The organism is Prevotella brunnea (assembly GCF_008016795.1).
In the GTDB taxonomy this organism is placed as follows: Bacteria; Bacteroidota; Bacteroidia; order Bacteroidales; family Bacteroidaceae; genus Prevotella; species Prevotella brunnea.
Window position 1 is genome coordinate 1 of the sequence record NZ_SDIK01000018.1, and the last position, 57671, is coordinate 57671.

General features: G+C 46.0%; 39 protein-coding genes, 1 pseudogene and 1 riboswitch (1 of these 41 running past the window's edge). Of the genes and pseudogenes, 23 read left to right on the plus strand and 17 right to left on the minus strand.

Annotated features, from left to right (window positions below):
• Positions 1 to 203: hypothetical protein (locus tag ETF27_RS11350; protein ID WP_205012815.1), on the plus strand; the 203-nt coding region annotated here is incomplete at its 5' end.
• Between the two features lie 404 nt (positions 204 to 607).
• Here the strand turns inward: ETF27_RS11350 and ETF27_RS02695 are convergent.
• From ETF27_RS02695 to ETF27_RS02720, 6 genes and pseudogenes are all read right to left on the minus strand, one after another.
• Positions 608 to 3412: pseudogene (locus ETF27_RS02695) on the minus strand (DUF5074 domain-containing protein); the annotation flags it as partial.
• A gap of 39 nt (positions 3413 to 3451) precedes the next feature.
• Complete coding sequence (locus ETF27_RS02700; RefSeq protein WP_130830189.1) at positions 3452 to 4546, minus strand: PKD domain-containing protein; 1095 nt, start codon at positions 4544 to 4546, stop codon at positions 3452 to 3454.
• A 148-nt stretch (positions 4547 to 4694) separates the two neighbouring features.
• Complete coding sequence (locus ETF27_RS02705) at positions 4695 to 6410, minus strand: DUF5074 domain-containing protein (RefSeq protein ID WP_130830188.1); 1716 nt, start codon at positions 6408 to 6410, stop codon at positions 4695 to 4697.
• 38 nt (positions 6411 to 6448) lie between these two features.
• Positions 6449 to 7693 carry a cell surface protein gene (locus tag ETF27_RS02710; RefSeq protein ID WP_130830187.1) on the minus strand — a complete coding sequence of 415 codons (1245 nt, stop codon included), beginning with the start codon at positions 7691 to 7693 and terminating at the stop codon, positions 6449 to 6451.
• The gene (locus tag ETF27_RS02715) at positions 7690 to 8844 is read right to left on the minus strand and encodes a YncE family protein (RefSeq protein WP_130830186.1); all 1155 of its coding nucleotides are present in this window, start codon (positions 8842 to 8844) and stop codon (positions 7690 to 7692) included. The genes ETF27_RS02710 and ETF27_RS02715 overlap by 4 nt, the downstream gene beginning before the upstream one ends.
• Before the next feature lie 11 nt (positions 8845 to 8855).
• Entirely contained in the window at positions 8856 to 10868 is a 2013-nt protein-coding gene (locus ETF27_RS02720; protein WP_147785462.1) for a TonB-dependent receptor plug domain-containing protein, read from the minus strand.
• 160 nt (positions 10869 to 11028) lie between these two features.
• Positions 11029 to 11238: riboswitch (cobalamin riboswitch) on the minus strand.
• A gap of 650 nt (positions 11239 to 11888) precedes the next feature.
• Here ETF27_RS02720 and rplM point away from each other — a divergent pair.
• From rplM to tsf, 4 genes are all read left to right on the plus strand, one after another.
• Positions 11889 to 12353 carry a 50S ribosomal protein L13 gene (gene rplM / locus ETF27_RS02725; protein ID WP_130830184.1) on the plus strand — a complete coding sequence of 155 codons (465 nt, stop codon included), beginning with the start codon at positions 11889 to 11891 and terminating at the stop codon, positions 12351 to 12353.
• A gap of 9 nt (positions 12354 to 12362) precedes the next feature.
• Positions 12363 to 12749, plus strand: a complete 387-nt coding sequence (gene rpsI / locus ETF27_RS02730) for a 30S ribosomal protein S9 (protein WP_130830183.1) — start codon at positions 12363 to 12365, stop codon at positions 12747 to 12749.
• A gap of 196 nt (positions 12750 to 12945) precedes the next feature.
• Positions 12946 to 13800, plus strand: coding sequence for a 30S ribosomal protein S2 (rpsB, locus tag ETF27_RS02735; RefSeq protein ID WP_130830182.1), 855 nt, complete (start codon positions 12946 to 12948; stop codon positions 13798 to 13800).
• A 108-nt stretch (positions 13801 to 13908) separates the two neighbouring features.
• On the plus strand, positions 13909 to 14907 hold the full coding sequence (tsf, locus tag ETF27_RS02740) for a translation elongation factor Ts (RefSeq protein WP_130830181.1): 999 nt from the start codon (positions 13909 to 13911) through the stop codon (positions 14905 to 14907).
• A 161-nt stretch (positions 14908 to 15068) separates the two neighbouring features.
• Here tsf and ETF27_RS02745 read toward each other — a convergent pair whose 3' ends face one another.
• Entirely contained in the window at positions 15069 to 15602 is a 534-nt protein-coding gene (locus ETF27_RS02745; protein ID WP_130830180.1) for a hypothetical protein, read from the minus strand.
• A 360-nt stretch (positions 15603 to 15962) separates the two neighbouring features.
• A complete protein-coding gene (locus tag ETF27_RS02750) occupies positions 15963 to 16190 on the minus strand; it encodes a hypothetical protein (RefSeq protein ID WP_130830179.1) in 228 nt (75 codons plus the stop codon).
• A gap of 355 nt (positions 16191 to 16545) precedes the next feature.
• Here ETF27_RS02750 and ETF27_RS02755 point away from each other — a divergent pair, with 355 nt between their 5' ends.
• The 6 genes from ETF27_RS02755 to ETF27_RS02780 all read left to right on the plus strand — a co-directional run bounded on the left by ETF27_RS02755 (position 16546) and on the right by ETF27_RS02780 (position 26023).
• Positions 16546 to 17163, plus strand: coding sequence for a fumarylacetoacetate hydrolase family protein (locus ETF27_RS02755; RefSeq protein ID WP_130830178.1), 618 nt, complete (start codon positions 16546 to 16548; stop codon positions 17161 to 17163).
• A gap of 42 nt (positions 17164 to 17205) precedes the next feature.
• The gene (gene porU / locus ETF27_RS02760) at positions 17206 to 20766 is read left to right on the plus strand and encodes a type IX secretion system sortase PorU (protein ID WP_130830177.1); all 3561 of its coding nucleotides are present in this window, start codon (positions 17206 to 17208) and stop codon (positions 20764 to 20766) included.
• A 77-nt stretch (positions 20767 to 20843) separates the two neighbouring features.
• The gene (porV, locus tag ETF27_RS02765; protein ID WP_130830176.1) at positions 20844 to 22022 is read left to right on the plus strand and encodes a type IX secretion system outer membrane channel protein PorV; all 1179 of its coding nucleotides are present in this window, start codon (positions 20844 to 20846) and stop codon (positions 22020 to 22022) included.
• Positions 22023 to 22042: 20 nt separating this feature from the next.
• Complete coding sequence (ispF, locus tag ETF27_RS02770; protein ID WP_130830175.1) at positions 22043 to 22534, plus strand: 2-C-methyl-D-erythritol 2,4-cyclodiphosphate synthase; 492 nt, start codon at positions 22043 to 22045, stop codon at positions 22532 to 22534.
• Between the two features lie 1450 nt (positions 22535 to 23984).
• A complete protein-coding gene (locus ETF27_RS02775; RefSeq protein WP_130830174.1) occupies positions 23985 to 25259 on the plus strand; it encodes a glycosyltransferase family 4 protein in 1275 nt (424 codons plus the stop codon).
• On the plus strand, positions 25256 to 26023 hold the full coding sequence (locus ETF27_RS02780; RefSeq protein ID WP_130830173.1) for a glycosyltransferase family 2 protein: 768 nt from the start codon (positions 25256 to 25258) through the stop codon (positions 26021 to 26023). The genes ETF27_RS02775 and ETF27_RS02780 overlap by 4 nt, the downstream gene beginning before the upstream one ends.
• A 174-nt stretch (positions 26024 to 26197) precedes the next feature.
• Here the strand turns inward: ETF27_RS02780 and ETF27_RS02785 are convergent, their stop codons facing one another.
• The 4 genes from ETF27_RS02785 to ETF27_RS02800 all read right to left on the minus strand — a co-directional run bounded on the left by ETF27_RS02785 (position 26198) and on the right by ETF27_RS02800 (position 30866).
• The gene (locus tag ETF27_RS02785) at positions 26198 to 27199 is read right to left on the minus strand and encodes a peptidoglycan DD-metalloendopeptidase family protein (protein WP_130830172.1); all 1002 of its coding nucleotides are present in this window, start codon (positions 27197 to 27199) and stop codon (positions 26198 to 26200) included.
• 261 nt (positions 27200 to 27460) lie between these two features.
• Positions 27461 to 29596, minus strand: coding sequence for an ATP-dependent DNA helicase RecG (recG, locus tag ETF27_RS02790; protein ID WP_255418191.1), 2136 nt, complete (start codon positions 29594 to 29596; stop codon positions 27461 to 27463).
• A gap of 11 nt (positions 29597 to 29607) precedes the next feature.
• Positions 29608 to 30282, minus strand: a complete 675-nt coding sequence (locus tag ETF27_RS02795; protein WP_130830170.1) for a 2-C-methyl-D-erythritol 4-phosphate cytidylyltransferase — start codon at positions 30280 to 30282, stop codon at positions 29608 to 29610.
• Between the two features lie 14 nt (positions 30283 to 30296).
• Positions 30297 to 30866 carry a DJ-1 family glyoxalase III gene (locus tag ETF27_RS02800; RefSeq protein ID WP_130830169.1) on the minus strand — a complete coding sequence of 190 codons (570 nt, stop codon included), beginning with the start codon at positions 30864 to 30866 and terminating at the stop codon, positions 30297 to 30299.
• A gap of 201 nt (positions 30867 to 31067) precedes the next feature.
• On the opposite strand from ETF27_RS02800, the gene ETF27_RS02805 reads away from it, so the two are divergent.
• From ETF27_RS02805 to ETF27_RS02825, 5 genes are all read left to right on the plus strand, one after another.
• Entirely contained in the window at positions 31068 to 31955 is an 888-nt protein-coding gene (locus ETF27_RS02805; protein WP_130830168.1) for an NAD kinase, read from the plus strand.
• 16 nt (positions 31956 to 31971) lie between these two features.
• Positions 31972 to 33717: an ABC transporter ATP-binding protein gene (locus ETF27_RS02810; RefSeq protein ID WP_147785491.1), complete on the plus strand. Its 1746-nt coding sequence runs from the start codon at positions 31972 to 31974 to the stop codon at positions 33715 to 33717.
• 8 nt (positions 33718 to 33725) lie between these two features.
• Complete coding sequence (locus ETF27_RS02815) at positions 33726 to 34658, plus strand: TlpA disulfide reductase family protein (RefSeq protein WP_147785463.1); 933 nt, start codon at positions 33726 to 33728, stop codon at positions 34656 to 34658.
• 79 nt (positions 34659 to 34737) lie between these two features.
• On the plus strand, positions 34738 to 35487 hold the full coding sequence (locus ETF27_RS02820; protein ID WP_147785464.1) for a hypothetical protein: 750 nt from the start codon (positions 34738 to 34740) through the stop codon (positions 35485 to 35487).
• 528 nt (positions 35488 to 36015) lie between these two features.
• Positions 36016 to 36588: a hypothetical protein gene (locus tag ETF27_RS02825; RefSeq protein ID WP_147785465.1), complete on the plus strand. Its 573-nt coding sequence runs from the start codon at positions 36016 to 36018 to the stop codon at positions 36586 to 36588.
• 213 nt (positions 36589 to 36801) lie between these two features.
• On the opposite strand, the gene ETF27_RS02830 is transcribed toward ETF27_RS02825, so the two are convergent.
• From ETF27_RS02830 to ETF27_RS02850, 5 genes are all read right to left on the minus strand, one after another.
• Positions 36802 to 38817 (minus strand): alpha-amylase family glycosyl hydrolase, encoded by a 2016-nt coding sequence (locus ETF27_RS02830; protein WP_147785466.1) that lies wholly within the window; start codon positions 38815 to 38817, stop codon positions 36802 to 36804.
• Positions 38818 to 38939: 122 nt separating this feature from the next.
• Positions 38940 to 39992 (minus strand): SusF/SusE family outer membrane protein, encoded by a 1053-nt coding sequence (locus ETF27_RS02835; RefSeq protein WP_130830163.1) that lies wholly within the window; start codon positions 39990 to 39992, stop codon positions 38940 to 38942.
• A 51-nt stretch (positions 39993 to 40043) separates the two neighbouring features.
• Positions 40044 to 41246, minus strand: coding sequence for a SusE domain-containing protein (locus ETF27_RS02840; protein ID WP_147785467.1), 1203 nt, complete (start codon positions 41244 to 41246; stop codon positions 40044 to 40046).
• Positions 41247 to 41316: 70 nt separating this feature from the next.
• Positions 41317 to 42933, minus strand: a complete 1617-nt coding sequence (locus tag ETF27_RS02845) for a RagB/SusD family nutrient uptake outer membrane protein (protein ID WP_130830161.1) — start codon at positions 42931 to 42933, stop codon at positions 41317 to 41319.
• 19 nt (positions 42934 to 42952) lie between these two features.
• Positions 42953 to 46054 carry a SusC/RagA family TonB-linked outer membrane protein gene (locus ETF27_RS02850; protein ID WP_147785492.1) on the minus strand — a complete coding sequence of 1034 codons (3102 nt, stop codon included), beginning with the start codon at positions 46052 to 46054 and terminating at the stop codon, positions 42953 to 42955.
• Between the two features lie 270 nt (positions 46055 to 46324).
• On the opposite strand from ETF27_RS02850, the gene ETF27_RS02855 reads away from it, so the two are divergent.
• The 7 genes from ETF27_RS02855 to ETF27_RS02885 all read left to right on the plus strand — a co-directional run.
• Positions 46325 to 47350 (plus strand): LacI family DNA-binding transcriptional regulator, encoded by a 1026-nt coding sequence (locus ETF27_RS02855; protein ID WP_130830158.1) that lies wholly within the window; start codon positions 46325 to 46327, stop codon positions 47348 to 47350.
• Between the two features lie 59 nt (positions 47351 to 47409).
• Positions 47410 to 48735, plus strand: coding sequence for an SLC45 family MFS transporter (locus ETF27_RS02860; protein WP_130830157.1), 1326 nt, complete (start codon positions 47410 to 47412; stop codon positions 48733 to 48735).
• A 453-nt stretch (positions 48736 to 49188) separates the two neighbouring features.
• Positions 49189 to 51882 (plus strand): 4-alpha-glucanotransferase, encoded by a 2694-nt coding sequence (locus tag ETF27_RS02865; RefSeq protein ID WP_147785468.1) that lies wholly within the window; start codon positions 49189 to 49191, stop codon positions 51880 to 51882.
• Between the two features lie 73 nt (positions 51883 to 51955).
• Entirely contained in the window at positions 51956 to 54160 is a 2205-nt protein-coding gene (locus ETF27_RS02870; protein ID WP_147785469.1) for a glycoside hydrolase family 97 protein, read from the plus strand.
• 26 nt (positions 54161 to 54186) lie between these two features.
• Complete coding sequence (locus ETF27_RS02875) at positions 54187 to 54492, plus strand: hypothetical protein (protein ID WP_147785470.1); 306 nt, start codon at positions 54187 to 54189, stop codon at positions 54490 to 54492.
• Positions 54489 to 56402: a type I pullulanase gene (gene pulA, locus ETF27_RS02880; RefSeq protein ID WP_147785471.1), complete on the plus strand. Its 1914-nt coding sequence runs from the start codon at positions 54489 to 54491 to the stop codon at positions 56400 to 56402. The genes ETF27_RS02875 and pulA overlap by 4 nt, the downstream gene beginning before the upstream one ends.
• 32 nt (positions 56403 to 56434) lie before the next feature.
• On the plus strand, positions 56435 to 57671 hold the 5' portion of the coding sequence (locus ETF27_RS02885) for a glycoside hydrolase family 13 protein (RefSeq protein ID WP_147785472.1). The gene runs 614 nt beyond the window's last position; only the first 1237 of its 1851 coding nucleotides appear in the window; it begins with the start codon at positions 56435 to 56437; the stop codon falls past the right edge of the window.

Sequence of the window (57671 nt, forward strand, 5' to 3'; positions counted from 1 at the left end):
CGGACAGTAATAATTCTTTTTTCTGTGGGTGCAGGGCACTCGCTGTTTCAAAAATGAAAAGGCAGCGACCTTTGTCAATGGGTCGCTGCCTTTTCTATTCCGGTTACACACTGCGCAACCGGCTCTCATGGATTGTGAAACCGATTGGCGGGTGTGAGATTATTCATTATTTGAAAACAACTTTCTTGCCGTTTACAATGTAGATGCCATGCTGTGGATTCTTCACACGACGGCCCTGCAGGTCGTAGATTACCTTTTCTTTCGTTTCGTTTTCAGTTTCGATTTCGTTAACGCCGAGTGCTTCATCGGTCATAAACTCTATGGTAACTACCTTTTCAATGATCTTGCCATTGCTGTTAATCTTGATTGTAACTGTCTGCTCGCCGTCAGGTTCAACGGTTGGCATAATAACCAAATTTCCATTTATAATTTTAGCTTCAAAGATTTCGGGGTAGCTTACTTCTTTTACTGACATTATAATAGCCGAAGCCATGTTATCCTTGTCTTCTACAAAATCTTTCAACGAAATAACGGTATTCTTTTCTTTGCTAACAGGAATGACACCAAGGTCTTTTGCAGTAGGAGCAAAGTTGTCGGGGAATACGGGCAATGATGGGAACCAGTAGTTGGCAATCATTGGGTATTCGTTGATGATGGTACCGGTTGTGTCGTATTTTCTCAACGTATAGCTTTGGTTACCGAAGTCTTGATACAGGCTGACGTACAATTCGTCTGTAACAGGGTGTACACGCATAGAGCAGCCATAGATTTTCCATGGGTCATCGATTGCGATAAATTTAGTACATTCCTTCTTGTCGATGTCGTACTTGAAGATGGTCTTGTTGCTGAACCAGCTGCTTTCTCCACCATTCCAATAAAGAACGTTCTGCTGTGTGCTTGCGCAGAAGCCGTCAGGAGTCCACGCATACCAAGAGTTGGCAGGGCCGAACGTACCTTCCGGAAGGGCGATAACTTCTTTCTTGTACGATTTCGGATTCAGCTTAACAATGCGTGTGTCGGCCTTACCGCTTCCATTTTTGTCTGCAAGACTGAGCCACAAGTTTCCGTCTTTGGAAAGAACCACAGAGCCGAAGCCCCAGCCTTCCTCTGCCGGAATCACCTTCTTTACCTTGTCTGTAATTGCATCGATGACAATCAAGCCTTTGGTTTGATGTACGGCATATACTTTGTTGTCAACGCGAACCATGTTGCCAATCTGTCCGGAATAAAGGTTGGTGGCACTGCCTTCGGCACCGCCGATTTGTCCTTTGATTTCATTGGTGGTTAAATCCAAGATATAAATACCGTTGGTTGTACCAATGTATGCCTTGGTTTCATCAACGCCAAGGAACGAACGACCGTCGGCAATGCTCTTGCCTTCGCTGTTGGTTGCAAACGTAGTCAGTTGCTTCTCAATCTTCAGGGTCTTGGCATCGGCAATAGTCAAACGACCACCCACAATTGATGCACCTGGATCTTTCTCCTGCTTCGAGATGATGTAGAATTTATCTCCGTAGATGGTACCATACTGCGCTGTTGCTCCCAACTCCTTGCCCGGATTTTCTTTCTGAATGACACGGTAAGTCCATTCTCCATCGTTGCTAATGAAGTTAAGCGTTGAATTCTGATGACCGAACCAGTCCTCGTTTACGATGAAAACACCATTGGTGTAATCCACCGGAGCTTCCACAACTGTCTGGCAGGCACCGCTATGAGTTGGCTTTGTATAATCGATGACATTGCCTAACAGGTCTTTCTTTGGGAATAAGACACCTTCGTATGTAGTGTTGGCAGGTAAGTTGTTGAATGCTTTTCCCGTGCTGATTACAACATACTCTTTCAAGTCGTCATTGTATGTCAATGGTTTAAGATCTTCACCGACAATGTCGGTTGATGACAAGTACTTGTTAGTTGCAATAGTGTCTTTTGCATTATTATGTTCTGATATACCACCTTCAATGATATTGTGTCCAAGGAGTTTGAATCCTTTCATATTATCACGCTTCAGAATGGTGTTTCCTCTCTTTGCCTTAATTTTATTGTCTTGGAATACACTGTTCACAATTTCGAAAGAGCCGGGGTTTGAAATTCCAATGACTGCGTTGTAAGCGTCATTTCCAACAAAAGAGCAAGAACTAATAAGTCCTTTTGTGTTTTCTGCTTTTCCTGAGGCATTACCCAAAAACTCTATAATAGGTAATCGTTTTGTTGCAACTGAAGTGTTGTTTGAGAAACGACAACCTATCAAATTCAATATCAATTTATTCTTCAAATTACCATTAGCTCCGATAACAGCATCTGCCTTAGCCTTGCAATTATCAAAAGTACAGTTTTCGATTGTTGCCTGAACAGCAATAACCTTAATTGGCGTGGTACAGTTCTTAAAATTGATATTCTTAATCTTAACTACAGATGGTGCACTTGTAGATGTATAAAAACCAAGTGGCATTGTATAATTAACGAATGTAACTCCATTGCCGTTGATAGTAATATTTTTATTAGCACCGAAAGTGGAAGAAGTCGGAGTTATTTCTTTACCGGCAAGTGCGGGGTCAAATTCGATTACATCGCCATCTGCCGCATTTACGACTGCATTCTTAAACTCAGCGTAAGTTTTTACTATTGTGGTTTTGCCCGGAGCTTTATTTGTCTGCGACCGAGCTTGGGTTGTTTGGGGAGCAACTTCGGATGCGTTAGCGATAGGAGTTACATATTCCAATTCTCCCGACATGTCGTTGCTATACCAATTAACCATATCAGACATATACACCCATCCATCTACAGAACCGTTAGATAAATGTCTTGAAGAAGCCCCTACACTTGAATAAGCGTAAGGGGTAGAGAGGTCGTCGGTAGTCCAATAACTCCAATAGCCATTATACCAACCTGCTCTCCAATGGTCTAAACTGTCGTTAGAGGTCCAATGGTCAAAATCGTAGGTTGAAGTGTTGTACAATCCATCTGTAAGGCTGTATGACACTCCATTTTTTAAAAGTGAGATGTTGCCGTTTCCGTTGAGGTCGAAGCCCATACCGCCTATTGCGGTACCATACTGTGTGCCTCCGTAAACGAGCATGTAGAAACGAGGATCGGCTTTTGCAATAGCCTTCAACATCGCTTCGCCTGTTCCTTCTGCCTCGGTGGTCCAAAGATACTTCCAAACGAGATTTTTGTTGCTACCTTTACCATCATCCCATTTTACAACGAGATACGAGATGTTCATACCACTTCCTACCTCGTAAAACTCTCTTCCTGTGTCAATGCCCGGAAGAATGTCATTGTTTGGCGTTGCCCTTAAACTCGTTTTTGCTTTTTTTACAGAGCGGGACACGCCTTGTACTCTGATACTTTGTGCTTGCATTGCCGTTATCGACAGCAACGCAACCAAGAAGATGTAAAATCTTTTAATCATAACTATAAGTTTTAAAATTATTGGTTGATATATCTATTCTTATTTGATAACTATCTTTTTGCCATTTTGTATGTAAATGCCTCTCTTCGGGTGTTCTACCTTGCGTCCTGTCAAATCGTAGAAAGCACCATCGTATTTCCTTTCAGCCTGTGGCGCAGTGATGCTTGTCGGAATGATGATAGGGTTGTCATCGTAGCCCGGTATCAAGTGCAGGTCTTCAAAACCGGCAACCTCTGTCGAGGTCTCGCCCAACCAGCCACAGTATTGGAAAATGCCTGTGTAAACCTTTATGAAGTTAACTTCCGTCAGGTCCACATGCTTTCCGTTCTTATCTACTGCCCAGTCGAGATCGAATGTGGCAGCGTCTTCTTCGTTGGTGGAGCCATCCACGTAGCCGTAGCTGTCTTTTGAGTAACGATACAGCACCCAATATCTGCCAACGTGCGATTGGTCGATGGCATTGTTGGGCAACTTGCTGCCGGAGAAGGTCATTGTCTCTCCCTTTTCCCAATAAGGCCAATAGGTCTGGGCATGGAAAGAGTTCTTCATGTGATAGCCCGTAGAATCTTTCTTTACACCGTTTTCCGTCCATGTGGCTTCCCACTTGATGTAGTTGTCGTATGTGGACCATTCTTGATTGTGCTCTCCTGACTCTGCCGTCGGCTTGTGATAGGTGATGGTGAAGTCGAAAATCTGCCGACCTCTGTAGTATTCCGATCCTGCCAATTCATACCATTGTGCTGTTTCCACATTGTCGCCCACGCCTACATAGACGATTCCCGGCTCAATGCTTCCGCCTATTGTCTCCTTTCCATAGACCGGATCGGCATTGGCATAGAAGCCGTTGCCCAAGATGCGGAGGTCGGAACCTTTCTTGTTTTGTACGGGATGGTCGAACTTTACGGTTACATACCCTCCGTAAGTGCCAAGATGAACCATTTCCTTGTTGTTGAGGTTTTTAGTTGCCCTTTGACAAACTTCCTCGTGCGTGGTGGTCTCATCGGCATTAGGAAGCGTGTTGACAAACTGTCCCGGTGCGGGATGATACTCCAACACTTCTATCTCCTGTGTTTGAGCTGTTGCTGTTAATGTTGCCAAGCTGAATAAAATGCTTGTGTAAACCTTTCTTTTCATTATCTTACTTCTAATTGTTATATAAATAGGTAGTTATACTTTTCTTTCCATATCATCTATCAGGCCTTTACAGGATTCATCATCTTTGTGGTAACTTTACAAGATTCATCATCGGAGAGCCTTTTATCTCCGATGACAAACCCTCAAGTTATTTCACAAATACTTTCTTCACTGTACCATCGCTCATACGAATAATCTGAATCCTTCCATTTCTTTTGTTTGTTTCTTGACCGGATAAATTATAGCGTTTAATTTCCTTGACATCATTGTTCTGAACATTCTCAATGCCATTGGTAGTACAGTTGAGCTTTATGGTTGCGTAAGCTATCTTTCCGTTGCTGTTGATTTTTATCTTCACAAATTCTTCAGATGTAAACTTTGTCTTTGGAGTTACGATGAGTTCCCCATTCTTTATCTCAGCGTTGAATTTGCTATTGTCGCTCACTTTCTCAACAGTCTTTACCATTGCTGCATCCATATTGTCAGCATCATGTGCCAGTGTTGAAAGGGAAATCTTTATGGAAGCCTCATCGGTATCTATATTCTTTATGCCCAAGTCATTGGGGATTGGTGCCTCTACATCGGGGAAAACCGGAAGAGATGGGAACCAGTAGTTCTTTATCATGGGATACTCCTTAAGCATTTTGCCGTCTTTGTCGGTTCTCACAGTCTTGTAGGTGTTGTCGGCAAAGTCTCCTTTGAATAGCGACATGTACAAATCTCCGGTTATGGGGTGTGGACGCATGGAGCAACCGTAAAGCTTCCACTTCTCAGGTTGCTTGTCAAGGTCGATAATATTGGTTACCGTGCGAGTATCAACATCAAACTTGAAAATCTTACTATTGCTGAACCATGAGTTCTCACCCCCATTCCAATAAAGTGCATTCTCTACATTGGAGGCACAGAAACCGTCAGGTGTCCATGCGTACCATGATGATGCAGGGGGATAGTTTCCGGTGTCGGGGCTAATGTAAACGACTTCTGTCCCAAAGCTAATGGGATCGATTCGCACAATGAATGGCAACATATTGCCATAGCCGTCTTTGTTCAAAGTAACAGAAACCCATAAGCTGCCATCTTTTGCCATTACCAAAGAACTGCCAACACAAGGCTCGGCGTCATCTTTCAGTTTGGCATTCTCTGCGAGATATTCGTTGAATGTGTCTATTAGCGACTTCATGTCAATCACCTTAATCACCTTATCCGTAGAGGGGTCTATCACAAGAACGCCGTATTCCTGATGAACAGAGAATACATAGTTGTTAATCCGAACCATGCAACCTGACTGTCCCCAGTAGAGTGCCTTGTTGCCTGGATTGGCATTGCCACCTGTTCCTGAAGCTGCGAATGGATTTTCAGTGCCCTTTATTTGACCTGTTACTTCCAAAGTATTACTGTTGAATATCCAGATGCCATTGCTCGTGCTGATATAGACTTTGTTCTCATCAACTCCTAAACATCCACGTCCATCGCAAGTGTTCCCCGAAGGGTCAATCTTGTCCAATTGTTTTATAACTTTCATGGTTTTGGCATCAGCAACCGTGATGCGTCCACCTTTAATTTTGGATCCCGGGTCTCGTTCCTGCTTGGCAATGAGATAGAACCGGTCGCCATAGATGATGCCGTGCTGATTGGTACAGCCCAACTCCATGCCCGGATTTTCTTTTTGGATAACACGGTAAACCCATTCTCCTTTTTCTGTGAGGTAGTTGACCGTGGAATTTTGATGACCGTACCAGTCTTCATTGACAAAGAAGACTCCGGTGGTGTAGTCTATATCATCTGTCTGTGCCAATGCTCCTGTTGTAAATGCCGGGAACATCGTCAGTAGCAGAAATAACCTGATGAGTAGCTTCTTTTTCATAAGTTTAATTTTTTATGATGGAATTGTTTCGCTAAATATTAATTTCCTGGGATTGGGTCGTCAGGTACTCCATTGGGTTCCTTGATGTGAAGATCCTCTCCTCGGCAAATCTCTGTGCTTGTTTCACCAATCCAACCGCAATACTGATTTACTGCCGTATAGACCTTTACGAAGTCAATACCAGGCAGGTGGACAGGCTTCCCATTCTTATCCACAGCCCATGATATGTCAAAGCTGCTTAAATCCTTAAATTCAGCCGGGTGATTATCCACGTATCCCCATTCGTAGGAATAGAGTACGTAGTATCTGCCTTGCCCACTCTTGTCCACTGCATTGTTTGGCAGTCGCGTGCCGGTAAATGTCAGTTGATCGTTGGCAACCCACTGTGGGAAATATGGTTGGGTATGGAAGCTGTTTTTGGCAATATAGCCACTCTTCCCCTCTGAATCTGTCCACGGCACGTATGTCAAATCGGTCAGGAAGCCAGAGTCGTCTTTCACCGGTTTCTTGTTTGGATCAGGTCGTGTGTAAGTGATGGAATAGTTATGAATGGTTGTGGGTTTATAATACTCGCTACCCGCCAGTTCGTACCATTCATCGTCAGGTTTTCCATTCATGTTGGTGTCGTAGGAGACCATTACGATGCCGGGCTCGCATGACCCGCCCTTCTTTTCCGGTTCAATAAGCTCGTAAAAGGCATTGCCTTGGATATAAAAGTCTAACGCATCAGGAACATTCACTACAGTATGGTCAAACCCAAATATGATGTATCCTCCAAAGCCTCCTAAGGATACCAATACATCGTTCTTTCCTGTAATGCTTTCTTCCGCTCTGATGCGCATAGCCTCTGCATTGTCCCCATTTAAATATTCGGGAATATAATTTACAAATTGTCCCGGGGCCGGCATATACTCATAAACATGGCTAATATAGCGGCTGTATTCTACTTCCTCGTGCATCACGTTTACTTCAAAATCGTGGTGGTAGGGGGTGTTTGGATCAATGACTTCAAAAGTTATCTTGTATTTTCCCTCGTCTTTTGCAAGGAAAATATAGTCACGTTGAGTACTTAAGAGCGAGTCTCTGCCATCGGGCAGGTGTAGCGTCCACTTGTATTCTTCGCCGGTAAACTCCGAATGGAGTCCCAATTTCTGCATTCTATAGATGTAATACGTGTCATCTATTCCGAGATTCACCATAGCAGGGTCTTCCGTACAGCCTGTCATGAAGAACGAAAAGGTTGCGCAGAGAATAGTTATGAGATATAGTTTTATTTTGTTCATTTTCGAGTCTTTAAAAAACAAATGTGTGCAGGTATATCCCCGGTGCGGACACTCCATTTTCGTTTGCCATTCCGGTCGAAACAATAGAGCGTACCGGACGACACGTAATTCTTAGCATCGGTGACGAAAATATCGCCCGTCTCCGGGTGAATGGCTATGCCATAGGGGATTGTGATGTCTTTTTCGCTTCCATCGGTGATGAAGTTCTTGCTCACCACTTTCTTGGTCTTTATGTTGATGATTCCATAATTTATTGTGTTTTTCTGGGTGTAGTTGTTCCATTCAGTTGCATAATAATAAAGGGAATCTCCATAGAAAGCCATGTTTGAGCATGCTACCGGTATGGTATCGGTAACAATCATCTGATTGTAGCCCGGTCTTTTGGTCAGGACAAAGAGACGTGAAGGCACATTCTCGTAGTTACCACGAGAAGTTACCCACAGTTTCTTGTACTTGTCTTTCTTCAGTCGGTGGAGGTTGATGCCCACAGGTATCTGTTGAACTTGTTTGAAGTCCTCCATTTGTATGACCGACACAGTATTGTCGTAAACAGGTGGGCGGTATCCTCCGGAGTTGGCAACATACATATAGTCATCGATTATTTCCATTTCTTCAGGTTGATATCCCACAGTCACTTTTGCTTTCACCGCCAAAGAAGTCGTATCAACCTTATATACTGCGCCTTTGGGTGCTGTAGGGTCGATGAGTACCGGTCCGACGTATGCGCTGACATACGCCGCACCCTTGTAAAACCTGATATAGCGGCAGTTGGGGATGTTTACTTGCCCTATCCTGACACCTGTACGAGCGTCCAATACCTCAACCTTGTGTGAGCAATTGACCACAACATAGAGCTTTGAGCCGTATATTTGTATATCGTTTCCCACATCTCCTAATTCCTTGATGACATTAGGATTTCGTTCCGCGTAGAAATTACGTGCGTAGAGTCCTGTCTGATAATCGAAGTAATCCAAGGTGCATTTGTTGCTTCCCATGTTTCCTTCGTTCACAAGGTAGAAACCGCGCACTTTGCTGTTCGGAAGAGGTGGATCATTGATGATGTCGTATTCGGTGGGCACTACCAATTCGTCCTCTCTGCAAGAGTAGAATACGAACATCGCTAATATCATGATAAACCAAAATTTCTTCATAGTCTTTTATGTTAGATTTCCACCATTACAGTGAACCGATAGTTGCGCTTGGGCATTGGATAGTTGATAATGACATCATAATCTTGCGAGAATAGATTATTGACTTCCAACAATCCCCGCATGTTCACGTTCCTTATTCTGAAAGTCTTTGAAAGAGATACATCGCTTGTGTACCACGGTTGTGTGTAATTGTAGCGAATGTTTTCTTGCTGGTTGTAGCGTTCGCCCACATAAATGAAACTATAGTTCAAGTTCCAACCTTTGTACTCTGCATTGAAGATGGCACTACCCGAATGGTGTGGAATATAAGGAATCTGGTCCCGGTAATAGTTGTCAGCGGGATTGGTGACATCGATTGCATGTTGGTAGGTGTATTGGGTGCGCAGCGTGAGATAAAGGTCTTTGATGGGATTGATAGTTGCTTGGGCAGAAGCGTCAATACCTTTGATTTCCACCTCGCCAAGGTTCAGCATTGTCCAACGGAACTGTTGCCCTTTGGGATAAGCCACGATTTTGTCTTTCACCTTATTATAATACGCATCAACGCTGAAACGAAGATTGGTGAAGAATCGTTCCGGCGACTGGTGCTCGTAGAGCATTCCTACATTGTATTGGGTTACGTGTTCGGGGTTCAGTTTAGAGTTTCCCATGTCAGCATAATAAAGGTCGTTGAATGTGGGCATACGGAAACTTTTCTTGTAGAACAGACGGAAAGAGAAATCCTTCGACTTGAATGGGTGGATGGCCATAATCACGGCAGGTGTGAACACAAATTTATCGCTTGGAGCTTCCTGACCGTCGAGTGCATCGTGGATATAAGTCGCTAAACCGCTTGCCTGTAATTTTATCCAATCTAAATGATAGGCTGCTGCCAATGACAGCATGTGGGTTTGCCTGGTAGGCTTCGCAAAACCATAAACGTTAGCATCGAGCGAGTTCCATTGGAAGTCATAGCTGGCAGAGGCTTTCAGCTCCGGAAGGAAAGAATACATATTGGCTGACGAAAAGTAAACTTCCCGCTGTTTGTAGAGGTTGTCTATCTTTATCTGTTTGTCATCGTTGTTTACGTAGTGGGTACGATAGAATGAGTATTTCCCTTGGTTCAGTGTTGTAAATTTATTGATGGTATGGTTGAAGCTGAATTGTGCGAATGAGTTGGTGTCCCAAATGCGCTCGCCTCTGCGCCAAACATTGTTTACAATTGCACCGGGAACTCCACGTTCGGAGTTGTAGTTATATAGTTTCGCATGCCAGTCGCCATGGTTGGTACGTCCGTTCAGGTTGAGTTCCAGACGAGTAGCGTTGATGTCTCCGTTTTGTCGTATTGCGGTGGTGTCGTAGGCTAATTCGCCGGCAGGATTTACGCGGCGATAGCGAAACTTGTATTTGCCGCTTGCGTTTATCCACTCCGTACTGAGCTGAGCATTCAGTCTCTCGCCGAGTTTAAGCTCTACGAGTGCCGAAGGATTGATGAGGTCAGACGAGCCTATGCGTATGGTTCCCCGTGCATGATAGCTCTCTTTGTGGGCAAACACCGGAACTCTTGTTCGTATATACACAGAACCAGCCGAACCGAAATCTTTAGCAGCTTGTAGTATGTCGCTTTTCTGACCATTATAGAGCGAGATAGACTCTATATTGTCGAGTGAGAATTGCCCCAAGTCTATCTGTCCGTTCTGCGCATTTCCCAGTTGAATTCCGTCGTAGGATATTCCCATGTGGTTGGTGCCCATGCTTCGGATGTTGATGGTTTTGATACCACCGACACCGCCATAGTCTTTCAACTGTACACCAGAGAAATAGCGTAAGGCGTCAGCAACATTTAGAGAGTTCATGTTGCGCAACTCCTTTCCGTTAAGCTGCTGCGATGGAACGACTGTTTTTTGCACATAATTGGCGATAATGGTAACCTCCTCCAAGTGATGAAGGCTGTCCAATTTACTCTTTGTCTTGATCTCGTTTTGAGCAATTCCTCCTAATGCGATACTAAAAAAAATAATCAGTAAAAGACCTCTTCTATACATATATATATTCTTAATTGAATGCGACAAACTGTACTTCCGCGAGGTGTGAGTGCGAATTTCAGCTGTGGCAAAATCAAAGCGTACTACAAGTAGTCAAATAAAGAAACAGAAATTGTTAGTGAAAATACTATTTGCTGTTGCTCTAACCGAAACCCGCGGCAGCTTTCTTGATTGGTGAACAGGTATTCTGACTTATCCCTATCTCTCTGCTCCTTCTCAGTTGTTGGTGCAATCAATGGCTTTGTGCAGCGATAATAATTAGGACTTACAGCAGCAGGCACTATTCCGGATTCACACCGGATTCCCTTTAACCGCATAGCTCGTGGCATCTTTATGCTTGTTGCGGTTCATTCACAGGTGCAAAGGTAATAAATATCAAGTAAATGCGGAAAAATAACGAGGACATTTTGAAATGTAGGCTCATTTTTCTGTGTCTTGCAAAATCATGAGGAGGGTAGCGGATGCCTGTTCTCGATGGTTGGATTGTAGTATCGCTCTACGCTGCTTTTGGCGATAAAACGAATAGAAAAACAAGGTTTTGAAACACGGTTTGTAATTGATTGTAAACCAGTATGTTAGCAACTGCTTTTCAAAAGGTTAGCTTTTGGACTCCATTTGGTCATCAAACGAGTGCCAAAAGGTTAGCTTTTGCATCGTCATTGCTGACCTATTGCTCACGTAGCGTTTTCCATCGGCTCATGATAGACAAAATTACGACGTGGGATGTCGGTGGTAAATGTGCCGGATAGTTGTTTTATATGATAATGTTATGCCTGTTGAGAATAGTTAAAAAATGATGTTTATGTTAAATAATGATAAATATATAGAATTAATCCCTGATGTTATGGATTCTGGTATATAAAATGAGTAATTTTGCAGACCGATTATTTCCGAGGGCGTTCTTAGAGCCCTCAGCGTGGGTGTGTTAATAGTGATGGCTTTTGGCCGAGCCGCACGGTTAGAGAATCGTCCGCGCAACAAACAAAAACGTTTTTTAGTAGTAAAAATTTAAATTTAGAAATGGACACTTTAAGTTACAAGACTATTTCCGTAAACAAGGAAACAGCCAAGAAAGAGTGGGTTGTAGTTGATGCTACCGACCAAATCGTAGGTCGTCTCTGCTCTAAGGTAGCCAAGCTGCTTCGCGGAAAGTACAAGCCAAGTTTTACTCCGCATGTGGATTGCGGAGACAATGTAATCATTATCAACGCGGAAAAAGTAGTTTTCTCCGGCATGAAAGAAACGGATAAACTTTACACTCGTTATACCGGTTATCCCGGCGGTCAGCGCTTCAATACGCCCGCCCAACTTCGCACTCGCAAAGGTGGTGTGGATAAAATGCTTCGTCACACCGTTAAGGGTATGTTGCCAAAGGGACGTCTCGGTCGCCATTTGTTGGACAACCTTTATGTGATTGAAGGCTCCGAACTCAACGGACTTGAGGCACAGAAGCCACAGTCGATTGATATTAACCAGTATAAATAAAAGGTAAAGATGGAAGTTATTAATACAGTTGGACGCCGTAAGAGCTCTGTAGCTCGTATTTACCTCTCTGAAGGTACCGGCAAAATTATAATCAATAAGAAAGATTTAACGGAATTCTTCCCATCGGCTATTCTGCAATACGTTGTGAAACAGCCCTTGCAGTTGCTCGGTGTAGAAGGTCAGTACGATATAAAGGCAAATCTCTATGGTGGCGGTTTTACCGGTCAGAGTCAGGCACTTCGCCTCGCCATTGCCCGCGCACTTGTGGAGATTAACCCGGAGGATAAGAAGAACTTGAAAGATCATGGATTCTTGACACGCGACAGTCGCACGGTTGAGCGCAAGAAACCGGGTCAGCCCAAGGCACGTGCTCACTTCCAGTTCAGTAAGCGTTAATCTTTTGAAGCGTATCCGCCAAATGTCGAATGCAACTTTTCGGCTTTTCACGGCATACAATTCAATTGCGGTTTAGTATCTAAACAGATGAGATTCCAAATCGGGGACTACTCATCGGTTGATTCTAACAAAGCCTGGCGAAGCTTATTCGCCAAGAAAGAATTAAAAAGAAAGTAAACAAACAAAAAGAAAAAACATGTCAAGAACAAATTTTGACCAATTATTGCAGGCTGGCTGTCATTTCGGTCACCTACATCGCAAGTGGAATCCGGCTATGAAGCCATATATTTATATGGAACGTAACGGCATCCATATCATCGATCTTCACAAGACAGTGGCTAAAGTGGATGAGGCTGCTGAAGCACTCAAAGGTATTGCCAAGAGCGGAAAGAAGATCTTGTTCGTCGCTACTAAAAAACAATCTAAGGACGTTGTTGCTGAGAAGGCAGCATCGGTTAATATGCCATACGTGAACGAGCGTTGGGCCGGTGGTATGCTTACCAACTTCCCCACCATTCGCAAGGCTATTAAGAAAATGACGAACATCGATAAGTTGATGAATGACGGTACTTTCTCTAACCTCTCCAAACGCGAACTCTTGCAGATTTCACGCCAGCGTGCTAAGTTGGAAAAGAACCTTGGTTCCATTTCCGATCTTACCCGCCTGCCATCGGCTCTCTTCGTTATTGATGTAATGAAAGAACACATTGCCGTAAAGGAGGCAACTCGCTTGGGCATTCCTGTGTTCGGTATCGTGGATACGAACTCCGACCCTCGTAATATCGACTACGTAATTCCGGCAAACGATGATGCAAAGGACTCCGTAGAGGTAATTCTCGATGCGTGCTGTGCTGCCATCGCTGAAGGTCTTGAAGAACGTAAGGCTGAAAAGGCTGACGAGAAAGCTGCCGCAGAACAGGCTGAAGAGGCTGCTGAGGCAAAACCCAAACGTGCTCGCAAAGCTGTGAAAGAAGCTAAGGCGGAAGCCGTTGCGGAAGAAACAGTCGCAGAAGCTCCCACAAAGGAAGAGGAAGCTCCCGCTGCCGAATAATAAGAGTAATATTTTGGGCATTGGTGAACGATGGCGAGTCGTCGGCGACTTGGTACCGCTCATCAACGCCCACATTTTTTAATTATAAATCTAAAGAAAAAAAAGAATATGGCTGTATCTATTGATGATATTAAGAAGCTCCGCGCCATGACCGGTGCCGGTCTTGCAGATGTAAAGAAGGCTCTTACCGAGGCAGAGGGCGATTTCGACAAGGCAAAAGATTTGCTCCGCGAACGTGGTTTGGCAATCGCTGCAAAACGTTCCGACCGAGAGACTTCCAATGGTTGCGTTCTCGTGAAAGCTGTTGATGGCTTTGCTGCTATGGTGGCTGTTAAGTGTGAGACCGATTTCGTTGCCAATGGTAAGGATTTTGTCGATATGGTTCGTGAAATTCTCGACGCTGCGGTTGCAGCTAAGGCTAAATCTCTCGATGAGGTGAAGGCATTGAAATTGGCGAACGGCGAGGATGCCGCAAGCACCGTTCAGCAGCGTTCCGGCATCACGGGTGAGAAGATGGAACTGGATGGTTATAACTTCATAGAGGGTGATAACCTTTCTGTCTATGACCACATGGGCAAACACACGCTTGCCACCATCGTTCAGCTAAGTGGTAATAATGAGGATGCGGCTCACAAGATTGCCATGCAGGTGGCTGCCATGAAACCGGTGGCTCTCGATGAGGCTTCCGTTCCACAATCGTTAAAAGATGAGGAATACAAGGTGGCTGTTGAAAAAACAAAGGAAGAGCAGGTGGAGAAAGCTGTTAACTCGGCTATCAAAAAAGCCGGCATCAATGCCAACCTCGTTGATAGCGAAGAGCACATTGAGTCGAACATCAATAAAGGTTGGCTGACTCGTGAGGACGCCGACAAAGCACTCGAAATCAAGAAGACTGTGGGTGCGGAGAAGGCTGCCAACCTGAACGAGAACATGATTCAGAATATCGCTAAGGGTCGTTTGAACAAGTTCTTCAAGGACAATTGCCTTGTTGATCAGGAGTTCCAGTTTGGCGATGGCGATAAGATTAACGTGGCAGACTGGTTGAAGAGTCAGGATAAGGACCTTAAAGTGGTTGCTTACAAACGCTTCACTCTCGCTGCGGAATAAGCTTTTCCTTTACTGAGGATATAAAAAAAAGGAGTTGTAAAAGTGCAAATCTCGACTTTTACAACTCCTTTTTAAATATAAAAAGTGGCAACTTGTTTCTTCTTTCTTTTTCGCTGCCACTTCCGTACTTTCCGATTTAATCCGTTTGTCTTTTAATCCGGTTAGAATTTTATTCCGAGCGTTCCATATACGACGTTCATCTTCGGCATTCCCGAGGTGCGAGTGTTGATATGGCGGTAGCCCAATCCCAAGGTTGGGGATATTCCGCGCAGAATTTTCCAGTTGATGCTGAAGTCGTAGGTGGTGGCTTTCAGCTCCGGGTTGCCTACAGTGGTACCTACAGCAAATCTGGCATCTATCGTTCCCATGCTCCCTTTATCGTCTTTTGTGTCGAACAATATCGTACCCAAGCCGCCACCTAACGTGTTCGATGAAAAATGAGTTTTCACATCGCCGGATTTGTATAGATACTTCTCTCCTTCAATCTGCGCAAATACAAAAAGTTGAGGAATGATGTCGTAACCGATGTTGGCTTTAAAACCGATTTGGTTCATGTTCTTGCTTGTTGAGCTACCAACTGTCGCCACTTCAAATGAAAATCTGTTCGCGAAATTTGACGATCCTTTTGAGTTGCTTTGCGCACCTGCCGTTAAGGCGCAAAGGAAGATGAACAATGTTGTTGTAAATTTTCTCATAATTCAATAAATATTAAGAATGTTACTCTTTGTTTCTATAATATACATTTCATGTTAATGCCATTATCCGTCCAGTGCTGCATATTTTTAGGTGGAATATAGCATTTAATGATGTTGCAAAGATAAATAAAAAAAATGAATACAAAAAAAACAACAATATTTTTTAGTGTAAAAGTTATAATTTATCATTTAACCTAAATCGTTTATTAAGATTTCTCAGTATTGTATGACAGTGAGAAAGCTCTTTATCTTTTCCCAATGACGTCCTAATCACCACGAAATTATATTACAAAAACCGTATCAGGGACACGCTTCATAAACTGTTGATAATCAAGGTGATATTGATTTCGATTTAAAAGCTTAGCTTTTGTGCTCCAATTCATGACCTTTTGCATTGTAAAAGCTTACCTTTTGGAAAGCAAAAGCTAAGCTTTGGATAGATGAATGATGAAAATTTAGGACATTATTGAACATTTCCCATATCGCCGGGAAGGATTTTCGCATTTTCAATGCCCCGGCTAAATAAAGAGAATATGCTTGTCTCTCGTCTTGCCCTATCAGGCGCAGGTCTTGATACATGAAGTTCATGGCGCATGGCTTTTAGTTGGTAAATTGCAGAATAACAAACCCATATAATTGAATATTTCTAATGGTAGTAGAACTACAATAGTTTCTAATGAGCGCAAACTTAGAGATTGGAGGTTAAGCTTTAATGTTATTCTGTAAAATGATATTTATATAAGTTGTTCTTTATAGCCTGTTTCATCCTCCAAATGATGACAATCGTGATTAGTTTATGTGTGGCGCATTCGGCAAAGGATAAGTTTTTTGGAGATGATTTCCTTATTTTCGTGCAAATTACATATCTTTGTAGCGTTGTGAAGCATGGAGGGTCTCAAACCGATGGATAAGAAATTATAAACATCATTCAAAAGCATTTAAGATGAAAATATTCGCGATAGGAATGAATTATTCCGAACACAATAAATCGTTGCACGGCACGTTATCAAAAACAAATGAGCCGGTGATATTCCTAAAAGCGGATTCCGCACTTTTAAAAGACGGTAAACCGTTTTTCATCCCTGACGACATGGGGCGGATAGAATACGAAACGGAAGTCGTGGTGCGCATTTGTAGGTTGGGAAAGACCATCCCGGAACGCTTCGCACATCGGTATTACGATGCCGTTACGGTGGGGATTGACTTCACGGCACGCGAATTGCAGAAGAAATTGAAGGAGCAGGGACGCCCGTGGGAATTGTCTAAGAGTTTCGATGGGGCTGCCGTCTTAGGCAGTTGGGTGGATAAAGAGAGGTTTCTTGACATACAAAGACTTCGCTTTCATCTTGATATCAACGGAAAGACCGTGCAGCAAGGCTGTACTTGCGATATGCTCTGCAAAATAGATGAAGTGATTAGTTACATCAGCCGTTACTTCACACTCAAGACCGGAGATATATTATATACCGGATGTCCCACGGGTTGCGGACCAGTGCGAATCGATGATCATCTTCAGGGGTATCTGGAAGAAGAAAAAGTGCTGGATTTCCGTTGTAAATAACAATGAGAAACAGATGTCCGGCTCTAAAAAAAGAAACAAGAAATGAAGCGTTCGATACTTGGAATTTTACTACTAATGTTGTGTGTTACTGTAGATGCACAGCGGCAACGGTTTTTTAATCTCACTGTTGAGGATGTTACCATCGACTCTGTTCTGCCTCATTTTACTTATTCTATTCCCATTGGAGAGAATTATGCCGACTCCACCTATCGATTGGAGATAAGGTATCCCGAGTTTATTGATATGAGTCCTCAAGACATTGCGCGGTATGAGATTCTGTCGGACAAGGTTCCTCCGGCTATGCCTGAAATTGTGCAACAAATGGTGGTGGAACGAAAAAAGGGAGCGTTAGAGTTCTCGCTCGTTCCGATTGTGGAACGAGAAGGAAAGAAGCAGCTTTTGGTGAGCTTTATGATTGCACTCACGTCGAATCCCATTGCAAAATCGAAAAGCGTGCGTGGTCGCTCAACTCGAGAGCCTTCTTCAGTGGCATCACGCTATGTGCCCCATTCCGTGCTCGCGACAGGTAAATGGGCAAAAATACGTGTGCCGAAAAATGGCATCTATCAGCTCACCCCCACTCTTGTGAAACAAGCGGGATTTTCGGATGTGAGCAAAGTGAAGATATATGGCTATGGAGGAAATCTTCAGCCCGAAAAATTGACCGCTGAGTTCATTCGGAATACCGATGACTTGCGGGAAGTAGAGAGCTGTATTGTGGGCGGAAAGCGACTTTTCTATGGGCGCGGTCCGGTGAGTTGGGAGAGCAAAACTTCCGTAAAACGCGTGCGAAACCCATATTCTCAATACGGATATTATTTTCTTACCGAAGATGGGAAAGAACCATTGATTATCGACTCTGCAACATTCCTTACAGCTGTCTATCCTTTACCGGAGGATTATCACACGCTTCATGAGGTGGATAATTTTAGTTGGTATCCCGGAGGGAGAAATCTCTTTGAAGACACACCGATAGCTGTAGGGAAATCGCATACTTATGTGCTCCCTAATGTTGCCAATGCCACCAATGGGACATTGATGATAGGAGTTACTACGGGAAAGAATACCACCGTGGTCGGAGTGGAAGTGAATGGTGAAAACCTTGGGAATATAAAGATAAGTCCGAGCAACTCCTTTGATCGTGGCTACGAGGTGGAGCGCACTTATAATTTGAAACACCTAAGAGCGGTGGATTCCGTTAAGGTTTTTACGATTTCCGGAGGTCCGGCAAGGTTGGATTATCTTGCCATGACTTACGATAAGCCCAAACCGTCACCTCAATTGACACACGACACGTTTCCCGTTCCGGAGTACGTTTATAACATTACGAATCAAGACTTACACGGACATGGCAGTGCGGATATGGTAATCATCATTCCAACGAGTCAGAAACTCTTGAAACAGGCACAGCGTTTGGCTGCCTTTCACGAGGAACACGATGGGATGACTGTGCGCATAGTGCCGGCGGATGAACTTTATAACGAGTTCTCAAGTGGGACTCCGGACGCGATGGCGTATCGTCGTTATTTGAAGATGCTTTACGATCGTGCGACCACCGAAGCCGAGATGCCTAAATCTCTTTTACTTTTTGGTGATTGCGTGTGGGACAATAGGATGCTCACTGCAGACTGTAGGCAGCTCAACCCCGATGATTATCTCTTGGCATACGAAAGCGAAAACTCATTTAGCGAAACCGATTGTTACGTCAATGATGGATGGTTCACACTGATGGATGATGGGGAAGGTGAGGATTTGTTGAGTCGGGATAAAGAAGATATCGGTGTGGGACGTTTTCCTGTCTCCAATGTCTCCGATGCGCAAATTATGGTGGATAAGACCTTGAATTACGCTATCAATAAAAATGCAGGAGGGTGGCAGAATGTTATCATGTTCATGGGAGATGACGGAAATGACAATCTTCATATGCGTGATGTAAATCAAACAGCAGAAACCATCATGAAGACTTATCCGGACTATCAGATAAAAAAAGTTATGTGGGACGCTTATGAGCGCGTTACCTCATCAACGGGAAATTCTTATCCGCAGGTTTCTTCCATCATAAAGCAACAGCAGGCACAAGGGGCTCTCATCATGGATTATGCCGGGCACGGATCGGAAACACAAATCTCTCATGAGGCAGTATTACGCATTAATGATTTTTCCGGTTTCACCAATGAGAATTTACCTTTGTGGATAACGGCAAGTTGCGATGTCATGCCTTTCGATGGTACTTCCGCTACGATAGGCGAGGAAGCCATGCTTAACCCGAAAGGTGGTGCGGTGGCTTTTTGGGGAACCACACGTACGGTGTATGCTAATTTTAACAAATCCATCAACACCTCTTTCTTGAAGCACGTTTTAAGCATTAAGGATGGTGAACCAACAACATTGGGAGAAGCTCAGCGATTGGCAAAAACAGAAATGATAAATACCGGACGGGACAGAACTCGGAATAAGTTGCAATACTCTTTGTTAGGCGACCCGGCACTGAAGCTGAATCTTCCATTATATAAGGTGATTATCGACTCTATCAACGGAATGAACACAGAGGGGAATAATGAAATCATATTGCGAGGTGGCGCAATAGCAAAGGTAAAAGGACGCATTGTGAAAGAGTTGGGCAAAGAAACCAATTTTAATGGATTAATGTCGGCAAAGGTTTTTGATACACGCGAACTCATCACCTGCAGGCAACAAGAGGAAACTTCCGAGACGGCATTTACATATTATGATCGCCAGAAAATGCTGTATAGTGGTACTGATAGTGTGCGTAATGGGGAGTTCTGTTTTACATTTGCCGTTCCGCGCGATTTGAATTATGCGGAAGGGACGGGAAGGATCAATATTCATGCGGTGAGCGATGATCACTCTATGCTCGCACATGGCTCGGAAGAAAGGTTTTATATCAATGGCACGGAACCCGTGAACAACGACTTGATTGGACCATCTGTTTATTGCTATCTCAATTCTCCTACTTTTGTTAATGGGGGGAACGTAAACAGTACACCATATTTTGTGGCGGAAATCACCGATAAGGATGGTATTAACGCTTCCGGAAATGGGGTGGGACACGACCTTCAACTCGTCATCGATGGAGATGCGGCACGCACTTACAAACTCAATGATAACTTTATGTTTGACTTTGGAAATTATAAGAAAGGTCGCACCCATTTTAATATTCCCGAATTGCCGGAAGGAAGACACCAATTAAAGTTCCGTGTGTGGGATATTCTTAACAATTCCTCTACGGCGGTGCTCGACTTTAACGTCGTAAAAGGTCTGACCCCGGATATAGAGAGCATCGGATGCACTCATAACCCGGCTTCTACGCAGACGACATTTATTATTACTCATAACTTCGTGGGGTCGGATGTTACCGCCGAGGTGAATGTATATGATACCACCGGGCGATTGTTGTGGAAGCGAACAGAGCAAGGAACATCGACAGACAACACATTTACCATTGATTGGGACTTAACGATTAATAGTGGGGTTCGGTTGAAAACTGGAGTTTATCTGTACCGAGTGCGTTTAAGTATAAGTAATGGTGGGGTTGTAAAAGAATCAAAAGCAAAGAAACTAATAGTAATAAACAATAATTAAGTTCGTTCGTACGTTGTTATGATGGTACTTTTCTCTTGGAAAGAACATTACAACAAGCGAATAAAGAAATAAATAGAATGAATAAATCTCTAAGAATAATAATTTCCCTACTTTTTATCAGCTGCTATGTCTCTATATATGCGCAAGATAAAAAGGATATATTCAATCCCGTTCATCATGCCGTAACCTCGCAGATGATAGCTCCTGATGCACGAGCGGCGGGTATGGGCGATGTGGGTGTAGCGACCGATCCCGATGTTTATTCCCAGTATTGGAATCCTGCCAAATATCCATTTACCATCTCTCGTGCCGGAGTCTCACTGAACTATACTCCTTGGCTCAGACAATTGGTAAACGACATGGACTTGGCATATCTGGCGGGTTATTATCGTATAGGCGATTATAGTGCCGTGTCCGGTTCGGTTCGTTATTTTTCACTGGGTGAAGTCTCGGCAAGCAGCAGTCAGGATGGAACCAACGACATGACAATCAATCCTTATGAAATGTCGCTCGATTTGGCTTATTCGCTGATGTTGAGCGAGACATTCTCTTTAGGTGCGGCTGTGCGATGGATCTATTCCGACTTGACATATAATTTCACGGAAGACACAGCACCCGGTTCAGCTTTTGCGGCTGATATTTCGGCTTATTACCAAAACTATCTGAATATAGGCAGTCGCGAATGTCAGTTGGGATTGGGCTTGAACATTTCAAATATAGGTTCCAAGATTTCTTTCGGAGGCGATAGTCGCTCCGAATTCATCCCTACCAACTTACGTTTAGGAGCCTCGTTGATGATACCTTTGGATGAATTCAATCGCTTCACGATAGCTGCCGATGCCAATAAGCTCTTGGTTCCCACCTATCCACAGCGCGGTGCGGACGAGTCGGAAACCGATTATCAGGATCGTTTGCAGAAAGATTATTACGATGTTTCTTCCATCTCCGGCATCTTCAAGAGCTTTAACGATGCACCCAATGGCTTTTCAGAAGAGATGCAGGAAATACAATGGAGCGTGGGAACGGAATATGTCTATAACGATAAATTCTCGCTTCGTGCCGGCTATCATCATGAAAACGCGAACAAGGGGAACAGAAAATATTTCACTGTCGGAGCAGGCTTCCATATGAATGTCTTCTCGCTTGATGCCGGCTATGTCATCGCAACGGCAAAAAGCAATCCACTTGATCAAACTTTGCGTTTCTCCCTTTCGTTCGACATGGACGGTATCAAGGATTTGTTCCACCGAAGATAACTTAATTTAATACACGAGACATGAGTAATTCTGTTGGTAAAATACGAGTAGGCATGGGCTACGATGTTCATAAGCTCGTAAAGGGACGCGACTTGTTTCTCGGTGGCGTTAAGATAGAAAACGAATGGGGATTGCTCGGTCATAGCGATGCCGACGTTTTGATACATGCTGTTTGCGATGCCTTGTTGGGGGCTGCCAATCTGCGCGATATCGGCTTTCATTTTCCCGACACCTCCGATATGACTTTGAATATAGATTCCAAGGTTATTCTGAAACAAACCATCGAGTTGTTGGCTACCAAGGGCTATCGGGTGGGAAATATCGATGCAACCATCTGCGCCGAGCGCCCGAAAATCAATCCGCACATCCCTGCCATGAAAGTCTGTTTGGCTGAGGTTATTGGTTGCGACGAAGATGATATTTCCATCAAAGCCACCACTTCCGAGAAAATGGGATTCGTAGGTAGAGAAGAGGGCATGGCTGCTTATGCTGTTTGCCTGATTGAGAAATGACGTGGTTTCATAAAGGTTTCACTTTTCCTTGTTCTCTCAATTATTGTTGTTCGGAAACCACATCCCGCACTTCTGTTTGCTTCTCCATCTTTTGCGTATAGAGCTTTATATATACGCAAACGCCAAAACTCTCAACGAGCTTTGGCGTTTGCTATGTTTAACCTTTATAATCTTTTCTTGTTCAAAGAGAACCTCACGGTTATCTTTGTCATCCTGAAACGATCTGTTAAACTTTTACCTAATAAAAATAACTAAAAACCTAAATCTATTACTACTAACCTAAACAATCTATTAACCTTTTGACGATGCAAAGGTATTGCGATTTTGTGTTGTTTCCAAATGTTTCTCTGAGATTTTCCGCTTTTTATTTGTTTTCTTGATATAGGTCAAAAATAACAACCTTGCTATCCTGCTTCATGGTCTGTCCTTTTATGACCGGGAAGCAAAATTCTCTCAATAATTTGTTTATTTCGTAAATCAATAGTTCGTTAAACCCAAATCGGTCGTTAGGATTTCTCCGTGTTGTATGGGGGTGAGAAATTCTTTATTTTTTCCACTGTTGCTCTAAATAGTAATTTACGAAATATTCCCATATAGCGAATTTCAGCTAATTCCATAGTTAATCTTTGGGAGACTGCGACCTCTTTTTTATTTGTATTGCCGGTTGTTTCTTCTTCCTCGCCGAGAGAGATACTCTTTTATTGCACTTCGTTTTGAAACTTGTACTAAATATTTTTTGAGCCTCTCACGCAAGGTTACATCAAATCATGAGACTTTACGTATTTTGTTCCAGTGCTGACACATATCCACTTATGTCTCCAATTTGTATTCAGGTGATGGCAAACAGACGCTTGATAGCGTACATTCGACTCGCCCATCACCACGAAATTACATTACAAAATCCACATTCGAGGCACGCCTCATAACCTATTGATAATCAGGATAATATTAATTGCGATTTAAAAGCTTAGCTTTTGCACTCCAATTCATGACCTTTTGCATGCCGAAAGCTTACCTTTTGGAAAGCAAAAGGTAAGCTTTGGATGGATGAATGAAGAAAATTTAGGACATTATCGCACTTTTCCCATATCGGAGAGAAAGAGTTTCGCGTTTTCAACGACCCGGCTAAACGAAGAATATGCTTATCTTTTGTCTTGTCTCGGACAGGCACAGGTGGTGATATGGGTTTGTGGCGTATGTTTTTTAGTTGGTAAATTGCCGAATAACAAACCTGTATAATTGAATGTTTCCGATGGCGGTCATTAGAAAAAAGAACCAAAGTGGTTTCCGATGATCGATTGTTCACAGTAAAGTTTCTGACCATCAACCACTTAACTAATTTTCGTTGAATATATATGGTTAATTAACTCTCTTGCTTTCAAACGATTGCATTAGAATTAACAGAGTATAGTTCTGTTATTTCCCCATTTTGCATTATCTTTGTACCGTAATGCGAGTATTGATTGTAAACACGAGCGAGAAGACCGGGGGGGCGGCAGTAGCTGCCAATCGTTTGAAGGACGCGCTCAACCATAATGGCGTGAAAGCGAAGATGCTGGTTCGCGACAAACTCACCGATGACATCACGGTAGTCGGTCTGAAAGGTCGATGGCGCAATCGCCTGCGTTTCTTGTGGGAACGTTGGTGTGTATTTTGGAATTTGCGCTTCTCTCGCACCAACTTATTTGCGCTGGATATTGCCAATGCCGGTGCCGACATTACTTCCCTCCCGGAGTTTAAGGAGGCGGACATTATTCATCTTTCTTGGATCAATCAGGGAATGCTCTCCCTTTCCGGTATCAGGAAGATTTTAGAATCCGGCAAACCTGTGGTTTGGACTTTGCACGATCTTTGGCCCATATCCTCTATCTGTCATTTATCACTCGACTGTCGTCGTTTTGAAACTTGTTGTTCCCATTGTCAATATCTGCCCGGTGGCGGTTCTGAACATGATCTTGCCTATCGGGTTTGGATGAAAAAGGCAAAACTCTATAAGGAATACGATATTTCGTTTGTGGCTTGCAGCCGTTGGCTTGCCCGGGAAGCTGAAGCGAGCGGACTTCTTGCCGACCAAACCGTTAGTACGGTGCCCAACCCCATCAATACACATTTGTTTAAGCCGGGCGATAAGGCAGTGGCACGAAAGGCTTGCGGACTTCCCACCGGCAAACGCTTGATACTCTTTGTGGCACAGCGAGCCACCAATGTGAATAAAGGCATGCACTTTCTTGTGGATGCCTGCAACCGGCTTGTGGATGCCGATTCCGGAATGAGTGCCAACACCGCCATAGTCATTCTTGGCGGGCGAGCGGAAGATTTTGAAGGACAGTTTCGTATGCCCGTTTTCCCCATGGGGTATATTTCAGATGAGAACAAGATCGTGAACATCTACAATGCTGTGGATGTTTTCGTGCTCCCATCGCTTTCCGAGAATCTCCCCAACACCATCATGGAAGCCATGGCTTGTGGTGTGCCCTGCGTGGGTTTTAACGTGGGAGGTATTCCGGAAATGATAGATCATCGCGTGAATGGTTATGTTGCCCAAGCAAAAGATTCCATCGATCTCGCACGAGGCATCCGCTGGATTTTGGATGAAGCCAATGGCAACGAACTTTCTGTTGCTGCCTTGAGCAAAGTTCTACGCACCTACTCGCGCCATCGCGTGGCCGGGCAGTATATAGAGATTTACGACCAAGCTTTGGCCATGAAAAACTATCAGATATGATTACAATTTCAGTGGTAACCATAACCTATAACGCCGAGAAGGTTTTGCAGCCTACTTTGGAAAGTGTCTTGATGCAAGGCTTCCCTCACGTGGAACATCTTATTGTGGATGGGGCTTCCAAAGACGATACGATCAGGCTCGCAGAAACTTATCAGAGAGTTTCGGAAGAAGCCGAAAATGGTCATGTGGTCAAGATAACGAGTGAGCCCGATAGTGGGTTATACTTTGCAATGAACAAAGGCTTGGAGCGTGTTACGGGCGATTACATCGTATTTTTGAATGCCGGTGATCGCTTCCCTGAAGCCGATACGCTGGAGAAAGTCGCACTCGCTGCCGAAGCCGGTGATGGAGAGGAACGTCCCGCCGTGCTCTTTGGTGATACGGATATAATCGATGCCGATGGTAATTTTCTTTTTCACCGCAGACTTCAACCACCGGAAAGCCTCACTTGGGAGTCGTTCAAGGAGGGAATGTTGGTGTGTCATCAGGCGTTTTATGCCCGAACGGATATTGCCCGGTCTATTCCTTATAACACGGAATATAGATATTCTGCTGATGTGGATTGGTGTATTCGGGTAATGAAATCCGGAGAAGCGAAAGGGCTGTTGCTGCGCAATATTCATGCCGTGGTTGCCCTTTATATGCAGGAGGGACAGACAACGATGCACCATCGAGCGTCGCTTCTTGAACGTTTTCGAGTGATGTGCCACCATTACGGGCTCGTTACAACCATCTTGCGCCATATCCGGTTTCTCTTCCGATAAGGAGAAGTCTCACCGCAAGCCTTTACGACTGGCAACTTCAGATGCAGCATTGCGCGAGCATGCGGATATTGACTGCGCAGAATGAAACTTTTGAAGAAAAATACTCTAAAAAAAAATGTCGATAAGAGTTCAAATCTTATCGACATTTTTTCTTATTCAAATCTTTGAAAGGTTTTAGCTGTATCTTAGAATCTGCCCTTTGACAACTCTTGTGTATCTTCCAAGATGATTGAGCTTGCAGAGCTTATCGACGCTGATGCCATGTTGCTGTGCAATGGATTCCAATGTGTCGCCTTCCGACACCTTGTGATAGAGAATTTGACTTGCGCCGGGAGTGGTCATGGCGTGAGTTTGACGTGGTGAGTAATCGGGTGCGCTTGCTCGTCGCGATTTATTGTAGCTTCCCCCCTTGCCGTTCCCTTGTATGTTCTCACGCGTGTAGCTACGGCTTGAAGCTGTCCCACGCAGAGCTGTGGCACGTTCAGATTCACGATTCACGGTGCTTCTGCGGTAAGTGTAGAAATCGCCGGTTACATCCTGATTGGCAAAGTCGAACATTAGTGCCGGATTGATGGCAACGCCACAAAGACGAGTCTCAAAATGGAGGTGAGAACCGGTGGAACGTCCCGTATTGCCTCCAAGACCGATGGGCTGTCCTGCTCTTACAATCTGATTTTTGCGTATGATTTGTCTTGAAAGATGTCCATAATAGGTTTCCAATCCATTGTTGTGCCGAATGACGATGTATTTTCCGTAGCCTCGTGCGTCGTATCCCACCACACGTACTTTACCGGAGAATGCCGAGCGAATGGTGTCGCCGATATAAACTTTGATATCGAGTCCTTTGTGTGCGCGTCCCCATCTCCGTCCGAAGTTGCTTGTGATGACGCGACTTGGGGTTGGCATATGGAATCCTCGCAGGTCTATCTTAAAAACTTCCGGCAGGGTTCCCGAGCTGTGCGTTCTTGATGTGTTCCAATCGTTATATAGTAAGGCGGATGGGTTTTCATTTTCCTCTGCCTCTTGCAAACGATTGATGACGATAGTGTCAATGCTTGTGGCTCTGCGGTCAACCGGCGCTTGCTTGGCTATCAAGTCTTGTGCGTTGGCAGTCTGACCTGTCATTGCCATTATCGCTGATACCGCAAAAAAATTAACTATCTTTTTGAAAGTCATTTGTCTGTTGCTTTGTTTTCGATTGTGATTCTAAATTAGGATCGACTTAGATTCCTTTCTTTAATAGTCAAAGTTGAACAATACAAAAGGCCAACTAAATGAATTAAAGGTGTTGCAAAGATAAAAAAAAATCGAGCTAATAGTTTGTGTTTAACAGTTTTTAGATAGTTTTTAACACAAAGTTGAATAAAAAATCGTAGGTTAAATGTCTTTTCTTCCCTTTGTATTCCCCACTTCCGGAACTTGATTAAAAGTTTTTGCTTACGAGATGGCAGCCCAATTAATATTAGTTTTTCTTAACTCTTTTAGCCTGTTCCAAAGCAAGTTATATTCGCTTTTCTCGCAATTTGGGTCGTTGTCGATGATTTTTTGTGCTTCTTCGCGTGCCAATTGTACGATTTGTCCGTCTCTGGCTATATCCGCGATTTTCAAATCGAATGCGATTCCGCTCTGTTGAGTTCCTTCCAAGTCGCCCGGACCGCGGAGTTTGAGGTCGGCTTCTGCAATTTCGAAGCCATCGTTTGTGTCGCACATGATATCGATGCGTTTGCGTGTTTCGTTCGTTAGTTTGTGGTTGGTGACGAGAATGCAATAGCTTTGTTCGGCACCACGTCCCACTCTTCCGCGAAGCTGGTGCAATTGGGAGAGCCCGAATCTCTGTGCATCGAGTATCACCATCACGCTGGCATTGGGAACATTCACCCCCACTTCTATCACGGTGGTGGCAACGAGAAGCTGTGTCTTTCCTTCCACGAAACGTTTCATCTCCTCCTCCTTCTCTTTGTCTTTCATCTTTCCGTGGATTTTGCTCATGTTGAATTCCGGGAATACCTCCTTTAGGGCTTCATAACCGGTCTCAAGGTTTTTTAAGTCCATCTTCTCGCTTTCTTTGATGAGAGGGAACACTATGTAAACCTGTCTGCCCATGTGTATTTGCTTTCGGATTCCGGCGTACAAACTCGTTGTCTGATTGTCGTATTTATGAATAGTCTGTATCGGTTTTCTGCCGGGTGGAAGTTCATCAATGACGCTAACGTCGAGATCTCCATAGATGGTCATTGCCAAGGTTCTGGGAATGGGAGTGGCGGTCATGACAAGGATATGTGGCGGGTTCTCGCTTTTACTCCAGAGCTTGGCTCTTTGTGCTACTCCGAAGCGGTGTTGCTCATCGATGACGGCAAGTCCCAATCGGGAGAATTGAACTTTATCCTCTATGATGGCATGAGTTCCCACTACGATATGCACCGAACCATCGACAAGTCCCTCAAGCACCTCTTTGCGTTTTTTTCCTTTTACGATACCCGTTAGCAACTCGACGCGGAGGTTCATGCCCTTGAGAAATTCCTTTAAGGTTTGCAGATGTTGTTCAGCAAGTATTTCTGTTGGTGCCATCATGCAAGTTTGAAACCCATTGTCTATGGCAATGAGCATGGACATTAAAGCCACGAGTGTCTTTCCTGACCCCACGTCGCCTTGTAGCAATCGGTTCATTTGCTTGCCGTTCCCCATATCGGCTCTTATTTCTTTCATCACACGCTTCTGTGCCTCCGTTAGTTCGAACGGAAGGTTGTGCTTGTAGAACCAATTGAACTGTGCCCCCACGACTTTGAAGTCGTAACCACGGTATTTGCGTCTGTGGTCGCTCGCGTATCTTAAGATGTTGAGCTGCACATAGAAAAGTTCCTCGAACTTCAGACGCAGTCTGGCGCGACGGGTATCTTCCGCTGTCTTGGGGTAGTGTATCTTCCGCATAGCCTCATCTCTGGAAACGAGTCGCAGGCGTTGTGTGATAAATGGCGGAAGTGTCTCCGGCAGCGGTGTTGTTATTTTCCCGATGAGCGTCTTGGTTAATTTCTCTACGGCGCGTGAGGTCAGTCCTGCCTTTTTCATCTTTTCCGTTGTAATGTAAAAGGGTTGCATGCCCATGTCGTTGAGCTGTAAATCCGTGGCGTTGTCAATATCGGGGTGCGTGAATTGGAAGCGTCCGCCATAGAAGCCCGGTTTTCCGAAGATGATGTACTCCTTTCCGATAATGTAATTTTTGTAAATGTACTGTGCGCCATTGAACCAAACGAGGTCGCAAATGCCATGTCCGTCAGTGAAATGTGCCACCACTCGCTTTCTCCTTTTCTCCATTTTCGATTCCTCGAAGCTAAGAATATGACCTTTTATCTGCACGTATGGCATATCGGGAATAAGCTCCGAGATGCGATAGAGCTTTGTTCTATCCACATATTTGTATGGATAGTATTCCAATAGGTCAAGATAAGTGGTAATAGCTAGCTCTTTGCTTAGTATCTCCTTTTTTTTTGGACCTACACCCGTTAGGTACATGATGTCTTGTGATAGGATATCCATTGTTTGCGATAGCGATGCGGAAAAGAAGTCGGTGGTAATTTTCCCTTGATTTATGTTTCTTTTAGAAATATTTCCGCCGTCTTGAGGTCGGTTGGTGTGGTGATTTTGATATTCTCATTGTTGCCATCCACCATGGAAACCTTGCATCCAAACTGTTCCATAACGGTGGCATCATCGGTGAATGACGCTTGAAACGCTTGGTTGTATGCCATTTTCAGCATCGTGATGTTGAAAACCTGAGGTGTTTGCACGCTGCGATAATCTCCACGGAACACATTTTTTGAGTTACCATTCTTATCGATGAAGCGCAAAGTCTCCGTTATGGGCATCACGGGGATGGCTGCACAAGTCTTTTCCGCTTCCTTGTAACAGCGGGCAATGGTCTCAATGGAGACGAAAGGTCTGACCCCATCGTGAATACCCACCACTCCGTCCATGTTATCGGGAATCAGCGACAAGCCATTTTTCGATGATTCGAAACGCGTTCTGCCACCATTGGCGATTTGGTGTTCAATGGTGAAGTCATATTGTTCGCACAATGTTTTCCAATAGGGTTGCTGCTCTTTCGGTAATACTAAAATGATGTTTATGTTTTTATCGTATTCCCGAAAGCGTTCGATGGTTCGCATCAATATCGGTTTGCCACCAATGGGAAGGAATTGCTTGGGTGTTTCTGTCCCCATGCGAAGCCCTTTTCCCCCCGCGACAATAATAATGTAATTCATTTTTGCAGAAAGTTTTAGTTGGTTTCCTGTGTTTCGTTGATGAGCATTCCGGCTTTCACTTCCTCGGCAGTCCCTTTTGAAGTTAATTTCTCGAGAAGTGTGAGACCATAGGCGAACGATGCCGCCGGACCTTTCCCCGTAATGATGTTACCATCCACTGTGCAGAGTTCTGCCGTGTATTCCGCGCCTTCCAAGAATTTCTCAAATCCCGGGTAGCAGGTGGCTTTCTTGCCTTTCACGATGCCTAATGAGCCTAACACCATTGGAGCCGCGCAGATGGCACCGATATATTTCCCTTGTTCATGGTGTTTCAATAATAGTTCGCGAAGTTCTTTGTGTTTATTTAAGTTGGTTGCGCCGGGCATACCTCCGGGCATAAACAGCAGTTCGGCATCCTCAAAATCATTTACGTTCTCAAACCTCAGATCTGCCTTTACTGACACCCCATGTGCCGATTCTGCATACTCGCTTCCCGTTATGCTCACTGTCTTCACATTAACGCCACCCCTTCGCAGGATGTCCACAGGTGCCAACGCCTCGATTTCCTCGAAACCATTGGCAAGAAATTCATATACCTTAATCATAATATTTTGCTTTTATCTTCAAATTGTCAACAAAATTTCCTATTTTTGCATAGTAAAGTTTGATTATCGGCAAGTCGGATGGTTGGAATCCTTTGTCGATAGAGTTCTTTCCGGGTTATTTCATAACCCATGCAAATATACTAAAATATTCACTACCAAAGGTGATATGAAGGGATAAAAGATATTAAAAACGAATAGTTTATGGCTGAAAAGAAACTGAGTTTCGCAATCTTTGGGAACGACCGACGAGCGTTGGAGTCGATTCGTATTTGGGAAATATTGAATTATCTGACCAAACGCGAGGCTGAAATCTACATAGAAGAAACATTCTATAACAACCTTGTTCGCGAATTGCATGAAGAGTTGTGTATCAGTGGTGTGTTTGAGGGTAGTAATTTCGATGCCGATTATGCCATTTCCATGGGAGGTGATGGAACTTTCCTCCGCGCTGCCAGCAAAGTTGGTGCAAAAAACATTCCCATTATCGGCGTAAACATGGGACGTTTGGGTTTTCTTGCCAACATCCTTCCGAGTGAGATATTAAGCATGTTGGACGAGATTTATGCCGGAAACTTTGACATTGAAGAACGCTCTGTGATAAAATTGGATGCAGATAATGCCCGGATCGAAGGCAACCCTTTCGCGCTGAACGATATTGCCATATTGAAGCGCGATCATGCCTCGATGATTTCCATTCGTGCCAGCATTGGTGGCGAATATCTCGTTACCTATCTTGCGGACGGACTTGTGGTCAGTACGCCGACAGGCTCAACAGCTTATTCACTTTCAAACGGCGGTCCCATCATGGTACCGCGTAGTGGCATCCTCAGTCTGACGCCCGTGGCACCTCACAGCCTGAACATTCGTCCGATAGTAATCAGCGATGAAATGGAAATCCGGCTCGAAGTGGAAAGCCGCAGCCACAACTTCCTTGCAGCCATTGATGGACGGTCAGAGAAACTAAGCGAGGGAACAACGCTGATTATTACCAAAGCTCCATTTCGGATTAGAATCGTGAAGCGGCGTAATCATCGTTATTTCTCCACTTTGCGCTCCAAGCTGATGTGGGGAGCCGACAGCAGAGGATAAAAAGTTACAAAACATGATGCGTGTAACGACAAAGCTAAGATCGCTTTTTAAGATTCCGGAAACGAAATATACGTCAGGAGAAATTTTCCGATGGCTGTGGCGTGCTTGGCAAGGGAATCGCTTGCAGGCAGTGCTGAATGCTGTCATCGGATTGCTTGGCGTCGTGGTTTCGTTGTCTTCCGTGTGGGCGGTGCAACACGCCATCGATGTGGCATCTCACTATGTGCAAGGCGATATCGTTGTGGCTGTTGCTTTCATGGGTCTTCTCATTCTTTGCAGCTTTGGGCTTAACATCGCCTCGGTTTGGGTGAGCAATTTGCTTGGAATTAAGGCGCAGAACAGAATGCAGCAACAACTCCTTGACCGCATCTTACGTTCGGAATGGCACGGACGCGAGAGCCGTCATTCGGGCGATGTGCTGAATCGGTTGGAGATTGATGTTACCAACGTGGTGAACTTCCTGACGGAAATTATTCCCGGTGCTCTCTCCACGCTTGCCATGTTCTTGGGAGCGTTTTGTTATCTGCTGTTGATGGATTGGCGATTGGCTATACTCATCGTCATCATGATACCGGTTTTCGTGCTACTTAGTAAGATTTATATTCGTCAGATGCGCCGTCTTACGAGTCAGGTGCGTTCCTCCGACTCCAAAGTGCAGAGCGTTCTTCAGGAAACCATTCAAAACAGGATGCTCATCAAGACCTTGGAAGGCGATGTGGCTGCCGTTGATCGGCTGGAAGACACTCAGAGCGAGTTGCGCAGTAGGGTAGTGAAAAGGACGAAATTCTCTGTCTTTTCCAATTTGGTGCTTAACTTGGGGTTTTCATGTGGTTACTTGTTGGCATTCGCGTGGGCGGCGTTTCGCCTTTCCACCAACACGCTTTCCTTTGGTGGCATGACGGCTTTTCTGCAATTGGTGAACCGCATACAGAATCCTGCCCGACAGCTGACGCGTCTTGTGCCCTCTTTCGTTTCGGTGTTTACTGCGGCGGAACGCCTGATGGAACTTGAGGAAGACCCATTGGAAGAACAAGGAAAGCCCATTGAGTTGGGCAGACCATGTGGCATAAGGTTCAAAGATGTGAGTTACTTTTACGACCGGGAGGATGGAAATGTCATCGACAATCTGTCCTTTGATTTCCCTCCGGGTTCGTGTACGGCAGTATTGGGTGAAACCGGATCCGGCAAAACTACTCTTATCAGGATGATGTTGGCATTGTTGCGCCCGCGACAAGGAAAAGTGGAAATCTATGATGATAAAGAGAACTTGGAACTGACACCACGTTTTCGCGCCAATTTTGTATATGTTCCACAGGGAAACACGCTCCTTAGCGGTACGATTCGCGAGAACCTGCTCTTGGGAAAGATGACTGCGACGACCGAAGAAATGGAGGAAGCTCTGCGAAAGAGTTGTGCCGAGTTCGTGTTCGACCTCCCCAATGGGCTTGACACACAATGTTCTGAAAAGGGTGGAGGACTCAGTGAAGGACAGGCACAGCGCATTTCCATAGCTCGCTCACTGCTTCGCAACCGCTCCGTTATGCTTTTCGATGAGGCTACGTCGGCTCTTGACCCCGAAACAGAACGCCGACTGTTGGAAAACTTGCTGAAAAACAAGAATAAAACGGTGATATTCATCACCCATCGCCCGGCTCTCATTCCATATTGCGACCGGATATTGGAACTGAAGCGAACAGCTCGGGCGAAACACGAGAATGGCAAAAGTTCAAATACAATAAGAGAGAGTGAATTTAATAAATAAATAAGATTATGAAACGAATATTTTTATCAATGATGATGCTCTTGACTGCTTTGACAGCCCTGCACGCTCAAGACGCGGATGCCAAGTATGCGGTGAATCTCTTAAAACCGGGAACGATGGCACCCGACTTCACTTTGCAAACGGCTGATGGAAAAAACATCAAGCTAAAGTCGTATCGAGGCAGTTACGTGGTGCTCGATTTTTGGGCTTCGTGGTGTCCGGATTGCAGAAAAGAAATTCCGGAAGTAAAGAAACTTTGGAACGATTTTCGGGATTATAATGTCCGTTTCATCGGAATTTCTTTCGATACCGATAAGGAAGCGTGGGTAAACACCTATTGGGAGAAATATCAAATGAATTGGATGCAGGTTAGTGAACTCAAGAAATGGAAGCGTGAAACCTTTATCGATCGTCTTTACCACATCGATTGGATTCCCACCATGTATCTTATCGACCCGGAAGGACGCATTGTGTTGGGCACTGTTCAGATTGAGAAAATAAGAAAGGCTTTGGAAGAAGCGCAGCTGCCCCTGAAAACCAATGCTTCGGACGTGGCTCCGCAATATGTTGGTGGCGATTCCGCCATGCAAGCCTATTTCATGGAGAACGAGCTTTATACGATGAAAGCGCGCAAGTGGCGAGTGGAAGCCAATGTGTTGGTATCGCTGAACATAGAGATTGATGGCAGTACTTCCGGCGCAAGGGCTTTGGAGGTGAACGGACTGAAAGCCACCAACCCGAAATTCGAGAAACTCACACCCGAAGAACAACAGGCAATCTTAATCGATGTGGAAACATTCTTCAAATCCGAAGCCGTGCGTCTGGTGCAGCGAATGTCCAATTGGAAACCGGCGGAGAAGAACGGGCGTCCCGTGATGGAGAAAATCACCCTTACCGTTCCTTTCGATCCTTATCAGAAAGCCGGTAAAAAGAAAGTCTGACAACAGCCCCCTCCTCCCTATACTCATAGGGAGCTTCTCTTTACCATCTGTACAAATGTAATCCCCTTGTTTCGTAGCCGTGAAAAGAAACTATCCCATCAACTGCCTTTTTACCGTTTTAAAGACCGATAACAATGAGTTCTCGATACATCGGTTGTTTGAATCCGGCATCTTCATAAAAACGATGCTCGTTGTTTTGTGTGTGTTTGGCAACATTTCTTTCATGAAAGCCCAAAGTAGCGACTCGTATCTGAAGCACCGAATCACCTTGAGTGGGGCATTGACCTCAAGCGATACTTGGCAGTTAGACGCAGCCTATCATCGCATGCTCCTCCCTTACCTCGGAGTTGGAACATCAGTGGGCTTGTGGCGTCAGTACGGAACGGACGGCATTCCAATGGGTGAAGGCTGGGTAGTGCGAGAAGAGAATGAGAAGATTCACCAATTCTATTTGCGTCCCTCTGTTTATTTTGTCTCGCCTGCGATATGGAGGATTTCCGATGCCCGACTCCATGTTTTCCTCGAACCCGGATGTATGCTTTCTGCTCCTTACGATAAACTTTATGTCAGTTTGTCCGGAAAGCGGGGACAGTATATGGATTACGACAAGGTAAGTACGAAAGAAGGTCGCTGGTATGCTTTCGATTGTAAGTTAGGCTTCAATCTTACTTTCGGCGATGCCGTTCTTTCGGTAGGTTATGTTTGTTCCAATCTCGACATTTTCACAATGCGTCGCCACATGACATACAGGGACATATCATTCAACGACTTTTATCCCGAAAAGAAAACTTTGCATGGCGGATTCCTTTCCTTCAGTTATTGCTTTTGAGACATCAATACATAGAAATAGTCGGCAGTTTTTTTTCGTGTGAAAACCATCGGTTTGCGAAAGCTAAGCTTTTACATTCCAAAAGCTCACCTTTTACAACGCAAAAGCTTAGCTTTTGGAATGTAATACCTTAGCTTTTGGATGACAGCTTGTAAATAGTTGATTTTCAGTCTGTTCTCTTATCGTGATTTTCCTCTCGTCATTGCCGTGTCTTTTACCCCATTAGCCTGCCGACGGAACGGACAAGTTGGCTTCCGAGTACTGCAACGGTAATAACCAACAAATGATTCTTGACAACCTCCCGGTTTTTAGTTTTCGTGATAATAATATTCATATAATTTAACAGAAGATTTCTGTTAGTAAGATTTTTTTTTTTACATTTGCAGCATATTACTATTAAATTTATTTTGAACCATTAAAGTATGACGAAGTTAAAAACAGATTTCTTATTTTTACTTTGTGTGCCTATGTTCTATTTATGCCGGGATACTGATATTGAACTTAAAAAATAACATAAAAGCAATTGATATGAAACTACGGAAAAGACTTTTGGCGATATTCTTGCTCTTCGGTTGTGTGTCAGCCATGCAAGGGCAGAATAAATTTCATTTTGATTTAGATTACCACTATTATTTGGGTTTATCTGAAAAATTTATGAATCGAACGTTCCATCGCGACACTGATAAAATGGGCGGAAACTCTTTGCGTTTCACTGCTCGTTACGACCTTTCTCCTCTTTGGTCTGCAGGAGTGGGCTTGGGATTGGATTGTTACACGAATCCTTCGTACAATTCCATGCCGATTTTTGCCACAGTGAGATGTAAAGCCATAAAGACTGTTCCGGAACTTTACGCTTTTTCAGATTTGGGCTATGCCGTAAAGGTGGGGGATTATTCGAAAGGGTTCACCGGTAGTCTGGGTATTGGTTATACTTATAGCTTCGCAAAGCATTTAGGAGTGAACTTTCAAATTGCATACAACTTGAAATGCTTTGACGACCTGCCTACCTACACGATTGATACAGGCTTGAACAGAACGACTTATAGCGAGGAAGATGCCACGCGTCACTCGTTGTCGTTTGGTATTGGCTTGACGTTCTGATTGTCGCTCATCTGTCGTCTTTGGCGGAGGTGATGAGCATGGGACGAAAAAAAGGTCATCTTTCGTATTGTGGAAGATGACCTTTTAGAATTTAAGTGCTGATCTTTCGCAAGTATTTTTCGCAAAAAAAATCTTTTGAGTGTTCAGCTTTCTGTTTTGAAGAGTTGCATTCCCTTTTTTTTAGTAATCTCTGTTTTGATTCGGAACGTGCCGTTATTTTATTATTATTTTTTTGCCTTTATGGATGTAAATTCCCGGTTGTACCGGCTTCTTGAGTCGTTGCCCGGATAAATTGTAATAATAGGGACTTTCGTTAGTGTTTCCGGCTTTCTCGCACTCGATGCCCCGGATGGCTGTCGTGGTGTTTACCTTGTATTTCCAATCGTCTTTCTGCGATGAAATGTCGATGAAGGTGTCTTGTCGGATGTTCATCACATCCACTGTCTGCGATTTGTTCATCCCCATGTTGAACACGAAGTTGATGGCATCGGACGAAGAGTTGATGCGGAATTGCTTTACGAAATATCTTTTTCCACCTCTCTCCGTGGTAGTTGTTACCGCGTTGCCGGGCCACGGACTGCTTGTCGCACTTCCCCAGTAATAATAGTTGATGGAAGGAGTCGGGCTTGAAGTCTTAGCTTCAGCCCATGTTTCGTCCGCATTATCTGCGTTTACATATACACTGATGTTGTAAGGTTGGAAATCAACGATGTCGTAGTGGCGAGTGCTAATGCCGGTAACAGTCCCATTGATGAGCAAACCGACTTTCAGCGTGGTGGCTTTTCCTTCCGGAATGGTTATCTTCGATTCGTTTTCAGCCATGGAGCTGCTTGCTTTGGGGTCGCTTCCGTCTATAGTATAAACAATCTTCGCATTCGGATTTCCCGTAACAGCTGTCAGTGTGACGCTTTGTGCACCATCGTAACTTCCACTTGGCAGATCCGCCCAAGCGAAACTCGACGTGTTCTTGTCGGCATAATATGCCCAATTCTCTCCACCGGTGATTTTTATCCATTTCGATTGTGTGGCGAAAGTAGCCGCCGGCCCCACGACAGTAAGCAGGTTGCCCATGTCACCCTTTGTTACCATGGCATAGAAATCGTTGCCACTGACGAGTTTGGTTGCCGTACTTCGGTTGCTGATGCCTAATAGTTTGCGCACGGTTATCATGTTCTTGATGTCCTTCTTGCAACTTTGCCAATGCTTCAGGAAAACGCAAGGTGTTCCCGGCATGGCCATGATGTAAGCGTTGGCTGCCGAAATGTTGTTTCTTATCGGGTCTTGCGTGTTGCCGCCTCCTCGATCCTCCGTGTCGTGGTTCTCTACGAAGGTTACCGCATAGCGAGCATAATCGGTGAGTTTTGCCAATCCTTGTCCGTCCAATGCAGCCCAATTGCCGTTGTTCACCGCATCGCGGATGGCATATCGCAGTGGGAAATCGAAAGCGGCACTGGTGATGACGCCCCCTGTCCGGGTGCTTTCTATCCAGTTTTTCACTTTCGCAAGGTTACTGTCGAAATATTCACCTACTGAAAATTGCGGTTGTGTGGCAGTGTTATAAAGCCCGGTGAAACTACCGGCGTAGCCTTTTACCATGTCGTAGCGAAAACCTGAGTAACCAAATTTATTGATCAGCATGTTGAGGTATGCCTTTACCGTCTTTTGTACGTTAGGGCTGTGATGGTCGAGGTCGCGCATGCCATCCCATCCCTCTCCGGTATCGTTGTTCTGGCTGAGCGAGACGTCCTGCTTCGTGGCTTCGGCTTGAGTTTTTCCTTTGTCATCGTCTTTCACGATGTCGGTTGCTCGCATGGTATAGGTTGCTCCTTCGTAGGTCTCCGTAGGGAAATCGAACCAGTTGCTCACGTTCCCACGATGATTGATGACGATGTCGGCTATCGTGCCTATCCCTTTTTTCTTCCATGTGTCGATGAGGCTAAGCAGTTCCTTTTCCGTTCCGAACGAACTGGTGTAGTCGCTGAACCAATAGAGAGGGTCGTAGCCCATTGAAGGATTATGGCTTGGTTTGGCACTTTGAGGAATCCATACAAGGTCGAAGAAGTCCACGATATCATTTGTCTGTGCTTCCAAGTTGGTCCATTTTGTATCGTCGAAGGAATCCCAATAAAATCCTTGCAGCATTACACCTTTATAGTTGTCTTGCCACCCTTGTGCGAGTGAGGAAAGAGCAATGCAGCATAATGTAAGCAGCGTAAATATTTTTTTCATGATGTTTCTTTTCTATGTTTGCCTGATGTTTGGTATTTATTTGTCTGGCATATTGCGAAAAAAAGGAGAGGATGCACTGAGCATTCTCTCCTCATTGTGGTTATGAAAGCAATGTCAGTCTGTTAGTTCTTCTTGAAGACTACTTTATGGTTGCCTTCGTAAGAAATATAGAGCTTGACAGTATAGTTTCCTGCCTCATCGATTTTCAGATTTTTACCGTTGTTCTCGGTCAGGTCGTCGAAGCTGTATGAATTGTCATTTGAACCACCCCACGATAAATCCCAATTACCGTTGGCACGGAATTTCATTTCGCCTACTTTCAAATCTCCCGTCCACGTCCATGCCTTTTCGTTCTTGTCATAAGTCATGTCGGCGTCGGAATTCCAATCGTTGGGGGTAGCACTGCCGATGATTCCTATTTTAATTGGTGAAATGGAGTAAGTGCCATCTGCCAAACTTGCCTTGATGCGATAGAAGCCCGGTGTGGGAACGAGAATGTTTGTTTCGCCTTCTTCCACGAGAATGCCATCAGCTCCGCCTTTGCCCCAGTCCGGAGCTTCCCATGAACTTTCATGGCTGCGGAACTTGAATTCGCCTTCCAGATAGTAATAACCCAAATAGTTGCCATCCAGTTCTTTGCTGCGCATCTTGTCCGTACCTTTATCGCCCCAACTGTTGCTGTTGCCGGCAATGTAGATGAACTCTGCGAAGTCGGGAGCAATAAGCTGTGCCTTTACGATGATATCCACCGTGTTGGTGAAGGCTTCACCCCTTGCGAGAACAATTGTGTTCTTTACTGTGGCAGGAATGGAGCGCGGGTCGCCGGCCTTGCCATAGAGCTTCTCGATGGCTTTCTGTAGTTCTGCCACGCTTACGAAGCCTTCCTCGTTAGCTTGAAGAATATAGTTGGCAGTCTTCTTCGCGTTGTAGAGTGTAATGGTTGTTGTCTGGCTTGCGATGGGGTCGTCAGTCTTTATCACGGGCGTGAACAACTTGACGGTTTCAGTCTTAACCTGTGCGAAATCGATGATACCTGACTCGGCTGTAGCCGTAAAACTCACTGTCTTTCCGGGTTGTGCTTCGTTGCTGATGGGGTCTGCCCAATCCGTATAGTCGTCGCTTCCTCCGCAACTTGCGAGAAGAACGATACTTAATAAATAGAATATCTTTTTCATTTTGAAACTCCTTGTTATAGCGGAGCCGAAGCTCCGCGTTTGGTTCTGAAATTATTGTTGCTCAATGAAGAAGAACTGTTTTGTGAAATCGTTGAAGAACACTTTGTACGTTCCCTTCTTATAAGGAATGTTGGCTGAGCCGGATGCCACTCCGAATGGGAATTCGGCAATACCCCAGCTTTCGTCCCAGCTGCCTATGGCAAATTTAACACCACCTTCAATGGGAGAATTCTCATCGAATGTAATAGTGGTGAACCAGTCGTGGTTCTCCGGTGAAGCGAAGATCGGAGTCATCGGGTTTCCTTCTTTCTCGTTCCATCCGTTCTGTGTGCCGGGCATTGTTATTTTTGCGTAGGTGGTTGTGGGAACGGTCGCTGCAGGTTTGATGACACAAGTCAGAGCTTTGGTGTCCATCGTGATGGTGTAATAGCCTGCTGCCGGAACGGTAATGTTTCCCGGATCCGAACCACCGTCGCGCAGTGATGTTCCGAGTGGCGTTCCGTCAGAACACCATACCATGTGATCCCAATCGCCCGGAGTCTTCACAATCTTGAAATTGGCATCAGCGGGGAAGTAACCCGTGTATTCAAACTTGCCATCACCGGTTGCCTTGTCGTAGGTCTCGCCTGCCTTTGTATAGAGAGGCATCATGGAAACACCGATGGCATCGGCAGCATTGGTCCACTTGCCGTCTCCAATGCAACTACCAATGAGATACCATGTGGCAGGAACGGCATCCTTCAGTTCCACATAATAAGGAACAACGGTCAGCTTAACGGCGTTGGAATAGACCGTCTGCGCTCCTTTTGTATTGGCGAGGCAGCGCACCCAGACATCCATCGTTGCAGGTACTTTTCCCTCTTCATAGCCGTTCAATTGCTGCATTGCTTTCGCCATGTCTTTGGTGAAGAGCAGTCCATTGCACGTTTTATACGATTCTATCAACGTAACGTAATTAGCTACGCCAAGTTGTGCGTCAAGATCACCGTTGGCATCAAACTCCTTAGTGAACTGTCCATCCTTTGAAACTTGGAACTGATATTCCACTCCTGCCGGGAAACCGTAATCGGGTTGCGACCATGTGAAAGTGATGGTCTTGGCATTCAATAAGTCTATTCCTGTTGAATAAACCGGCTGATTGAGTGTGAAAGTGCTCGGCTGTTGGAGAATGGGATTGTCATCCCTGTCATCGGAACATGCCGTAAATAAGCCCACACAGCAAATCAGCATGACTAAACTAAATATCTTTTTCATATTCGTTCTGTATTTTGTTTTGTTGCGAAGGAGCCTTTGCGTGTCGCTTACGGCTCCTTGCAGTATCGTATTAGTAACCCGGGTTCTGTTTTAAATTGGTGTTCGCGCCCAAGTCTTTGTCGGGGATAGCATAGATGTTGCGCGTTTCAGAGAAGTTTCTGCCGTTCTTCGCACCGCCTTTCCATGTCCAATTGTAATTGTTGTTACCACCGAATTTGTTGAAGCGGATGAGCGTGTTGCGTCGCATTCCTTCAAAGTAGAACTCACGACTCCATTCATCGCAAATCTCATCGAGCGTATAAGCAGTCTTGAGGTTGGGGTTGTTGGCGCGCTCACGAAGAGCGTTGATGGCTTTGGCAGCGTTACCCGTTGCTGTGCCGCCATTAAGATGAGCTTCTGCTTCAGCATACATGAGGTAGGCCTCGGCTGCGCGCATCAATGGGAAGTCCATGTCGGGGAATTGGGCATCGTGGGTGTTGGAACCATCGGAATGGAAGTTCAAGAACTTTGCTACCGCATAGCCATCAGTGAATGTGGATTGTGTGGCGTTGTCCAATTTGCGATCAACACCCCAGAAGATGGCACGGTCGTCAGATGCTTTGGTGGTCATCTCGTAAGATGGCACCTGTGGCGCATTGCCTGCCGGGAAGAACTTTGCCAGGAGATCCGGACGAGCTCTGTTACCGGCCCAGTTACCCGTTGTACCATTGGTAGCATCGGGATTATCTTTGTCTGCGTGCATCTTGCCATCGAACGTGGAGGCAATGACAAAGAGCGAACCACCATAGCTTGTTGTAGTCAAACCGTCTGCCTTAATGGGGAAAATGATTTCCTTCGCTGCGCTTGACTCGCCATTGTCGCCCATGAAGAGTTTCTGGTAAGCACTCCATCTTCCAGTGGGAGTGGTGTTGAGCTGGAAGTCAGAGTCCATGACTTTCTTGGCATAGTCTGCTGCTTTCTGCCATTGCGCTTTACCTATATATACCTCTGCATTGAGATAGAGTCGTGCTAACAGCATCCAGTCGGCAGCCTTATTGGCACGACCATAACCAGGTTGATCTGAGGTGAGTGCTTTTGCTTCCAATAAATCTGGTTCAATCTCCAAGAGCTCTTTCTCCAAGAAGTCGTAAACTTCCTGTCGTGTAGCCTGTTTGGGTTTTTCCACCGTTGTCAGACTGAAAGGAATGTTTCCAAAAGCGTCCATGAGGTAGAAGTAATGGAGTGCGCGAACGAAGCGAATCTCTGCCGTCATAGTTTTGTCGTAATCGCCGGCTTTCTGGAGATAATCGTTGCAATAAGTGATACCCGTTGTCAGGCGATAATAGTACATTGCGGTCATCGGATGAGAAGCTCCGAATGTATTATAGACGAACTCTGCGATGCCGGGGTCTCCCCAACTACAAATGGCCTCATCAGTGGAAAGCTCGTTAGCGTTCCACATTTGGCGGATAAATCCCGCTGTTCCACCATCGTAACCATCGAGGTCGGAGTCGCCGTTGGCACCACCGTTTCCGGGAAGAGCCAAGTTTGCGTAACACTTATTGTACTCTCCTATGACATTATATTCTGTGCTGATATTGGGATCTTTTGGATTTTTCGCGTTATCCAAGTCGCCAATACAGGACGAAAGGCTCATCGCTAAAGCGAGTGTTGCCATTGGAACCATGTTTTTTAATATATTTTTCATTGTTGCTTCGATTGAAATGTTAGAAATTGAGGTTCAAACCTAAGATAACGGAGAAGGGACGTGGGTAAAGATTATTGTCGATACCATTATTTGTCTCCGGGTCAATCCCGTCATATTTAGTCAATGTGAGAACATTGGAAGCCGTTGCGTATATGCGTCCGCTCATTCCTTTCCAAGCGTTTGATTTGAACAGATTCGTGAAACTATAGCCCAACGTGATGTTGTCCAACTTCAAGAAGCTGGCATTCTGTACGTAGAGATCGGATTGCTGCGCCGTGTTCTCATTCGTTTGCCAATTCTTTTCAAGCGACATGATGGGTCGGTTGGCTATGTAAGCGTTTTGAGCGTAGATGGCGCCCGGGCTTACGTTGGCAGATGTGGCAGCGATGTTGTTGAAAACGTAATTGCCAATGCTTGCACGTAGGGTGAAACCGAAGTCGAAGTTTTTATAGTCCATGCGTGAAGTCATACCCATTGTTACGGGTGCCGTTGCAGCCTTGTAGAGATATCGGTCAGCAGAACTGATTTGTCCATCGCCGTTACGATCAACCACCTGATTTTCGATGGGTTTACCATTCTTATCATACACCTGTTGATAGACGTAGAAAGAATTAGCAGCAAAGCCAACCTGATGTGCCAATACCTTGTTAAATTGTCCTCCGGCATCGGGACCGGTCTCTACAGGCATACCTCCTGTGGTTACTCCGTTCAAGTCTGTAATCTTATTATAGTTGTAGGTGAAGTTATAACCGATGGTCCAATAGAAGTCTTTTGCTCTAACGGCTTTCCAGTCGAGTTGGATTTCCACACCGGTGTTGTTCATCGAGCCGATGTTTTGCCATGCCTGATTCTTGAATAATCCCATAGCCGCGTATGGTGCATAGTTCAGAAGGTCGGTAGTTTTTCGGAAGTACCAATCAATAGAACCGGTCAGTCTCTGATTCCAAAGTCCGAAGTCAAGTCCGGCGTTATAAGTGGTAGTGGTTTCCCATTTCAAATCGGGTGTATAGTTTGCCGGGCGGTAGAGCGTACCATCCTCCGGTGTAATCTTTCCATCGCCGTTCATGTCGATGAGTGGATAGAAACCGTTAGTTCCCGAACTCTTTTCGTAAGTGGGTATCCATGCATAGTCGGCAACGCCTTCCTGCTGTCCGGTCATACCCCAGCCCAATCTGAGCTTCAAGTCGGATAGCCATTTGATATCCTTGAATTTGTTTTCATCCTTAATCTTCCACGCGAAAGCGAATGATGGGAATACTGCCCAATGGTCTTTGAAGCGCGAAGAGCCATCATCGCGCACCGTAGCCGTTATCATGTAACGATCCATTAAAATATAATTTGCGCGTCCGAAGAAAGATACCAAATAATGGTCGGTCGCGAAATAATAAGGAGTGTGTGGACGTGCCGTACCTGCCACTGAGGCGTCGTTATTGGTCAAGGGGTAGTAGCCGATGTAATCATTGTTCTTGTCCTGATAGAAGCTCTGATACTCGTAACCAGCCATGATGTCGAAGTGGTGCATCTTGTTGAAGTCCTTATAATATTGCGCGTATGCACTCAATGACAGGTTACGTTTGAAAATCTCCTCATATCCATAGGAACCATAATACATCGCTCCGGGGTAGCCCGGCAATTTGTTCGTTGTTTGTTTTCCTTTTGCGATGTCAGCACCCAATGTGAGATGTAAGCGTAAATCCTCGAAGCCGTGAACTTTATAATCAAAGTCGGCGCTACCAATGAACTCACGACTGTTAGCGTGGTCGTCCATTTGGTTGAGAAGTGAGAGTGGGTTGGCAGTAGCCTCGTTAAATTTCGTGTGTTTCCATTGATTGTCTTTCAATGAAGAACCATCGGTGGGCCATTGGAAATAACCTCCGAAGTTTTTAAGTGTTTGGTCGATTCCGGGCATTGCCGTGTGGAATGGTGATGTGAAAGCATTGACGGCTTGAGTGGGGTCCATCCAAACAGCGGCACCAATCGCACCACCATCAGCGAATTGTGATTTGGCATACATGCCCTTTGCGTTCAAATTCATGTTCAGATGGTCGTTGAAGAACGAAGGACTCAAGTTCACAGCAGCTGTGTAGCGTTTGAAATCAGATGTTTTTAAGATGCCCTGCTGATTGGTATAGCCCATGGATACGCGATACGGCAAATTGTTGTTTTCTCCCATCTGTGTAGTGCCCGAAACCGTTACGTTATGGTCGTGGCTCCATGCCGTGCGATAAATCTCATCTTGCCAGTTCGTGTTTGCCGTACCCAACATTCTGTATGGATCGCTGTCTTCTCCAAAGATATTCTTGATGAAATCGCGATACTGATAAGCGTCCATCACGTCGATGGTCTTTTTCTTCATACTCATCGTAACGCTACCCGCGTAAGAAATGTTCAGTCCCTTACGTCCTTTCTTGGTAGTGATGATGATGACACCGTTGGAACCGCGCGAACCATAGATGGCTGTTGCCGATGCGTCCTTCAAGACGTTAAAGCTTTCAATGTCCTGAGGGTTGATTGTTGAGAGGATGTTGGAAACGCCCTTTACACCATTGTTGTCAATGGCCAGACCATCGATCACGATAAGAGGGTCGTTTGATGCGTTCAGAGATGCGCCGCCGCGAATACGGATTTGTGTGCCTCCACCCGGCGTGCCATCGTTGGAAATTACGCTAACGCCGGCAGCTTTTCCTACCAACATGTCCTGCGCGTTTACCACTACGCCTTTGTTCTTCTCGTCCGGCTTCATGGCGAGTACCGACCCCGTGAGGTCGCTCTTCTTCACCGCTCCATAACCAATTACCACAACCTCGTTCATTTGTGCGGCATCTTCCTGAAGGGTGATTACCATTCCGTCTTTTGCCGTAACTTGTTGCTTTTGATATCCGATATAGGATATGGTGAGTGTAGCACCCGGTTGCACACTGAGTGTGAAATTGCCATCGAGATCGGTCATGGTGCCGTCTGTGGTTCCATTAATAAGAATGGAAGCACCTATCACCGCTTCTCCGGTAGCATCTTGTACATGTCCTTTGACAACTGTTTGCGCAAAGGCTCCGATTGACAGGAATAACCCAAGTAGAAGGGTGAACATCCTGACAGGAAATTTGCTTTTTACCTGCTTCATCATTTTGTTGCTAAAGTTAATAATATAGAATAAATTGTTTATTACTTGTTTGTTCTCTCGGTTAATAGTCTGCCAAGACTTACTGAAGGCAAAGGTAACCCTCTTTGAGCTATTTTGCACTTTTTTTTCTTTGAAAATGCAAATTAACTTGCGCAATCGTTTGCACACACAAATATACGATAAATAATTGATATGGGTCAATTATATTGTAAAAATTTGTATTTTTGCCCTACAAAAAGTTTATTTCTCAACCAAAGACAATCTTAACCTATGCAAGAAGGTGGAAATTTAACAATGAAAGATATAGCCCGAAACCTTGGTGTTTCGGTTGCCACGGTGTCGCGAGCCTTGAAGGACAGTCCCCGGATTTCATCGGAAAAGCGAGCGGCGATACAGCGTTATGCGCGCGAACATAACTTCACTCCCAACCTGATAGCCGAGACCTTGCGCAAAAGTAAGGTGCAACCATTGAAGATTATCGGCGTTATTGTTCCCCAATTTACGCATTTCTACTTTTCCACCGTTCTTGCCGGTATTGAGGAGGAGGCTTCTGCCAGAGGTTATCGCGTCATGGTGGCGCAAAGCGATGAGCGATACGAGCGCGAAGTGAATATTTGTCGTTCGTTCTATGAGAACAAAGTTTGCGGAGTTATCGTGTCGCAGGCAAAAGATACAGTGAAATACGACCACTTCAAACACCTGATGGATCAAGGGGTTCCCTTGGTTTTCTACGACCGCATCAGCACCGGAGTGAATGCCAGCCGGGTGGTGGTGGACGATTACATGGGAGCTTTTTCCGCCGTTACCCATCTTGTTGATACCGGTTGCCGCCGCATCGCTTTTTATGGTGTTTCCCTCAACCTCGAGATAGGAAAGAATCGGTATAACGGGTATCGTGATGCACTGTTGAAGAATGGCATTCAGCCCAATGACCAACTAATAAGAATGTGCGACAATCGTGCCGATGCTGAAGCCATCACGCCCGATATGTTCACCTTGCAGAATCCTCCCGATGCTTTTTTTGCCGTGAACGACGATACAGCCATTGGTATTCTCTATTCGTGCAAGCGCATGGGCTTGCGTGTGCCCGACGACATTTCTATCTGTGGTTTCACCAACGGTGTGCGGGCGACTGCCTGCGACCCCATGCTCACTACCGTGGAGCAGCGCGGAATAAGAGTGGGAGAGGAGGCGGCGAACATTCTCATTGATAAAGTGGAAGGTGCATTGCCCATGGATTCGGTGGAAAAGCGCGTGGTGCGTACGCGACTCATCGTGCGAGGCACATCTCGATAGTCTCAATCTTCAATGAATACATTTAAATTCTATTGCAATAAACAACAAACAATAAAAAAATGAAACAGAGAGCAGACAAGACTTTTTGGCAGTTGTGGAACCTCAGCTTCGGTTTCTTTGGCGTACAGATAGCCTACGCTTTGCAAAGTGCCAACATCTCCAGAATTTTCGCTACGTTGGGAGCCGACCCACACAACTTGAGTTATTTTTGGATTCTCCCTCCGCTGATGGGCATCTTGGTTCAACCCATCGTCGGGACATTGTCCGATAAGACGTGGACACGCTTTGGTCGGCGCATTCCCTATCTCTTTGTGGGTGCCACTGTTTCCGTGCTCGTGATGTGCTTGTTGCCCAATGCCGGTTCTTTTGGTATGGCTGCTTCCACAGCCATGGTGTTCGGATTGGTATCGTTGATGTTTCTCGATACCAGCATTAATATGGCGATGCAGCCTTTCAAGATGCTTGTGGGCGATGAGGTGAACGAGAAACAAAAAGCCTTGGCATACTCCATTCAGAGCTTTCTTTGTAACGCCGGTTCTTTGGTGGGTTTTGTCTTTCCCTTCTTTTTCACCGCGTTGGGCATTGCCAATACCGCTCCCGCCGGCATTGTTCCCGATTCAGTGATATACTCGTTCTACATCGGTGCCGCCATTCTCATTCTCTGCGTACTCTATACTACCGCGAAAGTAAAGGAGATGCCACCGAAGGAATATGCCGAATACCATCAACTCGTGGAGACCGGAAACGAGTCGAAAGCCGATTGGATAACCTTGTTGAAGAATGCGCCAAGCACTTTTTGGAAAGTGGGACTGGTGCAGTTTTTCTGTTGGTTTGCTTTTATGTATATGTGGACTTACACCAACGGCACGGTGGCTGCCAATTGTTGGGGTGTTGATATGCTTGCCAAGAACGCTACCTCCACATCCGGCTATCAAGAGGCCGGCAACTGGGTGGGCATTCTTTTTGCAGTTCAGGCGGTAGGTTCGGTGCTGTGGGCAATGGCTTTGCCACTCATCAAGAACAAGAAGCTGGCATACAGCCTTTCATTGGTTTTGGGTGGCATTGGCTTTGCCATGACGGCTTTCGTTCACGATCCATATATCATGTTCGTTCCCTTCTTGCTCATTGGTTGCGCTTGGGCGGCTATATTGGCAATGCCTTTCACTTTTGTTACCAATGCACTGGAGGGCTACGGACACATGGGGACTTACCTCGGATTGTTCAATGGCACGATTTGCATACCGCAGATTATCGCCGCCCTTGTGGGTGGTTCCATTCTCAATGTGGTGGGTTCCGTGCAAAGCCACATGATGATTGTTGCCGGTGTGTCATTGGTCTTGGGTGCTTTGTCGGTATCGACCATCCGGGACGAGCCCACGCGTTAAACATATTTCTTGAATGAAGAAGCATGAGGCGGACTTGTTTTGTCGAACGGATAAAACAAGTTCGCCTTCTTTTTTTGCTATCCCATGCGAACGGAACCGCACGAATTTTCCGGGAGAAATGTCATTCGTCCGGGTGTAAAAAACTATCTGTTTTCAAAAGCTTAGCTTTCGCCTCGCAAAAGGTGAGCTTTTAGGAGTCAAAAGCTTAGCTTTTGCAAGTCAAAAGGTGAACTTTTAAAACGTGAGATGTAGTGTGCTGATTATTAGTGTATTATGAATTTTTCGTATTGTCGGTATTTTTTGCGATTTCTCTACCATGGAAACACGCGCTCATTGGTAAAATACCTTTAATGCAAACGTTTGCGCACTTTTTGATATAAATCATTTAAAAACATGTTTCCACATTGCTTATTTATTAGTATCTTTGGAGCAGATAAACCAATCAACGACCCTATGAAATTACATTTTTGCATAGAATATCATACTTTTTACGGACAAGACCTTGTCCTGAATGTTGTTACCGGCAGGAATATGGACGATTCTGATGTCGCACAGTATAGAATGCACACTGAAGATGGCATTTGTTGGAAGGCGGACATCGATTATGAGGCAATTCCCGGTTCGCAACTGAATTATTTTTATAATGTTCAGGTGGGCGACGTGGAGGAGCGTTGCGAATGGAAGGTAATTCCCCATAAACTTCTGTTCAATGCTGACAATGCCCGAAGTTACACGGTGTTTGATCATTGGCGCGACATTCCTGAAAATGCGTTCCTCTATACCTCTGCCGTTACCAACTGCGTGGGAGGCATGAAAACGGAGAAGCCCGACATAGTGGATGAAGAGCAATGCTTGTGTTTTAAGGTGCGTGCACCGCAACTCGGCGCGGGCGACCGGTTGTACGTCGCCGGGAGTGATCCGGCTTTGGGTGCGTGGAAGGAGAAACGAGCCTTGCCAATGATTCGGCAAGGCGTGAATGAATGGGCGATAACCATTGATGCGACAAAGTTGGCGGACAGAAGACCGGAATTTAAGTTTCTGATTAAAAATCCGGTGAAGGACTATTCCCCCTTGTGGGAAAACTGCGATAACCGCGTGGTGGAACTGCCTGTTATCGACAATGGTGATGCGGTGGTCTATGAATTGGATGAGGCTCGCTTTACGTTCCCTCCCATTCGTGTGGCAGGAACGTTGGTGCCACTTTTCTCCTTGCGTTCCGATGACAGCTTCGGTGTGGGCGACTTCGGCGACCTGAAGAAGATGATTGATTGGGTGAGCACTACGCGTCAGAAAGTGTTGCAGATTCTTCCCATCAATGACACCACTGCCACACACACATGGGCGGACTCCTATCCATACAGTTGCATTTCCATCTTTGCGCTCCATCCGCAGTATGTTGATTTGAGAGGTCTGCCGACGTTGAAGGATAAGTCTCGAAATTACGAGTTCGGCATGTTGCGTCGGGAATTGAACTCACTCGCTCAGATAGATTACGAACGAGTGAACAAAGTGAAGACGGCTTATCTGCGATTGTTGTACGCGCAAGAGGGGAAAAGTGTAGTGGCAAGTAGGGAGTTCAAGGAGTTCTTTATAGAGAATGAGCATTGGCTGGTGCCTTATGCACAGTATTGCTTCTTGAGGGAACAATATGGTACGGCTGACTTTTCAAAATGGAAAGGGCATGAACAATGGAATGAAGCCGATCGCAACGCGCTGACCTCGCCACGCAACAAGGCTTACAAAAGTGTGGAGTTCTATTATTACGTGCAGTTTGTGTTGAGCAGTCAGCTCAAAGAAGCGCACGAGTATGCTGTTTCCAAGAACGTAATCCTCAAGGGCGACATTCCCATCGGCGTGAGTCGTTATGGCTGCGATGTGTGGACGGAACCTCGTTACTTTAATCTTGACGGACAAGCGGGAGCACCACCCGATGGTTTTTCTGCCAACGGGCAGAACTGGGGCTTCCCCACTTACAATTGGGATGCCATGATTGCCGATGGCTGTAAATGGTGGATACGCCGTTTCCGAAACATGGCAAACTATTTCGACGCTTACCGCATCGACCATGTCTTGGGCTTCTTCCGCATCTGGGAAATTCCGATACATTCCGTACATGGCTTGCTCGGACAGTTCTCGCCGGCTTTAGGCATGACAAGGGAAGAGATAGAAGGCTACGGACTGCATTGGCAGGAAGATTTCTTTACCGAGCCGTTCATTGCCGACTGGGTGCTCGAGCGAGTCTTTCGCGAACATGCCGAAGAGGTGCGCCAAAAGTATTTGGAGCCTACATGGGGAGGACGCTACAAGATGCGCCCGGAATACGATACACAACGAAAGGTGGAAAAAGCCTTCGAGGGGAAGAACTCCGACACCGACATTTGGATTCGCGATGGATTGTATGCGCTCATCAGCGATGTACTCTTCGTTCGCGACCATAAAGACCCCAATCGCTTCCACCCCCGCATCACCGTTCAGATGGATTTCATTTACGAAAGCCTCTACGACAGTGACAAGGCGATATTCAACCGCCTGTACAACGATTATTTCTACCGCCGCAACAATCAGTTCTGGTATCAGGAGGCGATGAAGAAATTGCCGAAACTGGTCAATGCGACGCGTATGCTCGTATGCGCTGAAGATTTGGGCATGGTGCCCGACTGCGTGGCTTGGGTGATGAACGAGCTGAAGATACTCAGTCTTGAGATACAGAGCATGCCGAAAGATCCGAAGGTTACGTTTGGTCATCTCGGTGCCAATCCATACCGCAGCGTCAGCACTATCTCTACCCACGACATGGCAACGCTCCGCCAATGGTGGGATGAGGACTGGGAACGGGCGCAGCACTATTTTAACAGTATGCTGCATCAAGACGGACCGGCTCCGCATCCGCTGCCTGGTTGGACGGCAAGAGAGATTGTCGGACGACATCTCGCCTCGCCGAGCATGCTTTGCGTATTGGGCATTCAGGACTGGATGAGCATTGATGAGCGGTTGCGGCTTGCCGATGCGAACGCAGAACGCATCAATGTCCCCGCCAATCCGAAGCATTATTGGCGATACCGCATGCACATCGGTATTGAGGAACTGATGAAGGCAAATGATTTCAACCATAACATCACGGACTTGATAGCACAGTCCGGGCGATAAAGAACCAATGAGCAATGGGACGCAAATGGATGCGTCCCACTGCTCGTATATAGAAGGACAAATAAAAGCAGATATGAACAGATTGAAGTTGTTGGTCGTAGTGCTGTTTTCAGCCGTTTGGGCGATGGCACAGACCACAGGAGAAAGCAACAAAGAAGTATGGAAGAAACAAGAATCGCCCGACGGAAATGTGGTGGTGGCGTTCGGCATTGACAACGGACGGCCTTGCTACACGATGCGGTTTGGGGACAAGGAAGTGATAAGGAAATCGTATCTCGGACTGGAACTTGCCAAAGACAAGCATGCGTCGAAAGGCAAGGAGGAGACCGATCTTATGGACGGATTTGAGTTGCTGCAGACCGCTTGGACCTTTGTCGATAACACATGGAATACCGTATGGGGAGAGTCGAGCCGGATACGCAATCACTACAACGAGATGGCAGTAAACCTTTACCAGCCGGACAGCAAGCGGAAGATGACCATCCGCTTTCGGGTCTATGACGAGGGAATGGGACTGCGCTATGAGTTTCCGCAGCAGGAGGAGCTCAATTATTTCATCGTAAAGGAAGAGCACACACAGTTTGCCATGGCCGGCGACCACACGGCTTGGTGGATTCCCGGCGATTACGACACGCAGGAGCAGGAGACACAGGAGACGAAGCTCTCCGAGATACGCTCGCGCTTCCACGAGGCTGTGAACTGGGGCAACTCTTCGGTCAGCGTCTTCTCCGAAACGGGTGTGCAGACGGCATTGCAGATGAAGACCGACGACGGACTTTACATCAACCTCCACGAGGCGGCATTGGTAAACTATCCGGCGATGCACCTCAATCTCGACGACAAGACGATGACCTTCGAGTCGTGGCTCACGCCCGATGCCACTGGCAACAAGGCCTATGTTCAGACACCATTCAACACGCCTTGGCGAACGGTGATGGTCAGCGACGATGCCCGCACGATGCTGTCGAGCAATCTCATCCTTAATCTCAACGAACCGTGCAAGTTGGACGACACGAGTTGGATACACCCCACGAAGTACTGCGGTGTATGGTGGGAGATGATTGTGGGCAAAAGTTCGTGGAACTACACCGATGAATTCCCCTCGGTGAAGCTCGGACAGACCGACTACGCAAAGGCGAAGCCCAACGGACGGCACGCTGCCAACACTGAAAGGGTGAAGCAATACATCGATTTCGCTGCCGAAAACGGACTCCAGCAGGTGCTCGTCGAGGGTTGGAACATCGGATGGGAGGACTGGGCAAACAGGTGGAAGGAAGACGTTTTCGACTTCGTCACGCCCTATCCAGACTTCGACATCAAGGCGCTCAACGAATATGCCGAAGCGAAAGGAGTGAAGCTGATGATGCACCACGAGACCTCATCGAGCGTCATGAACTATGAGCGACATCTCAACGATGCCTTCAATCTGATGAACCGATACGGCTACGACGCGGTGAAGACGGGCTATGTGGGCGACATCATCCCACGTGGCGACCACCACTTCTCGCAAACCATGGTGAACCATTACCAGTATGTGGTGGAACAGGCCGCCAAGCACCACATCATGGTGAATGCCCACGAGGCTGTGCGACCCACCGGACTTTGCCGCACCTATCCCAACCTCATCGGAAACGAAAGTGCGCGCGGCACGGAATACGAGGCATTCGGAGGCAGCCGCCCCGACCACACCCTCATTCTGCCCTTTACACGATTGCAGGGCGGACCGATGGACTACACGCCCGGCATACTCGAAACGCAGCTCAAGACGTGGAGCGACAACCCGAACTTCATACACACCACACTCGTCGGCCAACTCGCACTCTATCTGACAATGTACAGCCCACTCCAAATGGCAGCCGACCTGCCCGAAAACTACAAGAAATATGCCGACGCCTTCGAGTTCATCCGCGGCGTGCCGTGCGACTGGAAACAGAGCATCTATCTCGAAGCCGAGCCCGCACGCTACATCACCGTGGCACGAAAGGCTCCCTATCCAGACGTGGACTGCTGGTATGTCGGCGGAAAATGCAACGAAGACGGACACACGAGCGTCATAAAGCTCGACTTCCTCGAAGCCGACGACTACTACGACTGCACCATCTACGCCGATGCCAAGAACGCTCACTACGAGAAAAATCCGAAAGCCTATACCATCAAGAAGAAGCGCGTGAAGAAAGGCGACGTGCTCAAGATAAAGCAAGCACCCGGCGGCGGTTTCACCATGCGATTGTATGAAAGCAATCCACCCGTGAAGAAAATCATGTTGATAGCCCAGTAATCAAGCAGACTTACCAAGCTTTCCGAATGAAAACAACGCAGCGAAATGAAGAAGAAATAGACGATGCACCGGAAAAGTATAATCGTTTCGATAAAAAAGTACGAACTTTTCAGAGAAAAAGTACGATCTTTTTGATGAAAAAGTACGTACTTTTTTCCGAGGTACTTCCATCGTTTTGCAAAGCATTGATAATCAAACAATTACAAAAGGCCTATTTTCATAGCAAAAACAACCGAATTTTCACCGCCAGAAACCGAAAAAATAGTAACAACCGCCCCCACATCTCACCTTTGAAAAGGCCCGTGGAGGCACCAAAAAAACAAAAGCAATGAACCCAAAACACCTCATCCCGACCCTCCTCTTAGCCCTCTTGCTCCCGCAAGGAACAAAGGCACAGGAGCTTTTCAATGAAATAACCTACTCGCCAAAGGCCACCGTCTTCCAGCTCAACGCACCCATCAAACCCACCCTCCGCCTCTACGAAGCCGGACGAGGAGGCAAAGCCTATAAAAAAATAAAGATGCAACACGCAGCCGAGAACCGATGGACAGCCACCGTCAAAGGCAACCTCAAAGGAAAATTCTACACCTTCGACATCGGACGGGGCGAGACTCCAGGCGTGTTCGCCAAAGCCGTCGGCTGCAACGGCGCACGAGGAGCAGTCGTGGACATGAGCGAAACCAACCCGACAGGCTGGGAACAAGACCGCCGACTGCCGACCAACAGCCCCGCCGACCTCGTCATCTACGAGATGCACCACCGCGACTTCTCCATCGACCCCTCATCCGGGCTGCTGCACAAAGGCAAATACCTCGCCCTGACAGAGCAGAAAGCCATCGACCACCTCAAGCAGTTGGGCATCAACGCCGTGCACATTCTCCCCTCCTACGACTATGCGTCAGTGGACGAATCGCAACCCGACAAACCACAATACAACTGGGGCTACGACCCACTGAACTACAACGTGCCGGAAGGAAGCTACTCCTACGACGCCACACTGCCCACACGCCGCATCATCGAATTCAAACAAATGGTGCAAGCACTCCACAAAGCCGGCATACGCGTCATACTCGACGTAGTCTATAACCATACCTACGACATCGAGGGCAGCAACTTCGAACGCACCTTCCCCAAAGCCTATTACCGCTATACAGCCGACGGAAAGCCAAGCAACGGCTCCGGATGCGGAAACGAAACAGCATCAGAGAAACCACTCATGCGCCAATTCATGATCGAAAGCATGAAATATTGGGCAACGGAATACCACATCGACGGCTTCAGAGTCGATCTCATGGGCATACACGACATCCAGACCATGAACCTCATCCGCAAGGAACTCACCAGCATCGACCCCTCCATCTTCATCTACGGCGAGGGATGGAGCGCAGGCACCTGTGCCTATCCAATAGAAAAACTCGCCATGAAAGCCAACATCAGCCAACTACCTGGAATAGCCGCCTTCTCCGACGACCTACGCGATGCACTCCGCGGACCATTCTCCGACGACCGTCAAGCCGCTTTCTTGGGAGGAATAAGCGGAATGGAGGAAAGCATCAAGGCAGGCATAGCCGGCATGATTGCCCACCCACAAGTGGACTACTCAAAGGTGAACTACTCCAAACAACCCTACGCCGCAGAGCCGACACAGATGATAGCCTATGTCAGCTGCCACGACGACATGTGTCTGGTGGACAGAATCAAAGCCTCCATACCAGAAGCCGCTTATGACACCGAAACACTTATCCGCCTCGACCTCCTCGCACAGACAGCCGTATTCACCTCGCAAGGTGTGCCCTTCATGCTCGCCGGTGAGGAAATGCTGCGCGACAAGAAAGGCGTCCACAACTCCTACAACTCCCCCGATTCAATCAACCGCATCGACTGGAACAATCTCACAGCCTATCCACAGGTATTTAACTACTACAGCGGCCTCATCAACCTCCGCCACAACCATCCAGCTTTCCGTCTCGGCACTGCCGACCTCGTGCGAAAGCATCTGGAATTCCTGCCCGTGCAAGACTGTCTCGTAGCCTTCCGCCTGAAGAACCACGCAGGAGGCGACAAGTGGAACAACATCTACGTCATCCTCAATGCCAACAACCAACTTCGCACCGTCACGCTTCCGCAAGGCAAATACACCATCGTCTGCACCAACGGCGAAATCAATGAAAACGGACTCGGCGAGATGGAAGGCGGCGAAGTGATGGTGGACGGACAATCGGCACTCATCCTCCACGATTAGAAACATCACAAACGATAAAACAATCAATCCGTATGAAAAAAATTACCTTACTGCTTTCACTCTGTCTGCTCACACTCACCGTGAATGCCAAGATAAAGATAAAGAAAATTGACCCCACCTATTGGTATGTAGGAATGAAAGATGCCTCGCTGCAACTCATGGCTTATGGCGAAGGCATCAAGAATGCCGATGTGAACATCAACTATCCCGGCGTGAGAATTGACTCGCTCGTCCGATTGGATTCGCCCAACTATCTCCTTCTTTACCTTAATATGGACGGAGCAAAAGCCGGAGTGATGAACATAGAATTTACACTCGGAAAGCAGAAAACAACCGTTAAATACTCATTGCTCAACCGCACGATGGCAGGCGAAGAACGCAAGGGATTCGACAATACCGACGTGCTTTATATGCTCATGCCCGACCGCTTCGCCAACGGCAATCCCAAGAACGACATCATCAAAGGAATGCACGATGAACGCTGCGACCGCAACGAACCAAGCCTCCGGCACGGTGGCGACCTCGAAGGCATCCGGCAGCACCTCGACTACTTCACCGAACTGGGTGTGACGGCTCTCTGGTTCACACCTGTATTGGAAAACGACCGGCCTGCAGACGACGGGAAGTACAGCACTTACCACGGCTATGCCACCACTGATTACTACCGTGTCGATCCTCGTTTCGGAACGAACGAAGAATACAAATCGCTCGTCGATGCCTGCCACGCCAAAGGATTGAAGGTGGTGATGGATATGATTTTCAACCACTGCGGCGACTATCATATTTGGAACAAGGATGTACCGTCGAAAGATTGGTTCAATCATCCTGGTTACGGTCTTCAAACTTCCTATAAACTCACACCTGTCCTCGACCCCTATGCCAGTAAGGTGGATATGGCGGAAACGGTCGATGGTTGGTTCGTAAGCTCTATGCCCGATCTCAATCAACGCAATCCCCACGTCATCAAATATCTCATACAAAACTCCGTTTGGTGGATAGAGACCGTCGGCATCGACGGCATCCGCATGGACACCTATCCCTATGCCAACCGAAAGGCAATGGCCCAGTGGATGAAAACCCTCGACACGGAATATCCGAACTTCAACACCGTCGGTGAAACATGGGTGACAGAACCCGCCTATCCTGCTGCTTGGCAGAAAGACAGCAAGCTATCCGACTGTAACAGCTATCTCAAAACCGTGATGGACTTCGCCTTCTTCGACCGGCTATCGATGGCAAAGAACGAGGAAACCGACGATTGGTGGAAGG

Excerpts from the sequence above, each read along its gene's own strand:
- ETF27_RS02700 (WP_130830189.1), bottom strand. The coding sequence starts at position 4,546 with ATGAAAAGAAAGGTTTACACAAGCATTTTATTCAGCTTGGCAACATTA.
- ETF27_RS02705 (WP_130830188.1), bottom strand. The coding sequence starts at position 6,410 with ATGAAAAAGAAGCTACTCATCAGGTTATTTCTGCTACTGACGATGTTC.
- ETF27_RS02710 (WP_130830187.1), bottom strand. The coding sequence starts at position 7,693 with ATGAACAAAATAAAACTATATCTCATAACTATTCTCTGCGCAACCTTT.
- ETF27_RS02715 (WP_130830186.1), bottom strand. The coding sequence starts at position 8,844 with ATGAAGAAATTTTGGTTTATCATGATATTAGCGATGTTCGTATTCTAC.
- ETF27_RS02720 (WP_147785462.1), bottom strand. The coding sequence starts at position 10,868 with ATGTATAGAAGAGGTCTTTTACTGATTATTTTTTTTAGTATCGCATTA.
- rplM (WP_130830184.1), top strand. The coding sequence starts at position 11,889 with ATGGACACTTTAAGTTACAAGACTATTTCCGTAAACAAGGAAACAGCC.
- rpsI (WP_130830183.1), top strand. The coding sequence starts at position 12,363 with ATGGAAGTTATTAATACAGTTGGACGCCGTAAGAGCTCTGTAGCTCGT.
- rpsB (WP_130830182.1), top strand. The coding sequence starts at position 12,946 with ATGTCAAGAACAAATTTTGACCAATTATTGCAGGCTGGCTGTCATTTC.
- tsf (WP_130830181.1), top strand. The coding sequence starts at position 13,909 with ATGGCTGTATCTATTGATGATATTAAGAAGCTCCGCGCCATGACCGGT.
- ETF27_RS02745 (WP_130830180.1), bottom strand. The coding sequence starts at position 15,602 with ATGAGAAAATTTACAACAACATTGTTCATCTTCCTTTGCGCCTTAACG.
- ETF27_RS02750 (WP_130830179.1), bottom strand. The coding sequence starts at position 16,190 with ATGAACTTCATGTATCAAGACCTGCGCCTGATAGGGCAAGACGAGAGA.
- ETF27_RS02755 (WP_130830178.1), top strand. The coding sequence starts at position 16,546 with ATGAAAATATTCGCGATAGGAATGAATTATTCCGAACACAATAAATCG.
- porU (WP_130830177.1), top strand. The coding sequence starts at position 17,206 with ATGAAGCGTTCGATACTTGGAATTTTACTACTAATGTTGTGTGTTACT.
- porV (WP_130830176.1), top strand. The coding sequence starts at position 20,844 with ATGAATAAATCTCTAAGAATAATAATTTCCCTACTTTTTATCAGCTGC.
- ispF (WP_130830175.1), top strand. The coding sequence starts at position 22,043 with ATGAGTAATTCTGTTGGTAAAATACGAGTAGGCATGGGCTACGATGTT.
- ETF27_RS02775 (WP_130830174.1), top strand. The coding sequence starts at position 23,985 with ATGCGAGTATTGATTGTAAACACGAGCGAGAAGACCGGGGGGGCGGCA.
- ETF27_RS02780 (WP_130830173.1), top strand. The coding sequence starts at position 25,256 with ATGATTACAATTTCAGTGGTAACCATAACCTATAACGCCGAGAAGGTT.
- ETF27_RS02785 (WP_130830172.1), bottom strand. The coding sequence starts at position 27,199 with ATGACTTTCAAAAAGATAGTTAATTTTTTTGCGGTATCAGCGATAATG.
- ETF27_RS02795 (WP_130830170.1), bottom strand. The coding sequence starts at position 30,282 with ATGAATTACATTATTATTGTCGCGGGGGGAAAAGGGCTTCGCATGGGG.
- ETF27_RS02800 (WP_130830169.1), bottom strand. The coding sequence starts at position 30,866 with ATGATTAAGGTATATGAATTTCTTGCCAATGGTTTCGAGGAAATCGAG.
- ETF27_RS02805 (WP_130830168.1), top strand. The coding sequence starts at position 31,068 with ATGGCTGAAAAGAAACTGAGTTTCGCAATCTTTGGGAACGACCGACGA.
- ETF27_RS02810 (WP_147785491.1), top strand. The coding sequence starts at position 31,972 with ATGCGTGTAACGACAAAGCTAAGATCGCTTTTTAAGATTCCGGAAACG.
- ETF27_RS02815 (WP_147785463.1), top strand. The coding sequence starts at position 33,726 with ATGAAACGAATATTTTTATCAATGATGATGCTCTTGACTGCTTTGACA.
- ETF27_RS02825 (WP_147785465.1), top strand. The coding sequence starts at position 36,016 with ATGAAACTACGGAAAAGACTTTTGGCGATATTCTTGCTCTTCGGTTGT.
- ETF27_RS02830 (WP_147785466.1), bottom strand. The coding sequence starts at position 38,817 with ATGAAAAAAATATTTACGCTGCTTACATTATGCTGCATTGCTCTTTCC.
- ETF27_RS02835 (WP_130830163.1), bottom strand. The coding sequence starts at position 39,992 with ATGAAAAAGATATTCTATTTATTAAGTATCGTTCTTCTCGCAAGTTGC.
- ETF27_RS02840 (WP_147785467.1), bottom strand. The coding sequence starts at position 41,246 with ATGAAAAAGATATTTAGTTTAGTCATGCTGATTTGCTGTGTGGGCTTA.
- ETF27_RS02845 (WP_130830161.1), bottom strand. The coding sequence starts at position 42,933 with ATGAAAAATATATTAAAAAACATGGTTCCAATGGCAACACTCGCTTTA.
- ETF27_RS02850 (WP_147785492.1), bottom strand. The coding sequence starts at position 46,054 with ATGAAGCAGGTAAAAAGCAAATTTCCTGTCAGGATGTTCACCCTTCTA.
- ETF27_RS02855 (WP_130830158.1), top strand. The coding sequence starts at position 46,325 with ATGCAAGAAGGTGGAAATTTAACAATGAAAGATATAGCCCGAAACCTT.
- ETF27_RS02860 (WP_130830157.1), top strand. The coding sequence starts at position 47,410 with ATGAAACAGAGAGCAGACAAGACTTTTTGGCAGTTGTGGAACCTCAGC.
- ETF27_RS02865 (WP_147785468.1), top strand. The coding sequence starts at position 49,189 with ATGAAATTACATTTTTGCATAGAATATCATACTTTTTACGGACAAGAC.
- ETF27_RS02870 (WP_147785469.1), top strand. The coding sequence starts at position 51,956 with ATGAACAGATTGAAGTTGTTGGTCGTAGTGCTGTTTTCAGCCGTTTGG.
- ETF27_RS02875 (WP_147785470.1), top strand. The coding sequence starts at position 54,187 with ATGAAAACAACGCAGCGAAATGAAGAAGAAATAGACGATGCACCGGAA.
- pulA (WP_147785471.1), top strand. The coding sequence starts at position 54,489 with ATGAACCCAAAACACCTCATCCCGACCCTCCTCTTAGCCCTCTTGCTC.